Source organism: Methanococcoides methylutens (assembly GCF_000765475.1).
Classification (GTDB): domain Archaea; phylum Halobacteriota; class Methanosarcinia; order Methanosarcinales; family Methanosarcinaceae; genus Methanococcoides; species Methanococcoides methylutens.
This window is the reverse complement of the sequence record NZ_JRHO01000009.1, coordinates 403,701-461,371: the sequence shown is the minus strand read 5'-3', so window position 1 is coordinate 461,371 and position 57,671 is coordinate 403,701. Positions and strand designations below refer to the sequence as shown.

The window sequence follows — 57,671 nt, the reverse complement described above, 5'->3', positions numbered from 1 at the left end:
TGCCTCAATAGCCTTTTCAAGCGTTTCATCATCCAGATCGCTCATACATTTTTTAGCTACTGAGAACATTTTATTGATGATCTTCTTAGTATGCTCCACACCTTTTTCAGTAATAGAGATCAACACTTTCCTGCGATCGGAAGGATCGTCTTTCCGACAGACAAAACCTTCATTTTCAAGACTATCGATAAGGCTTGTAACACTACTCTTTTTGAGTTCTAGGAATCTCGCAAGTGTCGAAGGCATGATCTCTCCCTCGTCCTATATGAGAAGAAGGGCTTTATTCATTGTCTTATGTGCACTGGTACAACCTTCATCTTTCAGGAAACATTCAGTCATGTTTCCCTCCAATTTTCTTTTGAGATGTTCCATTTCCACATGTAATTTGACGAGTTGCTCAATTTTATCCAAATTCTATCTCCTGAATCCAGTACTCAATTTTGAAACTTCAACGATTAGATAACAAAACTGTTCGATTAACTAATAGTTAGATTTTCTAATATTCGAAGCAATATATAAGGTTTTCGAGCATATCGACATGTATTCCAATAATGATAAGTGTTCGTCGATAAATGCGCGCGTTGGAAACCGGCATGAATAAAAATATATGAAAAAGGATAGAAATATAGATCTCAAAAAAGAGCAACAATCGGCGTTTTAGAAGTGAATGGAAAAACAAAGAACATGCATAAAAGAGTTGGAGGAGGAGTATCATTGGATACGCCCCCCTCGTTTGGAGTCAGCCCCTAAAAGGAGTGATAATATAAAAACGTATTTGTTAATGATTATTTACCATAGTATATAAACTTAATAAAGAGAACATAGCTATTGAATCCAAACAAAAATAAAGAGTTTAATAGCAAGGACACTCCGAATTTGAGTATGATAATGCACATAAAAAGTAACCATAAACAAAGCTGTTGAACTCATCAGACAATGCCTTAATGAAATGCAGACCTCCGAATTTATTTCGGTCAGAGATTTTTACAATAGTGTTATATACGTACCAAAACCAAATAATAATGGATATTGTTTTAAAATTAAGGGAGTTGAACGTATGTTATCTCAAAATATACCATATACTGATCTGACATTTTTTGATCTACTGGCAGCCTTGATAGTACTTGTTGCAGGTATCGTTTTAGCAAAGATATTAACAGGAATGTTCAAGAACGGACTGAAAAAAACAGAACTTCCCGAACTTGTCGCAGAATTCCTGTCCAGATTTGTCCTGGCATTAATGTACGTTGCAGTTATCCTTGCAACGGTGTCAACCCTAGGTCCTGACATCAGTTCAGTGGTTGTTGGCCTTTCAGCAGTCATAGGTTTAGTCCTTGGTTTTGGACTGCAGGACACACTGACAAACATTGCAGCAGGCGTATGGCTTGCCACACTAAGACCATTCGACAAAGGAGAATATGTATCAGTAACGGGTTACTCCGGAAGTGTCAATGCAGTCGGTTTCATGGCAACAGAATTGCTTACACCTGACAACAAAATCATCACTATCCCTAACAAGGTAATCTGGGGAAGTGCAATTGAGAATGCGACCAGAATGCCTACCAGAAGAGTTGATGTTAACGTTGGTATCAGTTACGACACAAAACTTGACCAGGCCATCCAGGTTGCTATGGACCTTATGAAAGGAAACTCAATGGTTCTTGCAGACCCTGCACCTGCCGTCGTCACAACCGAACTTGCAGATTCATCCGTAAATCTTCAGCTTCGTGCATGGGCAAATACATCGGATTACTGGGGAGTCAAAGGCGACCTTACCAACGGCATCCTGAAAGCATACAAGGAAGCAGGCATTGAGATCCCATTCCCACAAATGGATGTCCATCTGGACAAAGAGTGAATTTTTTGATATTGAAGGGGGGGGGGACTAAGAAATGACAGACAACAACCCAAGCATTCAGCCATCAGAGAACGGGCCATACCTTGTAAAGGACCTCAAGAACCTGAAGAACTCAAAAGGAGAAACCTTTGAGCCACAACCTATGATGGCACTTTGTCGCTGTGGCCAGTCATCAAACAAGCCGTTCTGTGACGGTACACATATGAAAGTGGGCTTCACAGGCGAGAAATCCGAAGACAGGCAACCTGACAGAGTGGATGATTATGTTGGAAAGGATATCACCATCCATGACAACAGAGGGGTCTGTTCCCACAGAGGACATTGTACCGACAACCTCCCATCTGTATTCAGGATGAAGCAGGAGCCGTGGATAGATCCTGATGGAGCCAGCGTTGAAGACGTAATAAGGGTTATCGAGATGTGCCCATCAGGTGCCCTGAGCTACACAAAGGACGGTGTTCTGCACAAGGAACTTGACAGGGAACCCGGCATTACTGTTACAAAAGACGGACCACATGACGTAGTCGGCGGGATAGAGCTTGATGATCCTGATGGAAATACTCCCGAATCCAAGGAACACTACACACTTTGCAGATGTGGTGCTTCAAAGAACAAGCCATTCTGTAGTGGTGAACACTGGCATGTCGAGTTCAAGGATGAGAAGAACTGATCCGAACGATTGCGAGGAATGATATGGGTAAATACAGATGTTCAGTCTGCAACTGGACATATGATGAAGAGACGGAAGGGCAGGATTTTGATTCCCTGCCCGATACTTACACCTGCCCGGTCTGCGGAGCACCGAAATCCGCATTTGTAAAGGAAGGTGGTGCAAAGGCAGGAGATGACATAAAGACAACTGTTGCTGACAAGATAGTCGAGCAGCTGGAAGCTTTTGGCGTAAGATATGTTTACGGCATACCAGGAGATTCAAATCTTCCGCTTATCGATGCCATCCGAAGGAGTGAAAAGATAAGTTTCATCCTCACACGCCATGAGGAAACGGCTGCATTCATGGCATCAGCACATGGAAAGATGACATCCGAACTTGGCGTATGCATTTCCATTGCAGGTCCCGGTTGTACCAACCTGATAACAGGACTTATGGATGCTGCAACCGACAGGAGTTGCGTACTTGCTTTTGCAGGTCAGGTGCCAGAGGTTTATCTTGGAAGCGAGGCATTCCAGGAGATCGACCAGCTCGAACTGTTCAAGCCATTCACCGAATATTCCGAGACCATTGCCAGGGAAAATCAGGCATTAAAGCTGCTCACCATGGCAGTTAAATATGCATACCGGAAACCAGGAGTCTCAGTTCTTAGTACCCCCACAGATATTCTTGCCGAGAAACTAGCCGGCCAGATCTATTCACCTGATAAGAGAGTTTTCCTGAACAAAACATCTCCAAAAGAAGAGGATGTACAAAGAGCAGCGAAACTTATCAACGACTCCGAAAATGTGACCGTCTTTGCAGGCTGGGGTTCCCGGCACAGCAGAGAACTCCTGCTGGAGATGTCACGAAAGCTCAAAGCTCCGATTGCAACCACATCAAGGGCCAAGGGAGTTATCCATGAGACCGAACGCTTCAGCGTAGGTGTCCTGGGTTCCATCGGTTCAAAGCATGCTGCACAGGCGATCAAGACATCGGACCTGATAGTCATAATCGGTTCCGGTTTCAGACAGGCCAATCTCGTACCTGCCGGTGTAAAGATAGTCCAGACAGATATCGACCCTACAAAGATAGGAAAGACATTTGATGTGGACGCAGGCATCATCGGCGATGCAGACCTTGTGCTTAAGGAACTGGTTCCCTTACTTGATGAAAAGGAAGAGAACAAAGAATTCCTCGAGAACATCGACCGGATGAAGAAGACACACAGGGAAGAATTGGAAAAAGATGCAAATGACCTTTCCATACCGATAAATCCCGGTTACGTTGTACAGGCCATAAAACGCCATGCAGACAAAGATGCTATCATATGCATCGATGTAGGGGATCATACATACTGGTTCTACAAGAAGTTCGTCTGTGAAGGGCAGAGGACATTCATATCAGCAAACATCGCCAGCATGGGCTTTGCGCTTCCTGCATCCCTTTCAGCAAAGCTTGACTATCCTGACAAACAGGTCATCTGTGTAACAGGAGACGGTGGCTTCGGGATGCTCATGGGTGATTTTACCACAGCTGTAAGGGAAAGCCTTGGGATCAACGTCATTGTCTTTAACGACGGCAAGCTCAAGAACATCAAGAAAGAGCAATTAAGGGATAACTATCCGGAATACGGAGTAAGTTTCCCAAACCCTGACTTTGCAGGATTTGCAAGATCTGCCGGCGGAGAAGGTTACAGAATAGAAGACCCCACACAACTGGACGAAGCAATAGAAAAAGCATTCAGATCAGAAAAAGCAGCACTTATTGATGTGATCGTTGACCCCAACACGACGGCTGCAAGTACAAAGAGGGTGGATTAAGGAGTTACCTCCACACCCTTCCAGAATGCAATATACCCTGCGATCTCTTTTGCAGCCGGTTTAGGGTCAGGATAATGCCAGGCTGCATCAGTATTTATTTCTCCGTTCACGGCTATGTCAAAATAGGTTGCCAGACCCTTCCAGGGACATGTTGAATGAGTATCTGTTTCCTTCAGGTATTCCATGTTCACTGAGTCCGGCGGGAAGTAAAGGTTCCCTTCAATTTCTTTGACCGCATCGCTTTCTGCAAGTACGACCCCATTCCATTTTGCTACTGCCATAATATATCCACTCCTGAATAACTGTAAAAAGAAATTGGAAAGCATCATTTATGTGGATTTTGGTCAGGCAGGTCATCCGATGTCAAAGACAGGAACACCCATGCCCTCAAGGATCAGAGCCAACTTGAACAACGGCAGCCCTACAACATTAAAGAAATCACCATTGATGCTTTCCACGAGTATGGCACCTTTTCCCTGTATCGCAAAAGCTCCGGCCTTATCGAGAGGTTCCCCGGACCTTACATAAGATGAGATCTCAACCGACGACATCTTTTTCATTTTCACATCGGTTATCTCGGATACACTAACCTCACATCCCGAATCGACATCCAGAACAGTCATGCCTGTGATCGCCTGTACGACCTTCCCGCTGATAGCAGAAAGCATTTCCTTTGCATCCCCAGGAGAATGTGGCTTCCCAAGGACCTTACCTTCACAAAGTACAACGGTATCAGCAGATATAATGATACCTGAATCGAACTTTACGGCAACGTCCCTTGCCTTGGAAAGGGAATGCTGGACAACCAGTTCGGTCGCATCCATACCTGGCTGTGGAGCTTCATCGTATGAGCTCACACAAACCTCGAAGGTATTTCCGATGATCTGAACCAGCAACTCCTTCCTCCGAGGAGATGCTGATGCAAGAACGATCCTGCGCATGATATTATATACCCTTGTAATAGTGACCTCTGGAAAACTCCACCCCTCTCCGGGGTCGAAGTTCTGCAGGCTTACCGTCAAGCACTCTTCGATATGCAGAAGTGATCTCCTTTACATCCCTCTTGCCATAAAGGGACAGGTCCAGACGCATAATATCTGCACCACAAGTCTTCAGTTCATCAATTTTATCGAGCATGTCCAGCACTTTACAATCATAGATAAGTGTCCTCTCATCCACACGCTTTACCGGATATTCCACACTCTTTGAATCAACCAGCAGAACTTCACTGCTTTCCGTAGCACTTCCCTGGTCAAGCAGAGGCTTCAGGAGGTCATGCTCTGTGATAAGCATCAGTTCCCTTCCATGCACAACTATTTCCAGCTGATGTTCCTTACCACGGCAGGAAATGTCATCACACGCATCACTTATCTCATCAAGGTTCAGCTCGGTAGACAGTGTGACACGATATGCACCGGCCCTGTAGAACTCATCTGCTGTGTAAGAATTGAAAGTGTTGAACTCCTTTTGCACCACGAAAGGCACTCCAAGCTCTTTTGCAAGTTCAACCTGACCCAGAGTGTAGCAGGCAATGCGGAAACCGTCATCTTTTGCTTTTTCCATCAGAGGCAATAGCTCCGTGAGCTCAGCTTCGTGGCTAATACGTGGTGCCATGAGAACGATCTCGGTTTTATCTCTGGCATCACCCAGTTTCCCGGCATACTCTTCCGACACCAGATCGTGGAACTTCCTGATAGGTAGGTAGACCACATCCGCACCCATATCCACAGCCTCAAACAGAGTCCCTGCATTCTTCACTTCCACACTCAGAAGTGGAGTTTGCTTTTTCTTTCTGGAAACAGTATTCCCACACTGACCTTCTGTGCAGAAGTGTGAGATATCTAATAATTGCGGATGTTTTTCTCCCTTCCTGTATTGTGCAAGGATCTTTTCAAGCAACTTTTCCGCAGCAACCCGCCTTGCCCCGGAGAGCACTCCAATTGGAATGAAAATATTCCCGTTGATCTTCATATCCACCGAAGATGCCGAAAAGGAAGTATCCCCTAATTTCTCCATTGCTGAAACGATCTGCTCTTTGGAAGTCGGGGCTTTTTGTGCCTCTTGTACCTCAAAATCATCAATTACCTCAACGCTTATTTCACCCGAGGTCATTCTGACCTTTAGCCTTTCACCAACCTCAGCAGTCACTTCGAGGCTTACAGGAAGTCCCTTTGCCTTTGTTCGCCGAAGGGTTTCCAGAAGCACCTGATCAGTTGTAAGATATACCTCATTGCCCCTGGCAACAGCCTTGCCGGTCTTTGAACTTATCTCAATGATGACCTTTTCACCTTTTTTCGCGGTCTCGATCTCATTCTCGTTAACATCCAGAAGCTTGTTGATCGCAGAACCCAACACACCTGACTTTGTGTGTATCCCCACACCATCCTTCACACGGACATCTTCTTTCAGGGTCAGAGTTAAACTGGTAGTATATTTGAAAGTCTCTATATCTTTGATCTTCCCAAGGTAAACACCATAACTTGAACTGTATTTGGAATGGACAACATCCCTCTCACCAAGAACAAATCCCTTTGTGAATCCACGGTAGAACAGTTGTGCAAGATCCTTTTCAAGAGCAACGATCTCAGCCTCTTCAGGATTTTCGCCATTGCAGATCTCTTCTACTACCCGTTTGTAAACACTTGCACTTTCTGTGACATATTCCGGCTTCTTCATCCTGCCTTCGATCTTAAGGCTTCGAAGACCAGTTCCAACGATCTCGTCAAGTTCTGAAAGAGTGCAGAGTTCAGCACAACTTATAGGGAATCTGCCCATGCCTTTAACCTTGACATTACGACCGTTCACAACAAAATTGTATGGCCTTCTGCAAGGTTGTGCACAGGCTCCACGGTTAGCGCTCCTGTCGCTCATGAAACTGCTGAAAAGACATTTGCCTGAATAAGAGTAGCAAAGTGCACCATGCACGAATATCTCGATCTCGGTGTCAGAATGCTCTACAATGTCAGTGATCTCCTTTACCGTCAGCTCCCTTGAAACGATGACACGCACAGCACCTTCGTTTGCAATAAAGTCGACACCTTTCATGCTGTGGACTGTCATTTGCGTACTTGCGTGCAGTGCCAGGTCAGGATAGGTCTCATGAAGTATCCGGAGAAGACCAAGGTCCTGCAGGATAATAGCATCAATACCAAAAGAATAGGCTTTGTCCACAACATCCAGAGCATGCTGAAGCTCCTTCTGCTTGATAGGTATGTTCAATGCCAGAAATGCTTTTACACCATGGGAATGCAGCATATCAATAGTATCTTCAAGGTCCTCCATGGAGAAGTTCTTCGCACCTTTTCTTGCATTAAGGTCTGTCACACCGAAATAAACCGCATCTGCACCACCTTTAATTGCACCGATCAACGCGTCGAGATCTCCTGCCGGAACTAGAACCTCAGGAGGAACATCACAGACCTTTTTATCATTTTTTAATATCATCAGATCACATCTTGTGGAAGGGATCCACCCATAGATCGAATGGACCTTTCAGCTAATTAAGACACCCCTCTTATCAGATGTCCTCTAATAATTCCCTGGCACTCTCATGCATACGCAGAGAATCTTCCTCGCGACCCATCTTCCCAAGCAGGGAAGCCAGGTTGTCAAGGGTTCGGGATGCATGCTTCTTGTAACTTACCTTATCAGGCTCTGACTTGAGCAGCCCTGCATATATCTCCAGCGCGGATTCATAGATACTTTTTGCATCCTCATGGCGCTCCATGTCAGCAAGCAGCTTGGCAAGGTTGTTCAATGCAAGTGCAGCACCAGACTCATATGCAGGATCATCAGGAATACGGTCGAACAGACCCATATAACCTCCAAGAGATTCCTCGAACATGGTCTTTGCATCTCCAAAATACCCGTCCTGTGCTAACAAGGTACCAAGATTGTTCTTTATGGTAGCAATTCCGAACTCATGCAATAGAGGAGATTCTCCGGCCTGTATCAGCTCATCTCTTATGCCCAGTGACATATTGTAACTCTGCCGGGCTTCATCCGTCCTCCCTGCATTCATCAGGAACCGGCCTTTATCATCATAAAGTGTTGCGACCTTTGTCCGATATGAAAGGTCCGCAGGATCCATCCGGCAGAGCTTCTCATACATAGAGATCAGGACGTTATGGTCCGCTTCCTTGTCCAATTCAGGAGAATCCAATGCCAGCAGACATTCCATGTCAAGTAAGATGTTCCTGAAGATATCCAGATAAGTTCTGTTATCAGGTTCTTCCCCCAACAGCTTCAGAATCACAATAATGGACGTTTCATAAATGGAACGTGTGTCATCAAGCATGTGCTCATCTGCACGCCTGGATGCAAGTTCTCCCAGACCAATGAAAAGATTGGAGACCTTACTGGAAAAAGAAGGATCATCCATCGTAGCTCTTGGGAACAACTCCACCAGTTCATAGATGCGTTCTTTTGAGGAATCATATTCACCAGTAACCATTAAGGAATCTACAAGCTTCTCAAGAAGTTCCAGTAACTGGTCATACAACATACTGTTTGAGGGATCTTCCTTCATAAGCATTGAATAACCATCGAATGCAAATTCCAGATAAATCCGTGCATCTTGCATAAGCCCCATCCCATAGAGAAGGTTGGCCAGATTGGTCCGGATCGTCAGGGCTGTCAGGGCCTCCGGACTGCGATCCCGGTTCAACGGGTCAAGCACGACCATCTTGCCGGAAAGTTCCAGAGCTTTCTCGAACATCCCTCTTGCTCTTTCATTGTGACCTTCACCTGCCAGAATTGTGGCAAGATCGTTAAGCGCATAGACGGCACCGACACGGTAAGCATCATTACTGGGTTCTCTGGAAAGGAGTTTATCATAGGATGCAACAGCTTTTTCAAAGAGAGGGATCGCTTCAAGGGTATTGCCCTGCTCTGTGAGAAGGGAAGCAGCCTTGGTCATCGCCAGTGCCTTATGCACCTCAAATGAAGGATCATGATCTGGCATATCCTCAACTGTTTCAGATGCTTTTGAATACATGTCAATGGCTTCATTGATCCTGCCTTCATCCATAAGGAAAGTCCCCTTCCCATCATAAAGTGTTGCGATCTTTATGCGTTGTGAAAGGTCCGCAGGATCCATACGAGAGAGCTCCTCATACATTGAGATAAGGGCGCCATAATCAGCCTCTTTCTTAGCATCAGGAGAATCCAGCAACAGCAATTGTTCCATTTCAAGTAATAAGTTCCTGAATATTTCCAGATAAACAATGTTTTCAGGTTCTTCTTTCAATAACTTTAGTATAACGCTAATGGAAGTTTCATAAATAGAACGTGTGTCATCGAACATTTTTTCGTCTGCACGTGAAGATGCAAGATCTGTCAGTTTTATAAAAATATCGGAGACCTTTCCGGAAAATTCAGAGTCGTTATTTTCACCTCTTGGGAGCAACTCCACAAGCTCATAGATGCGTTCTTTTGCGGAGTCATATTCACCAGTAACAATTAAGGAATCTACAAGCTTCTCAAGAAGTCCCACCGACTGGTCATATAATGTGCTGTTTGAAGGATCATCCTTCATGACCCCTGAATAACCATCGAATGCACGTTCCAGATTCACCCTTGCATCCTGCATAAGCCCCATATCATAGAGAAGATTGGCCAGATTGGCCTGGATGGTCAGGGTCGTCAAGTTCTTTGTGGCATCTTCTTGGTCCAGCTGATCAAGTTCGACCATCTTTTCGGAAAGCTCCAGCGCTTTCTCGAACATCTCTTTTGCCCTCTTATTTTGACCTTCAAATACCAGGATCGTGGCAAGATCATTCATTGCAGAGGAAGCACCGGAATAGTAAGCATCGTTTCCGGGTTCTCTGGCAAGAAGTTTATCGTAGGAAGCAACAGCTTTCTCAAAGAAAGAAATAGCTTCAAGGGTACTACCCTTATCTGCGAGAAGGGAAGCGATCTTGCTCATGGCAAGTGCCTTGTCCTCCCCAAATGAAGTATCAGTATCTGACATATCCCCAATCATTTCAGAGGATTCAGAATACATGTCAATGGCCTTCTCCATCATGCCTGCATTCATAAGGAAACTGCCCTTCTTATCATAAAGTGTTGCGATCTTTGTGCGATGTGAAAGATCCTCAGGATCCATCAGAGAGAGCTTCTCATACATTGAGATAAGAACATCATAATCCGCCTCTTTCTCAGTATCAGGAGAATCCAGTACCAGCAGTTTTTCCATTTCAAGTAATATATTGCTGAATATTTCCAGATAAGCACTGTTTTCGGGTTCTTCCTCCAATAGATTCAGTATAACACTAATGGAAGTATCATAAATGGAACGTGTGTCATCGAGCATATTTTCATCTGCACGTGAAGATGCAAGTTTTAGCACCATCATGAAGACATCAGAGACCTTTCCGGAAAAATCAGCATCATTAGTTGTAGCTTTCGAGAGCAGATCCAGCAGTTCATGCATGCGATCCTTTGCAGGATCATACTCACCCGTTGCCATAAGGGCAACAACAAGCTTCTCAAGAAGTTCCAGTGACTGCTCATGCAAGATACTATCCGAAGGAGCTTCATCCACGATTCCTGAATACCCCTCAAATGCATGTTCCAGATTCAACCTTGCATCCTTCATAAGACCCATCTCATAGAGAAGATTGGCCAGATTGGCCTGGATGGTCAGAGCCTTTGTGGTGTTCTCCCTGTTCAAAGGATCAAGTACGACCATCTTGCCGGAAAGCTTCAGAGCTTTTTCGAACAATTCTTTTGCCCTTTCATCGTTACCTTCTTCTGCCAGAATTGTGGCAAGATCGTTCAATGAAGAGGTAGCGCTTGAACAGTAAACATCGTTCTTGGGTTCTTTGGCAAGTAGTTTATCATAGGATGCAACAGCTTTCTCAAAGAAAGGGATAGCTTCAAGAGTATTGCCTTGCTCTGTGAGAAGGGAAGCAGCCTTGTTCATGGCCAGTGCCTTATGCTCCACAAATGAAGGATCGTGATCGGTTATATACTCAAGCAGACCAGATGCTTCTGAGTACATGTCAATGGCCTTCCCGATCCTGCCATCTGACTCCATTATACCTCCGATCGCTTGCAGTACATTGACGAGCAGACCAGAAGATCCGGAATTTCTTGCATCACTTTCTGCTTTTATCAAACACTCAAGGGCATCCTCCTGCTTGCCATTATTTAAGAGGGACATTCCCTTGTTGTAATTTCGAACCGCCATATCATTTGATCTTTTGGACATTATCGTAAACCTGTATTTGTACCTGATTTCCACCTGGATGCCCTGACAACACTCCGATGAGAGGGCATGACAACAGGGACCTAATATTTACTTTCATGCAATAAGAAAGTATTAGCTTTTCGCTTTCTTCTGGCTACATTCTAGGGTTCTTATTGTTATAATTCTTTGCCTGAAAGGGACTTCTATTTATAAGGTTCAATACATTATTAGAAAGGTTGAATATGGATTTAAAGAAGATCTTACGCCAGGTAAAAGACAACGAGACCGACCTTGAGATTGCAGAAAGCCAGATACGTTCAATGGGCTATGTGCAAATATCGGATATTGCCAAACTCGACACTTTCCGCAAATTCCGAACAGGCACATTGGAAGCCATACTCGCCGAAGGAAAGGAAGCAGAGGATATGGCCGAGATAGTAAAAGCACAGGTCGATGCCACAGGAAGGGCACTCATTACACGACTTGACGAAAACAAGGCCATTGCTTTGAAAAGATCTTTTGGAAATGATAATATCGAATGGAGCAAACATTCAAGAACAGCCGTTGTACACAATGGAACCCCCGTACCAGAGACAGGAGGAAGGCTTGTGATCATTTCAGCAGGTACCGCAGACATAACGGTCGCTGAAGAAGCAAGAATGGCAGCTTCAGAGATGGGGTGTGAGACCCTGCCCATTTATGATGTGGGAGTAGCCGGATTTCACAGACTTATCTCAAAGCTGCAGGATATCGAAGAATACAGACCAGATGCCATTGTTGTCGCTGCAGGAAGAGAAGGCACATTGCCAACCGTGGTCTCCAGCCTTGTTGATGCTCCGGTAATAGGATTACCCGTATCCATTGGATACGGTGCCGGTGCAAAGGGAGAAGCTGCATTGTTGTCCATGCTACAGTCCTGCTCGGTACTATCAGTTGTCAATATTGATGCAGGATTTGTTGCCGGTGCATTCGCAGCAAGAATTGCAAACAAGGCAGCTGAGGCACGCAATTCAAATGATTAAAAAGGTTGTTGATGGAATGAGATCACTTATCTTTGAGCCGTTCTCAGGTGCTTCCGGAGACATGATCCTTGGGGGACTTGTAGGGCTTGGCATAGATAAAAAAGAGCTTTGCGACATCATTGAATCTTCTGTGAATGTCACTGTTTCTGTGGGAACTGCAAATAAATGTGGTATTGAAGCTACGAACGTTCATGTCCGAACACATGATGATAAGAACGACAGAAGATATGAAGATCTTATCAATACCATCAAAGCTGCAGCATTACCTGCTGAGGTCAAGAAAAGTGCTCTTGGTGTTTTCAGACTTCTCGGAGAGGCCGAATCCAGAGTCCATGGAAAAACCCTCGAAGAGCTCCACTTCCATGAAGTAGGACAGGATGATGCCCTTGCAGATGTAATCGGTTCCTGTTATGCCATCCATAAAATGAAAGCTGATCACATTTTCTGCACTCCTGTCAACGTCGGAGGTGGTAGCGTAAAAGCTGCCCATGGCACATTTCCGGTGCCGGCACCTGCCACTCTAGAGATAATGAAAGAAAGCGGGTTGCAAATCTACAGCTCTGGTGAGCGGGAGCTACTCACACCCACAGGTGCAGCCATTCTTGCATATTTTGCAGAACCTGTGGACAGGCTGCCTATGGGAAAGATACTTGAGACCGGATACGGTGCAGGAGATGCTGATATGGAAATGCCGAATGTTCTTCGCACAATGCTGATGGATGTTACCGGAGACCTCTCAAGAGATTCCATAGAAGTTCTTGAGACCAATGTGGACGATGTGACAGGAGAAGTGCTCGGAAACCTGTTCGAAAAGCTGATGGAAGCCGGAGCAAAGGATGTTGCCATCACACCCACCACCATGAAAAAGGGACGTAGTGGTCATATAATCCAGGTTATAGCAAAACCAGAGGAAAGTGCACGTATTGCAGGAGAACTTATGCGCCAGACCGGCACCCTGGGAGTACGCGTCATTCCTACAAAACACCGATTTATAGCCGACCGCAGGATGGACAGTGTCACCATGGCAATTGCAGATCACGAGTATAAGGTTGCTGTGAAGATCGCGCAGGACAGGAGCGGAGAGATCCTTCACATCTCTGCGGAATATGAAGACTGCCGACGTGTAAGTGACATTACCGGGTTACCTTTGAAAGAAGTTATGCGGCGCGCAGAAGAGACCGCGTGGAAGAGATTTACGGACCTCTGATACAACAAAACTATTTTTAGAAGATTTACGTCGGGTGAGAGAGGAATTATGCGGCAGGTCCAAAAGTGAGAGAAATAAAGGCTATAGACTCTTGTTTTCAACATACTAAATAAATCAAAATTGATTTTTTATTAAAACAAATCGACTTGTTTAGTTAAAAAAGAGATTGCAAAGACTGCATAATCATAAGATCACATCTAGAAGAAAAAAAATGATAAGTTGTATCAGTTTTTGATCTAGAGATTGTTTGACCAGAGGTCTTCAAGAAAAATAGTAAGTATTTGTGGATCTTATATTGGAAAAAAGAAGTCTATTGATAGATATATTTAGAATATTCATCATAACTACAACTAAGTATTATAAATTTAAAATAGTTTATAATTAATTAAATTAATACATAGTATAAATAATATTTTAGTATAAGTTTTGTTGATTGCGTTTTTTTAGTTAGATATCTGTTAAAAATTAAAATAAATGTGCACCTATTTCTTTCCACTGTCAAAAGAATCAAAGAGTATGAAGCCTACACTTGGCGTTTTTTTAAACACCAATGTTTATAAGTATCAACTATTAATTGTAGAAATCTTTATATTCAGGCAAATTTAGTCCAGTTTTTTTGTTTATAAAATAATTAATAAATAAAACTACATTACAACTCGAAAAATAAGCGAGTATATAAATAAAATGCAAACCTTTATATACATGAGGATTAGTGTGTAATTGCCTACTGCAACAGGAGCAAAGGGCAAAATAAAGGAGTCAAATATTATTTTAAAATAAAAAGGAGAAACACTTATGGCAAATAAGACAGAAGTAAGAGTTGTATCAGCTTCGCCTTTCCCACATGCATTGCATGGCTTCAGGTTAAGCGACAGAACAGTTGAAGAACACAAAGCACACTACGCTCTTCAAAGCTCCTCTCAGAAAGTAACTGAGTGATAGTTGTTATTTAATTTTCAGACATTGATACCCATAGTGGATCATGTCTCAAATTACCTTCCAAAAAACGATTGGCTTTCCAATAAGCCGGCAATCAAATTAAAAATGTCGTCCGTGAGGAAATTTACTTCCTCACGACCTCTTTTGCCTGTTTTAAATGTTCAGTACATTCATCCATCTTCGTAGCAGCTGTGCGGATATGACCTGCGACTTCCTCAAACCCGGCAGCTTCCAGCTTGACTATCCAGTCATTGAAGCTTTTGCTGTGGTTTTCATTGTGCTCTATCCAGTGCCCCAAAAGATGTTCCAGTTTCCCTTCATCCAGTTCTTCTACCATTTCACTACCTCCAAATAAGTTACTGTTCAAACGGTTCTTGGATCGGTGATCTCACCTGTCAGCGCAGATGCTGCAGCTGTTGCAGGAGATCCCAGATAGATCTGACCACCAGTACCCATCCTGCCTCTGAAATTACGGTTTGCCGTTGAGATGCACACTTCACCCTCACCGATAACCCCCATGTGACCTCCAAGACATGGACCACATCCAGGGGTTCCAAGGGTCGCACCTGCCTCCAATAATAGTTCAGCAGTTCCATTCCGAATAGCTTCGATCATTACGGAACGTGAAGCAGGAATAACAAGGGTTCTGACAGCAACTTTCTCCCCTTTAAGGAGATCAGCAGCAACCTCAAGGTCCTCAAGCCTTCCATTGGTGCAAGTGCCAATGAAAACCTGGTCCACCTTTGTGCCGGCAACTTCCATGACATCACATACATTGTCTACCTGATGAGGACGGGCAACCTGCGGCTCAAGATCTGCACCATCAATATCATATTCAGCGCAGTATTCAGCATCCTCGTCGGCGTAGACAGGCTCATACTCCTCAACAGCCCTGCCTTCAAGGAAATCAAATGTCTTCTTGTCAGGAGGCACGATACCGGCCTTACCACCCATTTCAATAGCCATGTTACAAAGCGTCATCCTGCCGGATATTGAAAGATCTGTGATAGTGTCACCATAGAACTCTGCAGCTTTGTACGTAGCTCCGGCAGCACCAACTGTCCCAATGGTCTTGAGGGTCATGTCCTTGGCAAGTACATGCTTACCCAATTTACCCCGGGCAGTCACCTTGATGGTCTCAGGAACTTTGAACCACAGCTTACCTGCGGCAAATATCTCTGACATGTCAGTAGCTCCCACGCCGGTCCCAAATGCCCCGAAAGCACCGTAAGTGCAGGAATGTGAATCTGCACCAACTACAAGCTTACCAGGCATTGCAAAGCCGTTCTCAGGAAGCACCTGATGGCAAATGCCTTCGCCCACATCAAAGAAATTAGGGATGCCCTGCTCTGCGATCCACTCCCTGATATCATGATGTAATGCAGCAGTTGTTTCCGTGTTTGCCGGAGTGAGATGATCAAATGGAATTACGATACGTTTTGGGTCCCATACCTTTTCAAGACCCATTTTTTTGAACGATCTTACTGCAAGCACACTGGTGCCGTCATGAGCCATGGCATAGTCCACGTTCGCCATTATAAACTCGTTTGCTTTTGCTTCTTTTCCGCTTGCCCTGCTAAATATTTTCTCGCTGATGGTACTCAAAAGACTAACTCCTGTATCACTTGCTTACTGAATACTACAGTAAACAGATAAATATGTGTATCTGTCCACAGCTGTAAAACGGAGAAATATGACAGATAACAGATCAGAAAAGAATCCTGAGATAATTGACAATACTATTACTTGATGAAGAAACGGAATTATTGATCAATAAATAAAGATAGAGAATAGAATTAGATTTAGAATTAGAATCAGAAAAGAAGATCATGAAAGGTCTTTAAGCCTTTCAATATTCTCCAGCATCATTTGATTCTCAGATATAACCTTCTGCTCTATGGTATTAATGATCTCATCCATTGGAACAGTTAGAGTATACACTTTAATAGGCCTGCCTTTGCCCTGTTTCTTCTTTACTTCTTCAACCTCTACCCAGTTGTTCTTCTGAAGATAGGTCATGGCAATACTAACCTCAGGTTGCCTTAAACGTGACATCATTTCGACCTCACGGGAAGTTATCTTTTCAGCAGTTAATAAACAAGCAAGTGTCTTTGCCACAGGTTTAGAAACATTCAGTTTCTGAAGGAGCAAAACCATCTCACTGTCCTCATCATCCATATAAAATTCTCCGTTATTCATACGTCCACCATTATAGTTAGGATTTTATAAAGGGCATATTATCTATTAGTTTATAAATATTATGTTTTCGTTTTTATATTATAACTTAATTTCAGACCAACCCTCATAACATCTTTTGCTTCCGGGGCACAATTCAAGATGTTAAGCTTCGCTAACCATTTAAAATGCAGTAGGAACAATATTACCAGAGACATGAATAATAATCAAGCATGGCTAATGGAAGGAAAGACTTGAATAAATGTAGTTTGAAAAATCGTGAAAACATTGACTAAATTAGAGAGTGGATAGAACAATAATATCGAAATTTTTAGAAAAGTAGTTATGGTGGGCCCGCTGAGATTCGAACTCAGGACCTTTCGGTTATCAGCCGAACGCTCCACCTAGCTAAGCTACGGGCCCAATGCGTCTCTTGCACGATGTTGTTCATCGTACGAGCTACACAATACACATCCTAGTATATTAACGTTTCGCACTTCGATGCCGTCATTTTCTAAAAATTTAAATTGAAAGGAGAAACATCACAATTATACAGCGATAGCTTTATTTTAGATAATGGTAAGTATGTTCTAAATATTGGGCCGGTAGATCAGGGGAAGATCGCTACCTTGGCATGGTAGAGGCCTCGGGTTCAATTCCCGACCGGTCCACCAATATTACTTTCTTTTACTTTGACCTCTTTTTATCAATTACCAATCGATATTTTGAAAACATGATGACATTCAGGCCTTCTGCCTCCGGTTCAGGGCATACATCTGTACCTTCTTCATCTTCGCAAGATTTACTGCACGATCCATTTCCTTCTTCTCAAGGCGCCTTGCTTCAATGTAGCCATTGTCAATCGCTTCACAGAGAATCTCCTACCCGATCGATGAGCGCGCCAGGACAGTGCTCCAGCCCTGCGGCGTCCCCACGCCCCCGAAGGATATATCGGAGTTCTCAGCAGCCATATCGGTACAGAACTTGCAGGAAGTAGATCGGCACTGGTCCAGTTCTGAGAGATCATAGCTCTTTATGCCATCATCCATACCAAACTCAAAGACCCCTTTACGAATCTTCATTGAATTGATGTCATTAAGATCCATTCCATGCGTTTCCACAAATTCCCTGATGCCTTCATGCTCGAAGCTGTCCATGCAGAAAAGACCGAACTTCAGGACCTTTGCCCTCAGGAACAAATGCAGGAAGCCATGTGGACTTGTCTGCATCTTGTGAACAGCATCTATATTGCAACTGGGACCAACAAATGCAATGCTCCTCATGCCCTGCTTGATAGCGCTCATAAGAGGCTCCATGGTCATGCTGTGAGAATAGATACTTCCTGCAGACTCCAGGACCTCATCTACAGTAGTTGCAATAAAAGGTTCAGCTTTCCACGGTTCGTCGTCCGACTTCCTTGTGACGATGGCACAATCCAGTAAGCCTTCCTCAAGCCCGTATGCGACCAGTGAGGTGACAACACCACCATCCTGACCCTTAAAGCCGGGAATTGAAGACTTCGCAGCATATCCGAACCTGAGTTTTCCCACAAGGTCCTCCTCCCTTGTAACCGTTCTGGGGCACTGGTTATAGCAAACACCGCAGGCAGTACATTTATCGACCAGTTTGGGTTGATTCCCCGCAAATGCTATGGATTCACAGGAAGAAACACAGGCACCGCACAAAGTGCAAATACCAAGGTTTATGATCTCCTTTTTGAGCTTGCCAAAGGAGATCCTCTCCCTCTCACCAATATTACGCTTCAGGCGGATCACACTCTTTTCCATTTGATCGAACTTATTCTTACATTCCGCAGAACAAAAGTAGTACTTCTTGCCGCCATAGTCCGTAACATAGGCACTGTTCTCAGTTACATGAGCTTTACAAATTGGATCAGTTATCATTTCGATCAACACCAGAAGATCAGGTAAAGATGTAGTAAAACTCATTCGTAATAAAACAAACTTTAATTATTTTTAATTGTAATTGTTTTACGTGAGGGTATTTGTTCTAAATCGGAAAACAGAAAGTGAGATATAAAAATAAAAAAGAGAGAATGCAGCATATTCCCGGAATCCCGGAAGGAAATGCTGCCAACCTTTGTCTTACAGATCACTTCTTTCTCATGAAACCAAAGTAGATTATTCCTGCCGATGCCAGCACTAACAAAGCCCCCATTACATCAGAGCCGGAGAAAGACGATGATGACGATGACTCATCAGGAGTACTTTCACGAGTCATTTCATAGCCTTCGACGTAGTTGTCTGGTGTGCTTTGCTGTGCAGCGTCCGTTGGCTGATCGGTAGTAGTTCCATACCCTCCATCAACATTGCTTGTAGTGCTATTGACCACGTTTGCCGAAGGAGTGTTCGAACTGCTCTTGTGGGAACTGGTTTCAGGATAACGATGTGTCGCATCCTGCATCAGCTTGTTGTACTCATCAGTGGTTTCCTGATCGACAACACCAGGAACTGACATTATACCCTGCACATACTCATCAAGCAGAGCATTTCCACAGGTGTGGTGACAACAGGTTACACCGTTCTCAACAACCGATTTTGTGTATTCAGCTACCAGGTTCTGGAGAACCTCGTCGGATGCATCCCAGTAACCCTTCCGCTCAGCTTCGATCATCCTCTTAAGTGTGGCCTGGTAGGCATAGGCATTGTTTCCAGTTTCCATGAATTCGTCAACACCCAGATCATACTTGTCTTCCACATATACAGCATAGATCTCATCCCAGTCTGAATCTGTGACCATGTCCGGTGTTGTTACATCCAATCCCCAGATATGCTCTATAGTATTCATAAATTCACGAGCACCTGCGTAATCATATTCCATCATTCCGGATATGAATTTAGGATTGAAAAGTGTTGAACGAATATCCTTCCTGTAGGCCTCTTCAAAAGTGATGATCTGCGGATTATCTACATTCTTGAAATCGGCAACATACATTTCCGGATTCTCACCCGTAAGTGACCTCACAGCAAGACTGAGTCCTCCCAGATACTGGTAGAAATCATCATTGTCAATGATACCATAGAGGTTGGAAGAATCACTGTGTATCGCAACTTCAACATCCTGCAGGTTCATCCTGAAGATATCTTCATAACTTTCACCCCATACATCCTTGCCGTATATATTGGACATACGAGACATGTACAAGTCTGCCAGTTCATCCTCATTTTCCCATGAATCACTTGCAGTTATAGCTCCCGGAAGACCAGTACCATATGCTCCTGGAGATTCACTGAATACCCTTGAACGGGACAGCATAAGAGCAGTATCATTGTCATACCCCTGTTCAAGCAATGCTTCTTCCATTATCAGAGAATTCCATCTGACATAATTTGACTCATTGGCTTCATCCCATTCCGCAACGGTACGAACCGCTTCATCCATCAGCTGAAGATGATTCGGGAAGGTATCCCTGTAAAGGCCGGAAGGTGTTACAACAACATCGATCCTCGGATGGGTCATATTCTCCAGTGGAATTACATCGAAACCACTGATGTGACCATAGGTTGTGGTTGGTTTAACACCCAGAAGTGAGTATATCTGTGCTTCCATCAGACCTTCATGGCGCATGGTCTCAACAGCCCATAATACATAAGTCACTTTTTTAGGATAACTGCCATTATGAGATGCCCTATATTGCTCAAGCATCTGATCAGCAAGCATATCACCCAGGATCAGCGTTTCAGAATCAGGAATATCTCGCGGATCGAAACTGTAAAAGTTCCTTCCGGTAGGCAAAGCATCAGGATTCCTTATAGGATCGTTACCCGGTCCGGCTTCAATGTATCCGCCATTCAAAGCCCTAAGGGTCTGATCGATCTCACGTGTAGTATTCCGAAGATCTGCTGAATAATTCAGTGCCATATTAAGATCTGCTGTGATGTTGGAGTAATTGGCTCCCAGCACATCCATTTGTGCCTGAGTCACATTCGTTCCGTTTATCAGTGTAGCATTTAACAGATCAAAGGCATAACCATTAGCAGTGTCCTCCCAGTCCTCTGCATCCCCGCTTTCATGGGAAATTACACCGACTATATGATCGATGAATTCAACCCTGAGCATGGATTTCACCATACAGACAAGTTTCTCATCGTCAGGAGCCACACCAAATACGTGAAGACCCAGAGGCATAAGAGTTTCCTGCAATTCATGCAGATAGTTATGGACGTTGTTTGTGGCAAAGTCTTCAAATTCCTCTTCAGACATGGCCCTCATATCATCCGGAGTTACTCCAAGATCATACACCATTGAAAGGTTTTCATATTTCTCGATCGTACTGTTGCGGTAGAGAGCCATCCTGGCAGTATCATTGCCAGCCACTGCCTCCCCATACTCATGGATCTTGTCATGCATTTCCGCAAGTTCACCATAGAGACCAGAATCAGTTATTGGTGGGGTCAGATGATCTATGATCACCGCATTACCACGCCTTTTTGCCTGGGTACCTTCCCCGACATTATCCATGATGTAAGGATACACAACAGGAGTATCTGCGACCATGATCGAAGGATAATCATAACGCCACAAACCCAGTTCCTTTCCAGGCAACCATTCCTGTGTACCATGTGTTCCGAAATGGATCATTGCATCCGCATCATAAACTTCATTGATCCAGAAATATGTTGCAAGATATTGGTGAGTGGGGGGCAGGTCCTTGTCATGGTACATCACGGACTCGTCTGAAAGATCACCCCTTGTAGGCTGTGGAATGAAATTGATGTTACCAATCTGAACGGTCGGAATTACGAATTGACCTTCATAGACCATTATATTGCCTGGTGCTTCGCCCCATCTTGCTTCAACATCATCCCTTACAGATTGCGGAAGAGTATTGTACCATTCCAGATAATCGTCCACCGGAATAAGTGTTACCTTGCCTGATGCAACAACCTTTTCAAGTTCACCAGGAGCCCATGTGCCTACGTTCCTGCTTTCAATGAACAGATCAATGAACTCACTGCTGTTTGGAATGCTACCATTACCTGTGTCATAACCACTGGCATTCATTTCATCAAGAAGTAACTCAAAACTGGAAGCTATATCCAGATAGCTGGCACCGATGTTGTTCTTACCACCCTCATGGTTGTAGTATATAATACTGACCTTTTTCTCTGAATTGACCTTATTGCCAAGTTCTGCCCATGAAATAGCCCTGTCACATGTCCAGTCAACCTGATACATCAAAGGCTCATAATAGTACTGGCCGGTTTCTGAATCTTTAACTCTGCCTGCTATCCATATGTAATCAAGCAACCCCTCCAGTTCAGGCATTGTCACCTGATATGATATGGAAGAAGGATTCAGTCCATGTACACTTTCATTGTACTGATCAGGAGTGTGATAGCGATCACAAATGGCCTTTATTACAGGTACATCATATTTGTTCATAGACTCTATTCCAAGAGCAGGATTGTTATATTTAAAATTAAAACCTTTCAGGGATATTATAGAGTCCACCAGAACCGTACCATTGTTCAGGAAATATTCAGAATCTTCTTCCGTAATTACTGCAGAAGTTGAATAAATCACATTGCATCCCTTTGATTCCAGATTCCTGATGATCTGATCTTCAGTGATAAATTCAATGGGATCCTTTCCAATCGTACTACTGGCAATCATACCAACAGTAGGTGCAGATGCATTATAGCCATGATCTTCATACCATTCAAGGTACTCAACACTATTCTCAAAGATCCTTGGATAAGCATCCGGATGGTAGATGCCATGATCGGGGATAGAAGGTGAGGCTGCTTCAGAATATTCAATATAGGCATCTTCAAGAGTGCATCCCACAGCCCTGACCCACTGTTCCATATTAGCGTAATCACTATTGAAAAGGTACTCTTTCATAAAACTGTAAGACGTTTCCATGTCAAAAGTAGCAAGACCATAACCATCACCCATACCAAACAATCCTATCTGTGCACCACTGCCTTTGGCATCCAGAAGGACATCGCTAAATTCAGTAATCTGTGTGCCACCTATCATGTAAAGGATGATGACATCCTGATCAGAAACGTCGGTAAGATTTGTAACCGCTTCTGTACCATCCATAACCCTGACATTGAAACGATCTGTTATCACATCCCTTTCAGAAAGAACTTTATTAAGGAAATGAATTGTGTTGTCGGAATTGACTATATAGGTCACATTGATCTTTGAATGGATTATTTCAGGCTCTGCAATGCCCTCATCAGACCATTGTCCACAGAATTTTTGCCCCATGAACCTGAGCATTGATCCCATGTTAGCATCTCCACCCTGTATCCAGTATCTTTCGATGTCCGTGTATTCGTTTGAATACAAGTCAACGTTTGGAAGAGTTATATTGGATGAAAGGTTGTATCCTACAACCATAGTGCCATTATCGATAGCATACGTTATGTTTTCATCCCATGAATTAACAAGAATTTCATCTTGTGATTCGAAGAAAATCATCGAATAGTTTGAGAAATTGAATCCTGCCGGTACAACATCATCTTTTGTGAAGATAGTTGTGTTCAATTGAGCAGATATGTTTAGATCTGAAGCTGCATTATTCAAAGAAACTTCATTAAAATCACTGCCCAAAATAAATAATAATTCATTGCTGTTATTTTCATCTGCCGACACCACTGGCGAAGCTGCCAGTAAAATCAAAACACTTAAAAGCAATAACTGATGTTTTATATTTCGCATATTATCCACCCGATAATGTGTAAGACATCCCGATACTTTGCTTGGCGGCTGTTCCGGGATGTCTCAAACTTTCATTATCCACACATTTTCATTTCATTCAAAATTTCTTTTGCCATTACCACACACTCTTGAAAGAATCAGGTGCTCGTTTCGTTCCCTGAATCGGGAACGTAAACAACACGACCATCAGCCAGCTGGTATGCTGTGCCCAGTGCTTCACCGGTACCACCACCGATCTGTTCAGTCATGTTCAGCACTTCTATATCCTGCCCTTCCTTGACTATGATCTTCATATTTTCCTGACCGGGATTCTTTACGATGGTTATATCCTCAGTAGGACTGAGCAGTTCAGGGAGCTGAAAAGACATCACAAGAGCTATCAATAGAGCTACTGAGAACACCATGGCAACATCGAAGAGGTTAGCCACTCCGGTAAGAGGGTTCTGGTCTTCTTCTTCATAGAGGATACCCGGCCGATGATACCTTTTCCTTCTCATTGTCCGGTCTCCAAAGAATCAACAAGATAATCAATGTCTGCCATATCCTGCCAGTACCACCTCTTCCTGATCAATGTAAGTACGTACCCCACGATACCTGCAAAAAGACCAAGTACTGTTGTAGCAAAGGCGATCATCAGGTTGTTGGCAAGCTGGAGAATATCACCCTGTGCAAGACCGATGAGTGCGGGACCCAATGGAATTAAAGTTCCCATCAATCCAAGCATAGGAGCTACTGTAGACAGTATTTTTGTTTGCTCCAGGCGTTTTGTCATTCTGACTTCATACTCTTCGGACAACCATTCTATAGAAGAAAGAGTGTTCTTTTTCAGATGATCTGCTGCATCGTTTGCAAAAGATGTGACAAGCTGGTTCTGTTCAAGTTTAAGAAGATGTGATGCAGCTTCATCATAGGAAGATTTGTTCACATTCTCCTTGACGTTTCTGCCGATCTGCTCAAGTTGCTTGACATTTCGATGACGTTTTGCATATTCTGAGATGAACTCACCGATCAGACCAAGCGATACCGTAACTGCCAGAATCAAGAGTATTACCACAGGATACAGCATAGCAGCTGAAGCGGTATACATTATCTGGAATAAAGAAGAATCAATAGCCATATTTAGTTACTCCTAATTTTATCAAGAACAAATCCCCCGGCAATAATTACTGCAAAGGCCACGAATGGAAGCATCTCCAAAGGCGGTGCGGAATACGCAGGAATGTTCATCTGTTTTGTTTTAATGTAAGCAGGCACAAGGATGGCCCCCATGAGATAGTAAATACCAAGGATCATCATGACGTTACCAAGGGTCTCCGGGGTCTTTTTCAGCATCTTGCACAGAAGGGAAGATGCGACCACAGAAATGAAGAACACAACACCTACAAGCAATCCGATCCAGAGCCCACCCATCTCAAGAGATGTTGCCAGAAGCATACAGGAGATGAAGAGCGCTGTCAGACAGACCGGACAGGGAAGGGAGATCACAAGGAATGTGCGATGAGAAACATCACAACCACAGTTCCATTGCTTCTGGGTATAGATGCCTGCCCCGATGAGGAGCAGTGCAACCAGAACGTGAAGGGACATTCCCATGCTTGCGATCAGGTCCAGATTTGACTGGTCCACATATCCTATGAGACTGCCGATTATTATTGATAAAATAAAATAGCTGCCTGCAATAGCAAGGATCTCTTTCGTGCTGCGATTTGAAAAACCACAACCAATCCCGGTCTTAACACCAAATAGAAGAATGGCCAGCAGTATTCCCACAACGGTGAGAAGTACCATGTTCATTCACAAGCACCCCTTATAAAAATTAACTTTTCTTTTAGAATGTATGTTATTAACAACATTTCTACCACCCAAATTGATAATATTCACACCATGTTAAATCAAATATGAATTTTTATTTAATTAGACAAGTATGGTTGAGTGCCACAAATAAAACCATTATACTATATAAAACTGATTTATTGAGTCACATATGTATTACACAAAGGTAAACATGAATCTAATGAAAATAATACATGTTATTAATTGAGGAAACAAAATGAAAAAATAATCTCAGAAAAAAACAGAAAATTGAGAAACAGCAACTCATAAAAATGAGAATGAACATATAATTATCACTAAGGGCCTTTGGAATAATGTACTTAAAAATTCAATGAAATATAATTTATTGAATATACAAGAACATGACTACGTAATACTTAATCAGATTTTTTTATTACAACTGCCCCACAATGGTGCCACTGAAAATCACTTCAAACAATATAGGACCTAAGATATAAAATATCAAAATGCTTATCACATATTATATGTTTAGAAATGTTGATTCCAATGAAAAAAGCAATATTACTTGTTATACTTGCAGGCATAGTCCTCATTAGCGGTTGTGCAGGCAATTCCATGGACAAGGAAGATACAATAGTTAACGAAGCAGACTACACTAATAGAAGTAATCCCGGAGTTCAAAATGGCACAATTGTGGAAGAGAGCCATGACAATGTAACTGATCTCATGGAGCAAGAAAACGCAACCTTAAACGAAGAAGACCACTTTAATGCAAGCAATTCAGGGAATCAGGAAGATACTATGGTAAATGAAGGAGATACTATCACTGTTAATTATATTGGCCAGCTTGAAGATGGAACAATTTTTGACACATCACTTGAAGATATCGCAAAGGAAGCCGGACAATACAACCCTGCAAGGGAATACAGTCCGCTTGGATTCACTGTGGGTGCTGGCCAGATGATCAAGGGCTTTGACAATGGTGTCATCGGAATGGAGATCGGAGAGGAACGTACAGTCACGATCCCGGCAGCAGAAGCATATGGAGAATACGACGAGGAACTTGTCCAGCCAATAGAGATCAATCACCTCAAAGAGATGGGGATCGAGCCAGAGGTAGGAATGCCACTTTACACCCAGCACGGACAGGTAACTGTAGCCAAAATGAACGATACACATGCCTTCATCGACTACAATCACCACCTTGCAGGAAAGACACTTGTCTTCAAGATAACACTGGTATCTATCGGACAGGAATAAAACAAAATAACATTTGATCAAGGATGGAAAAGGAAGAAAAGATCGTAGTAGTCCTGCTGGTGATGGCCATCCTGTCACTTGCAGTAGCTCATTTTACATACCTTCCCGGCGAGCTGACAGGAGACATACAGCCACTGACAGATTCATCCGGACTTGGAGAAAAGGTCTTTGTGGAAGGAAACGTCCTCAGCAAACGGATCACATACACCGGAGACCACCTTATTCTGGAAGTCGATCAAAACACACAACCTATAACGGTCTTTGTACCAAACAACCATGGAGCTGAAGAGATCAATGAAAAGATCTCCACCAATGATCAGGTACGTGTTACCGGCATACTGGATAAATATGAAGGGGAACTTGAGATCATTGTCCAGAAGGCAAACGATGTCAAAATCTTCTGAACCGGATCTTGAAAATTTCATAACGGTAACAATATAAGTGAAAAGGTCATCTTCTGATGTATGAAAGCGTGTATCATGTGCGGAGGGGAAGGCACACGACTTCGCCCTTTAACTTTTGAAAGACCAAAGCCAAGCATACCTATCCTGAACAAGCCATCAGTTGTTCATCTGATAGAGCACCTTGCAAAAGAAGGGTTCACTGAGATCGTCATTACGATCGGATATATGGCAGAAAAGATCGAAGAGAGCCTTGGGGACGGACGTATGTATGGAGTACATATCGACTACGTCTATGAAGAAGAGAAACTCGGAACTGCCGGCGGTGTGAAGAACGCAGAAGAGTATCTTAAGGACGAGCCATTCATTATTGTAGGTGGCGACCATGTCATGGACCTTAATCTTCGCAATATGTATCGATTCCATGAGATCAACGATTCCATAGTCACCATCGGACTGATGTCCATTGATGATCCAAGGGAATTCGGTATCGCTGACATGGATGTCAACAACAGGATACACCGCTTTTTTGAAAAGCCAGGTCCCGGAGAAATTTTCAGCAATCTCGCCAGCACAGGAATATATATGTGCAGTCCGGAGATCTTCGACTGGATACCTGAAGGAAAGCAATATGATTTTGCAAAGGACCTGTTCCCTGCACTGATGGAAAAGGACAAGCCGATCAATGGCATGCTTGTGCGTGGCCACTGGACGGATGTGGGTAGTGCGAACGCATACAGACAGGCACAGAGATGGATGCTCGATTCCCTCCCAGGGACCTCCATTGAAGGTAACTTCAAAACCAAGAATTCACGTATCGTAGGACCTCTCAAGATCGGAAATAACGTGGCAGTGGGTTCAAACTCCGCGCTTGTGGGACCAATTGTGATCGGAGAGAACACAGTTATTGGAGACAACGTCCTGATTGGACCATATACAGCCATTGGCTGCAATTGCGTTATCAAGGACAACTGCAGGATATTATCATCATATATATTCAATGAAGTTACCATCGGGAACAACTCCAATGCATCCGGTTCGATCATCGACAACAATACTGTGATAGGAGAGAACTGTAGCATGGAGAACGGAACGGTGATCGGTCCCCGTGTAATCATCAATGATGATTCCACCATCCACTCCGATGTAAAGATATGGCCGGAGATAAACATCAAATCGGGCTCAAGGATAAAGGAGACTATAATTAACCCTGACCTGGACTAAAAAGTAGAACAACTGAAAGCATGAATCGATTCTTTAAGTGGCTCGTAGTCTCATTGCTGTTAAGCTTTACATCAATTGTAATTCTACTGTTCTTCACAGTGGACACGACCACCATCGATTCGATCCTTAACATTAAAAAAGAAGCGATCTTCGCTGCCATCGCACTTCAGGTGTTTTCATATATTATATGGGGACTTCGCACAAAGTTCATGTGCCAATCCATGGGCCATAACATCAGCTCATTAAAGACAACTGAGATCGCCATATCCAGCCTCCTCGTAGCTGCAGTCACACCATCTTCTGCAGGAGGGGAGGCTCTAAGAGTCCATCTTCTTTCAAAGAACGAGATACCCATAGGACAGGCTACGGCAGTTGTCATTGGTGAGAGACTTACTGATGCCTTTTTGATACTCCTGACAGCACCTATTGCACTCTACATATTCAGAGGCATGATAGCCGGAGAAAATTTTGACATCCTCCTTATCACAGGGGAAGCAATACTGCTCTCAGCCCTGGGAATACTGATATATGGAATATGGAAACCTGACAGAACAAAGAGTATGGTCCATTTTCTGGTGAACAGAACTACCCGTTTTCATGGAAAGAAAACCGATGAAGCGATCACAATCCTGTTGAAGAAAGTTGATCGTGAGCTCGATGATTTCCACTATGGACTTCGATATCTTCTGAAAAAAGGAAGAAGAGGCCTATTATATGGAACAGTGTGCACTATCATATATCGCTGTGCCCTATATTCCATCCTGCCCGTCATACTTGTAGGACTTAACCAGCCACCACAAGTTGTACTTGCCTTTACGGCACAGATCCTGCTGACGATAATAATGATAATACCTGCAACTCCCGGAGCAAGCGGTGTGGCAGAGTTAGGTGCAAGTTCGCTGTTCTCAGTACTTCTTGTATCCCCTGCTTTGATAGGAATAACCGTGCTGACCTGGAGAGCACTCACATATTATACTAATATAGTTGCAGGAAGCTTTGTGAGCCTGAAGGTCCTCAAAGATGCAGATTTCCTGAACAATTCAATTAAGAAATGAGAAAAAGGTAAGACAGGAGAAATAGCAGGATCACACTACTATATATTTCATTAATTTCTCCACGTCCTGCACCTTCCCAAGTACTTCATTCTCATTTGTATAAGGCACACCACTGTAGATGTTCGAAGCTTCAAGATCACTTATACCGGGAATTTCCCGGATAACAGAAAGAGGTGCAGAATTTATTTCAAGCGGATAAGGAATAGCTTTTACAGAACGCTGACCATGCCCCACGATTACCACATCAGTGAATTTACCAAGAGGAAGAGGAAGCGGTATCCCAACAAGTAAAGGATAGGAACCGAACTGCCTGCCAAATGTCAGCTCGTGCTTTGAGCTCTCGCCATGAACCTCACACATCACATCCCGAAGTACAGTACCCTTAGGAACTACCTTCCGAAGCATTGGCAGATCTATCTCTTTTCGTATCTTTTCCTTGTATTTCAGGAACAACTTCTTGTGTTTGCCTACAAGCTCATCGTTTCCATAGACGCGAGTATCCGGAAATGCCATTACCTGACGGATATTGATCCTTCTTACAAGAAGACCAGAATCCAGTATATCCTTGAGGAAATCATAGTTCATCTCAAATGTCTTCTTCGTCTCACCTGGAAGGCCATGAACAAAGTTCAACCCCGGTAAAAGTTCCGGAAGGCCACTGTTACCCCTTGAAGCACCAACTTCATTGACCATTTTGATGACATCCAGCACATCTTCAGGCATTGCTTTAAGGTCATTTGCACGCACCACAGCAGGATCAGCACTTTCCATTCCAAGAGCAGCAATATCACCGGATGTGTGATGGCGAACAATAGTCTTCAGGATCTCACGGCTCTGCTCAGGGTATGCAGCGATAGTTGCCGGATTTGCATTGTCCATATGAAGGACATGAAGATCAGGTGCCACTTTGCGAATGCCACTGTAAAGAGATTCCAGGACCGAGGGATCCGGTTGCAGAATGTCCGCACCGATATCCTTTGCATGAAAACTGAACAGGTCAGGCTGTCTCCCGATACGGAAATTCCTGGCACCAGCTGCATAAAGCGAAGAGACCTCATCGATCACATCGGATACCGGGCGGTAGTCCGAAGGTCCGTAGAACCTTTCAGTACAGAAGGAGCAGTGGATCTTACGACCACAACCACGATAAGTCTCAAGCTCGCACATGACATAGGGATAATCAGGATGCCTTTCGATGATAAAAGCACCAAGACGGGACCACATACCGATCTCTCCCACTGTCCTCAGCCTGTGACCAACATCCTCAGGATCAAGCAGGGAACCGTCCTCGAAGAGATCGTAAACAAAAGCTTCGATGTCCTTCTTTGCAATGACAACATCTTCTGCTTCGATACCCAGTTCTTTGGCACCTGTACCACCTTCTTTGCTGAAACCAAGACGTATGGGACCACCGATAACTTTCAGCCCTGGTGAAAGACTGCAGAGATTCTCGATCTCCCCGGGAGTGATAGGGGATGATCGGAGGTATTTACCCGGCACCGTGATGCCTGACAATATGACCACAAGATCAGCAGTTTTAAGAGCAAGGACATCTTCTGCGGTTGCTGTCCTCAGGCTATCGATGGTAAAATGATGGATATCATCCTCTGCTATGCCCCTTTCACGCAGGGCACCAGCAATGTAACGTATATATGGAGAGATGTATGGCGGAACCCCGAAGCACGCAGGCTCATCCACATAACCGTCTATGATCACTGTTCTCATGAGAATTAGAATGGAAGGATACCTTATAAATGAACCTTTTGAAGAGAATTTGTCATAGTGTACTTATAGTTTAATCGTGTAGGATAGTACGTCATGGAGTTTTACTGAGGTTATCATATGAGAAGTGACAATACAAAGAAAGGAGATGCACGTGCACCAAACCGTTCGCTTTTGAAAGCGATAGGAGTGACCGATTCTGAGATGAAGAAGCCGTTCATAGCTGTTGTGAATTCATGGACAGAGTTCATTCCGGGACACATTCACTTAGACAAGGTAGCAGAAGCGGTAAAGGCCGGTATTCGCAATGCGGGCGGTGTTCCTTTCGAATTCCATACCATAGGTATCTGCGATGGTATCGCGATGGGACATGAAGGAATGAAATATTCCCTTCCAAGCAGGGAAGCCATTGAGGACACCATTGAGATCATGATACAGGGCCAGCAGATGGACGGTATGGTCATGGTAACATCATGTGACAAGATCACACCTGGCCACCTCATGGCTGCAGGAAGACTTGACATCCCAACAATGGTCGTTACAGGCGGACCAATGCTGCCTGGATATGTTGATGATAAATACACAGACCTTGTCTCCGTTTTCGAAGGTGTCGGATCCTGCCAGAGCGGTGCGGTCTCATCTGAGAAACTGAAACAGCTTGAAGACATGTGTTGCTGCGGTGCAGGCTCCTGTGCAGGAATGTTCACAGCTAACACAATGGCATGCATGACAGAAGCACTTGGACTCAGCCTGCCAGGTTGTGCAACCGCCCATGCAGTTGATGCAAAGAAGATGCGCATGGCAAAAGATACCGGTGAAAGGCTCGTAGAGCTCGTAAAGGAAGGAGTTACAGCACGTCAAATCGTCACCGAGAAATCATTTGAGAACGCGATCATGGTTGACCTTGCAGTAGGAGGAAGTACGAACACAACACTTCACCTGCCTGCCATTGCCCATGAGTTCGGAATAGAACTTCCACTTGAGAAGTTCGATGAGCTCAGCAAAACAACCCCACACCTGATCGGACTCAGACCGGGTGGAGAGAACTTCATGCTCGACTTTGAGAGAGCCGGCGGAGTTCATGCTATCATGAAGAGGCTGAAAACAAAGCTGAACCTTGATGAGAAGACCATCACCGGAAAGACCGTGGGTGAAAATGTAGATGAGTTCATGATCTATAACCCGAAGCTCAACGCCCGTATCATAACAACACTTGAAGCTCCACTCCACGAAGAGGGCGGAATTGCAGTCCTGAAAGGCAACCTCGCACCTGACGGAGCAGTTGTCAAACAGGCAGCCGTAGATGAGAAGATGCTCAGACACACCGGTCCTGCAAGGGTATTCGATAGTGAAGAAGATGCAATGTCTACGATCATGAAAGGCGGGATCAAGTCAGGAGATGTTGTCGTCATCAGGTACGAAGGACCAAAAGGAGGTCCCGGCATGCGCGAGATGCTCTCCCCAACATCAGCTATTGCAGGAATGGGACTGATCGATTCAGTAGCACTTATCACCGACGGAAGATTCTCAGGCGGTACAAGAGGACCATGTATCGGCCACATCTCACCGGAAGCATATGAAGGCGGACCAATCGGCCTGATAAAGGAAGGTGACATAATCGAGATCGACATGCCTGGAAGAAAGCTTGAGCTCAATGTCTCGGACGAAGAGCTGGAAAAGAGAAGGGCCGATTTCAAACCGGTCGAAAAGGAAGTCACAGGCTATCTTTCAAGATATCGAAAAACAGTTAGCTCCGCAAACCGGGGAGCTATCAGGGACTAAGCTGCTGATTAAGCGGTTTATTCCTTTTTTATATTCTTATTTATTTGATCCCAGATGACAAGCTCATGCTCCGATCATAAGTTATGATCTTTGAGCTATAACCTGATGCAATCTACAAGACAAGATCAGGCAGATTCCTTTTCAGGAAGTTTCATAAGGTACACCCTGTCATCCTTTACAAATTTGGAGATCTTGCCGTCAGAAAGAAGCTGATCTATCTTAGACTCCACTTCATCGTCCAGATATCTCTTAGAAAGAAGGCTTTTGATCACATCTTTCTTCACTTCCGAGCCAGATGGAAGATAAGCAAAAATACAGCTTTCAAGTTTGTCCGCAGGTGGAACATTTACATCTGGAGCAGGTGCCTCTGGTTTAGCGGTCAGAGGAAGTTTCTCAGGAACATCATTCTCAATAGTACCGGTAGCAATCTTTTCATCCTGTAAAAAAGATGGAACTTGCCCTTCTATAACCAACTCAGGAGTCTCTGCAAGAGTTAGAGGCGACAGATCAACATTGAATAAAGAAGGGGTTGAAAATGGTTCAGGGAAAGAAGAACCTTCATCATCAACCGCAGTTTTCGCAACATCCAGAGAGCTGCTTTCAATTGGATTTTCCATCGCATCATCCTGTTCGATCTCTGCTACCGGAACTGCAACATCGTGCACCAATTCCGGAGGGATCTTCATTTCAGGGAAGGAAAGAGTAGCATAAGGAACTGATTCTTCAGGTCTTTCTGCCACAATATTACCGGACGTCGATGGAGAGGGAGTCTCATGCTCACTTTTGCCAACCCCCCTATCAGATAAGATGGAACTCTCCTTAAGGAATTGAACATTGGCACTCATATCAACAATCTGCCTCTCAAGCTCACAGATACGATCTGTAAGATCAACAATGATTCTCTCGAAACAGGCCATGTTTTCAGTAGACGAACTTTTTTCCTTTTCAGTAGAACCCATTACCTCTGGAACTGACTTGGAGACCTCTACAACCGGATCTTCAAAGTCAACATCGAGTACAGGTCCTTTGCACTCTTCAAGATCATCCGGATCCACAAGACTGCAATTGCAGCATAAAGTAAACTTATCTTCCGTATCGTCAGCGATTATGTCGCTCTCTTCAAGGACATCTTCAAGTTCAAAGGATGCCTCCTCAGAAATATCTTCAGAAATATCTTCAGAAATATCTTCAGAATCAGGATTTTCTTCACATATATCCCCAGAGTCTGTAACTTCTGCAGCCAGATTGTCATTTTCAGTGTCACCATCAGGAACATCACCTGTAATTTCAGCAATGTCCTTTGGTTCTTCAAAGCAAGGCTCATCAGCACATTCCACAGAGCCTGCATTGTCCTTAGCAGATGTTTTCAACTTGTTCTCAAGAAGTTCTATCAAAAAGGAATCCTTATCAGGAACAGTAGATAGTTCCTCATATAATTCATCAGATATACTGATCTTAAGTTCTTTCATGATGCATCAACCCTGGAAAACTAAAAAGAATATGCGTGCAGGGGATACATAAGCATTTCCAAAAAAGGGAAGAGAAGATTCACACCAGCAGGTTAAGCGGGTGCGAGGATGAGGTTTCAATATCAAGATCAGAAGATGCCTCTGCGATCATGATGTCACCCATGGCAGCCAGCGGGAAGGTATATTTTGCATTCTCGATAGGACCGTAGAGCACAAAGTCACCACCCGCAAGCTGCTGCATGGAAACCGTGCCTATGTCGCACATCTTGTAGACCAGTGGGTCTTCCTTCTTTTTAGCCTTGAGCCAGCTCCAGGAAGAAGGAGCATTGTGGATCCCGGAACCTACAGGATAGCCCCATTTCGCCTTGGCAGTCATGGTCATACGAAGAGCAATGCCTGCACCATCGCCCATAGGAGTAATGCTCGGATCGATGAGAATGTTCTTGATACCACATTCATCGGCGATCTCCAGAAGACCCCTGTCCATCAGTTTGCCCCCATTCTCCAGCAATGCCATCCTGCCATCAAGGGACGAATCCATTGCATTAAAACCGAGAATTATGGAACTATCAATATCGGAATTTGCCAAAGAAGTTAGTTCATCTTCACTGATGCTCATGTTAATAGAATTGTAGACCGTCTTATCAGCAAGTCCGATGTCAGACACATATTCAGCGGAAGCCATCCTCACATCAGGCTGCGGAGAATCGATGATAAAGGGAGCATCACTTACGGAAGTTACAAAATCGATGTACTTGTGCATGCTCTCAAAGGTATTTGCAAAGATATGGACGATCGCAGGATTTCCGGTCTCATCTGACATAGAATCCTGCATGTTCACAAGGACTTCTGCCTCTTTCCTGTCAAATATGCCGGCATCTGCATCTTCCACGATGCTGTGACCTTCATAGAATATAGTACCTGCAAGTACTGTTGGCAGCTCACCTGGCTGACCTCCGATCTTCACACCTGCGATATTGACGATCTCCTGCTCTTTCTGGAACCTGAACATGAACACAACCTCTACGAAATATAACAATGATAAAGATAACAATAAATCGATACTGTATTAGATTCGACCTAATTTAAGCATACTTAATCTAACTCTACTTCACAGACGATGCCGGAAGCTGAATCAAGCATTACATTGCCCGATACCATGATATCACCGGAAGTGATATCCATAACGGGCCTGCTTTTCTTTTTGGCACTCCCAACAACGAAAGCTGCTTCACAATACGGACCTTCTTTGTCTTTATACTCATCAACGATCCGGCGGATCTCATCAATATCGACCAGGCCGATGCGTTCAATGAGACTTACCTGCTTCTGGAAACGTTCAATTACATCCCTTCCGACGTTCTCAATAAAGGGGATCGCTCCATCCGACCCGATGATACGGCCATTCTCATCTATGCCGTTCTTGTGAAGTGCAATAAGTGTCTTTCCTGCAAGGTGTCCCCTGGATTCATTGCCACAGATCAGGAGATACCTGATATTTGAATTTGAGACCGTGTTTATGATGATCTTCTCTGCACCAAGGTTCTCGGTCTTGCAGCTACCCCACATGGCAGCTTCTTCATAAGGTTCAAATGAGCTTGCAAGAGTTATGACCGCAATACAGGAATCATTATTTCCGGCGATACAATCTCCTTTCACAACAGGCCAGCCACATGCAACGTTTTCTATGTCAACACCTCATAAATCCAATATGATCAATGATCAGGATCTGTTTCTCTCGTTTTTCATATCCACAAGGGCACTTGCAAGCATGATAGCCTTTGTGTAGTGACCACCAACACGTGATGTATCCACGAAGACATGGTCGTCCATTAATACCGGTGCACCAATGCCATCCCCTCCTCCAAGGAACACAAGTGTCCTGAATATCAGGTTACCGGTTATCCCGTCAGGAGCAAAGATGAAATTCGCCTCCTTTATGGCGTCCTCAATGAGTATTGTATAATGCTTTGCACATATACCATTTTCCCGAAGCCTGCTTGCGAGGAAGTCAGCATCTGCAAGTGTGCGATCGATCGTTTCATGTCTTCCAAGATCGCCCATCCTGCCACCCGAGAGGACTCCTACTACAGGTTCAACGCCGAACCTGCGCATATGTTCCACACCAAGCTTAACAAGGGTTATCTTGTCAGAGAGGTTATTGCCCTCGTCGATCCCCACAGGTGCGAGGAAGAAAGGCACACCATCAGATGTTAGCAGAAAGGCCATACGATGAAGCCGCTCTATCTTCAGGACATCCCTGAGATGGGAAAGAGTGCCTGAAGCCTTTGCAGTTCCCCTGACCGCTGCATCAACTGAACCCGATGCCAGCAGATCACCAAGAACTAACTCAGGCTCATGGGTGTTAATGATCTCAAGGGAAGTGCCGATAGCATCTATATCCTGTTTATCCCCTACAAGGATAACGTGTGCATATCCCTCATTGTGTGCGGTCTCGATACTTGAGATCATCTTAGGGGTCGGATCACGTACACCAATAGCCACCTTTGCAGTGTTTGAAAGAGCCCTTTTCCGAACAACATCCATAAGACCTGTCGTGCTATTGTTCTACATGCCGGATCACCTGCCAGAAATGATATTAATCAGAATCAACAAAGAGATGCAAACATTAATTAATTTTCCCTTTTATTGAAGGTATGATCACAGATGGAAGAATCTATCGAATGGGTTGAAAAATACAGGCCCAAATCCCTATCAGATCTTGTGGGGAACAAGAAATCAGTCGTTGATATGCGCGAGTGGGCAGAGTCATGGCTCTCCGGTGTACCGGAAAAGCGTGCAGTCATACTCCACGGACCTGCAGGAGTTGGAAAGACATCCGCTGCGCACGCACTTGCAAAGGACTTCGAGTGGGAAACCATCGAGCTGAATGCAAGTGACCAGCGAACAGCAGGTGCTATTGAAAGGGTCGCAGGTTCAGCTTCAAAGATGAGCTCACTTACGGGCACTTCCACAAAGAGACTTATAATTCTGGACGAAGCCGACAACATGCACGGTAATGCCGACAGAGGCGGAGCACGTGCTGTGGGCGGCATTATCAAAACAACTGACCAGCCCATCGTGCTGATCGCCAACGACCTTTACGGACTAACACCTACGATACGCTCCAGCTGTATTGAGCTCAAGTTCAATTCTGTGCAGGCAAGATCAATGATACCGGCGCTCAAGAGAATATGCGTCGAAGAGAATATCATGTGCGGTGTTGGCGTCCTTGAAAAACTGGCAGACAACGCTGGCGGAGACCTACGAAGTGCTGTCAAGGATCTTCAGGCTGTGGCATTGGGAAGAGATGAGATCTACATTGAAGACATCGCCACATCCGAGAGGGACACGAAGGAATCGATCTTCAAGGCCCTCGGAAAGATCTTCAAGAGCACGGACCCGAAAAGCGCATTGCAGGCTACATACGGTCTGGACGAAACACCTGAGAACCTCATCCACTGGATCGATGAGAACCTCCCATTACAATATGGCACCCAGGAAGGGACCGAAGAGGATATTATCACAGGATACAGGTATCTTTCAAAGGCGGACAGGTATCTTGGTCGTGTGAGAAAACGACAGAGCTATCGCCTCTGGAGATATGCAAGCGTCCTCATGACCTGCGGAACAGTGGTATCTAAGACCCATGTCAGTCGCGGGTTCACGAAATACCAGCCACCCTCGTTCTGGCGTAAAATGGGTCAGTTAAGAGCAAAACGTGACATGAGGGATAACATTGCTTCCAGGATCGGCTACCATTGCAACGAATCCATGCGTTATTCCCGCACAGACCTGGCACACCTCTACGGCAGGATGCTGAAGGACGATGCCTATGCAGTGGATGTTGCTGTTGACCTTGAGCTGAGCGTTGATGAGATCGTCTACCTTACCGGTGGCAAGAAGGTCACAAAAGGAATACAGAAGATCTATGATCTTGCACAGGCACAGCGCAGCACCTATGGCAATGACGACGCTCCGGTCTTTTTTGAGAAGAAAGCGGCGAAGAAGGTACAGGATAAAAAGCAGATGGACCTGAACCAGATAATGGAAAGTGCTGCTTCCAAAGGAAATACAGAAGCTGCAGAAACTTCAAAGACGGTGAACTCAGCTCCAAAGGATGAAACAAAACCAGACCCTAAACCGGCTGCAAAAGCAAAACCTCAAAGGACCTTATTCGACTTCTGAGACAGCTTCAGGCAGATTTATCAAAGGGACAATGGATCGATCCATGTCCTGTAATATCCTTTTTCACATGCAACTTCAACGTGCATATTGAAAAGTTCAGAGAGGTTCTTTGCCGTAAGTATGTCCTCCTTTGGCCCGTCAAGAAATACTTTCCCATCCTTTAAGAAGATCACACGACCGATCTCAGGAATTATGTCTTCCAGATCATGCGTTACAAGAATTATATTCTTTCCTGAAGAAGCAACTTTTCTTAATGCCTCCCTGAACACATGACGGGACCTCATGTCAAGACTGTTAGAAGGTTCATCAAGTACGAGTGTCTGCGGATCATGGACCAGTGCCCTTGCTATGAGAACTCTCCGAGCTTCACCAGTAGACATCTCAGACATATTCTTGTCAGAAAGATATGATATTCCAAGAAATTCAAGAAGCTCACGTGCTTTTTCATTCATTTCAGGAGACACTTGATGGTTGGGATAGAGGCCGATGCTGCTAAAAAATCCTGAGATCACCGCATCAAGGCCGGATACATCTCTCACATAGTCCTCCTGCAGGTCATAGGACACGATTCCCAGAAAGTGCCTCATTTCGAACAGATCCCACACATCTTTACCCATGATCCGGAAGTCAAGCCCGTCAGTACCTGCAAGTGGATAATAATCCCTTGTGATCGTTTTGATAAGGGAGGATTTACCGGAACCGTTCGGCCCTATGATGGCAACATTCTCGCCGACATCAATGTTCAGAGAAATGGAATCAAGAACATTCTTCTCATTTTTCCTGACTGTCACATTACTGTACTCAAGAAGTGGTCGTGTATCACTGGACATTTTGATCAACCGAATAATTGTACTATCAATTAACTTTTTTCTGCTACTGCTTCATCTAATAATGTTGCATCTCACTGAGGCAGGTCTCATTATTTAATGCTGAGATTCCCGGACCCTTTATCTTTGGTCATTATGCCTTCAAGCTCAAGAAGTTGCACCATAACATCAAGTCCACCGGCATAACCTGCCAGTTTCCCATTGGAACTTACCACACGGTGACATGGAACGATAATCTGGACCGGATTCAAAGAATTTGCATGCCCAACTGCCCTTGAAGCCTTTGGATTACCGATCATTCCGGCCACATGCCCATAGGATACGGTCTTACCATAAGGGATCTTTGTTAAAGCATCCCAAACCTTCTTCTGGAAATCGGAACCTTCTGGAGAGATTTTTACATCGAATTCCTTCAACTCCCCTGCAAGATACAGGTTTAGCTGTTCTTCGACCGCCTTAAAGAAAGCGCTGTTCTGCTTCCAGTCAGAGGGAATGGAATATTTCCTCTTGCCATCCTGGATATTCAGCACTTTCACTCCGTCATAGTCTCCGGCCACCAGTATGGTTCCAAGTTTCGTTCTTATGAGATCATAATACATTCAATATGCCATCAGTTTTGAATTAGATATTACTTTCCACAACAAACCTTTTCCTGAATGCAAGGGTCACGACCGCCACCAGTATTCCAAAGACACCTGAAAGCAGGAAAACGACATGCAGGTCGAAGTAAAGTAATATGACACCCAGGACCACAGGTGAAGCACTCTGGCCCACATATTTCATGGTATTGTGAATAGAAAGGACCCCACCACGGGACTGTGGTGGAGAGATCTGTATGATCTGGGAGTCGATAGCCGTCTGGCAAAGCCCGAAGCCACCTCCAAACACCAGCAATAAAAGGAAAAGTACAGGAAGGGAAGCGGTCCATGAGATAAGGGAAATAGATATTCCTACAAGTGAAAAACCCAAACCTATGAGGACTATCAACGGAAGTTTTTCTGCGAGCTTCTTTATGCTAGATGCCACCATGATGATGGCAAGTCCCTGAATGGAAAGCACCATACCGGCCTCTTTTGCAGCAAAACCGAAAACATCTTTGAGCATGAATGGAAGGAAGACAACGATAGCAAACAACAGGAAGAAGATAGCAAAGCTCAGGAAAACGGTGTAAAGTATCCTGAAATCCCCGAGTTCTCGGACTGCATTCCCCAACCCGCTACCATGGGATGCATCACATTCTTTTGTTTCAGGAAGCAAAAGGAAAACCAGCAAAGCAAATGGTAGTGAAAGGACATAAAAAAGGAAAGGATAATTCCATCCAATCGTGGCCAAACCTCCACCAATAAGGGGTGCTGTAACCGAACCAATTGCTATTGCCATACTGACCCTGCCCATGGAATGGACCCGGTCAAGCCCCTTATAAACATCCCCGATCACCAGCATCACCAATGACATCATACCGGCTATCCCTATACCCTGAACAAACCTCAATATAAGCAGGGTATGCAGGTCGGTAGCAAAGAAGCTGAAAAGACCCATCAGCCCATTGATAATAAGACAGGGGACCAGCACTGCCTTCCTGTTCACACGATCAACAAAGTGACCGATGACAAGGGAGAAGATAGCTGTGGATATGGTATAGACTGCCATGAGCTGTGCTACTTCATTTGGAGTGCTGCTTAATGGTTCCACCATCTGTGGCAGTACCGGGGCAAGTATGGCACCTCCTGCCATTGCAAAGAAGACAGTAGTTGCGAGGAACAGCAGATGATAGGGTTTGAAATTCATCTAATCAACCAATAACATCGAACAACGTCAAAAACATTATGCAGAATTCATTCAGGATAAAGCTGAACAAGTTTATTTTCTTGCTGAACAAATTGCCATTCACCATTCTAGATATCACTTGTCCGAAAGTCTTTTTCAATTGGTAAAATCCTGAAACTCTGGAGCCTGTAAGAGATCAATTTGAAGATACAATTCGACATCATCAAATCATAATCCGTATATACCAGTTCAGCATAGCCAGTCCCATCCAACTCAAGTATAGTGGATTAACATCATCAAACAGAGATGATTTCTATGCAAAATATGATTAACAAAGAACAATTGAAGAAAGATGGATTTCTCCCCCATAGACAGGATAACTTGTGTTCCATGCGTGTTGGCATCACCGGCGGCTATGTTGAAGTTGCCCAGTTAAGAGCCCTTGCAGATGCTGCCGAGAAGTATGGACAGGGACATATACACATTACTTCAAGACAGGGAATAGAAGTACCTTTTGTTAATTTTGAGAACGTGGAAGCTGCGAAGGAAGATATGAAAAATGCAGCCGTTCGCCCGGGTGTTGCCGGAAGAAGAGTGCGTGCGGTCGTTGCATGCCAGGGCAACCGGGTCTGCAACCATGGGTTGATCGATTGCCAGAACCTTGCTGAAAAAATAGACAGGGAACATTTCGGAGCAGATGTCCCATACAAATTCAAGATAGCTATCACTGGTTGTCCCGCAGCATGTCTTAAGCCTCAGGAGAACGACCTTGGGATCATGGGCACGGTCCATCCTGAATGGAAAACGGACACGTGCACAGAATGTGGCGTGTGCGTAAAACGCTGCAAGGCCGATGCCATAACCATAGACGAGAACAGCGTCCATATAGACATGGACAAGTGCATACTCTGCGGTGAATGTATCCTCGCCTGCCCAAAAGATGCTATCGTGCCTTCAAAGACGGGATATACAATATTCGCAGGCGAGAAAGTTGGCAGGTTCCCGCGCGACGGTACAAGGATTGTGGAAGTCTTTAACGAGGAGGAAGTATATGATATCGCCAATAGGAGCATCGAATACTACCGTGAAAATGGCGGTAAGGATGAGAGGCTTGGGGATGTGATAGATAGAGAAGGTATCGAAAATTTTAGGGATGCCGTTTTGAAGTGATCTATTTTCTTTTTTTCAAAAACTAGCATCTTAAAAATCCTGTAATAAAAAACCAATACAAACAGTGCTATGCATCAGTAAAAACAATGAAAAGAAGGATGGAACTCAGACCAGACTCCACAATCATTTAAAACACGTTCGTAAACTCCCTCATGAGGAACATTTGATACTTAGTACTTTGAAAGATAAATAGAAGGATTTTCAGCTAGCAACCCTGGAGAGGTAGTTTTGATCTAATAATTGAATAAGATAGTATAATTATCTGAATTTCCAACCCGGGGTTCAAAAAAGAACCAAGTAGATTGAAAATAAAAAAGCAGAAGGATCGCTTATTGATCCTTCCTTCTGTAAATTAAGTAGACTACTGAAAGAATACCAATTGCTGAAAGTATACTAAATCCAGGAATTACACCCGAATCATCTTCCGGTTCATCAACATTTTCAACAACTTCATCTTCAGGGATTACTGTAGTTCCATCATCAAGAGCTGGAGTTGACTCTTCTTCGGGCTCTTCAGCAACTTCGGGTTCCTAAGGTATTTCAGGTTCTTCAGTAAGTGGTATGATTACCGCTTTACCAGTACCTCCAGAAGAACCGCGATCTTTAGGTTCAGTAGGTATCAGTATAGCATCTATCACATGGACAACACCATTATCAACCTGAATGTCAACAATAATGACTTCAGCATCGTTGATGAAGATTCCATCATCATTTATTGTGACCTGAAAGTCCTTGCCCAATAATGTGGTTGCAGTCATTCCGTCTGAAAGATCTGTTGACAGAACTCTGCCATCTAGAACATGATAGAGCAATATATCGTCCAGGTCACCCTGTGGATCAGCAAGTAAAGCATCAACAGTGCCTTCCGGAAGTGCTGCAAAGGCATCATCGGTTGGAGTAAATACAGTGAAATTGCCTTCACCTGAAGGGGTTTCAGTCAAATTGACTGCATCCGGTTCTGCTTCAAGGGTAGTGTGATTTTTACTATCGGTGATGATGTCTGCAACAGTGTATGGTGCGGCTGTTGCGGTTGCTGTCAAAGAAAAAATAATGGCTAAAAATGTCAATAAACATATTGTATATTTATATTTCGTCACATAACTTCCTTAATATTCGACATTTGTGCCTAAAAAATGACATAGAGATTAACGAGGTGATTAATTGGCTTCGTCCTTAAAGAACTCTTATTAATCTATTCCTTTATTTTTATCATTAATTTCATTTTAAAAAGCAGAGTGCACATACAATAGATTGAACTAAATTATGAAAAGAATGGTAACGTGTGAGTTCCATAAGGGCAAAAAACGGTTGGAAATTTGGGGGGTGGGGGGTAACCCTTAAAGAACTCAGTTTCCTCTCAGGGAATTCATATTATTTAAAATTGTCTTTAGTTGCTTTAACAATTGGAATGTATCAATAATTGGAATTAAGATATAAAACCATTGGAAATGTAGGATATAAGGCTTAGTAGAGAAGTTTGAAAAAAGATAAAAGAAAGGATTTTCGTGGTCGGCCCTTACTCAAAATTGGGATCTGTAGAAATCCTCAATATTCGGACAACAATCCAAATCCAGATTATTGACATATGTATTACCCGAGATAATACTGAAATCTGATTTCAGAATATTGATGTAAATATCGCGAGGTTTTCTACAGAGTCTCCATTTGATGAGTTACTCCCCAACCCACTAGACCTAGTAGGTTACTTCCCTATTTAACGTATTTGTATCAAAATATTTGATGCCTAATTAAAATTTAACGGCATTAAATTTGTCTTATATACTAAGGACGAATAATAATGTAGAGCCATATATCTTACTAAAAATTAAAGAACTGAATCATATGTAAAGAAAGGCTGAAGCTGGGATGCCTTTTACATTGATTAGTCATGCAAGGGAAAGGTTAGAGATGCGACAACAAAGCCGAAAATTTGGAATATATAAACACATTTCCAAAAAATATATTAAAATTGTAGTTAGTTTACCTTAAATAATAACAACACATAAGTGATGCCTCTCAAAATGGGATATTATCTATGATTCAATATAGGATGACTTAAAATGAAAAAATCATTACTTGATGTTCTATTCATGTCAGAGAAAAGAAAGGCTGTTCTGTTATTGTTAGAAGATGGCGCAAAGGAAATGGATACTATTCTCAATTCCCTGAAAACGTCAAGGCAGTCATTACTCCCACAAATTAAGATATTGAAAGAGCATCATCTGGTCACTCACTATAATGACACTTATGAATTGACAACTGTTGGAAAACTTATTGTTGATGCAATGATTCCTTTATTAAATAAAAGCGAAGTCCTTGACGCTGATATTGATTACTGGGGAAGTCGTAATCTTGATTTCATTCCATCCTACCTCTTAGAAAAAATAAGTCAGCTCAGGAACTGCGAAATAATAAATCCATCTCTCACCGAATTATTTACCATACATAAATCTCATAATCCAGAATATAAAGAATCCCCAAGTGTTTATACAGTTACTACTATACTCTACCCTGATTTTGATTCGATACTCACAGAAATGTTTGAGAATAATATTGATTTTTACTATATCGTTTCTCAAGAATTACTTGACAAGATAAGAACAGAATATCAAGACGAATTTTCAAAGTTTATTAAGAATAAATCCTTCAACATGTATGTTTACAATAAAGAGATGAAATTTTTATATTTTACATTTGATAACGTTCATTCTCTAATAAGTATGTTAAAAAATAATGGTGAGTTTGATAATAAGTTTATGTTATGTAGAAGCCAGAGTGCAGTTGACTGGACAAAGGAGCTTTTTGAATATTACCGAAAAGATTCAACACCTATAACTGAAATTTAATAACTGAAATTTAATAACTGAAATTTAATAACTGAACTTATCATCGCTTTTATTGAGTTTCTTTGCAGTTAGATACTGCATCTCGTCTGCACTGACCATAGCAATATTTGCCATACTATTTGCACCTTTATCGAAAACAACAAGAGATCCTTTTCTTAGCCTCTTGTTAACCTGATGATACGTTTTCTTGAAATGTGTCTGATCATTAAGCTTACCCTTCTCTACAGTAATCCCAATAGGAAGGTTGATATTGGTATGTTCAAAATCATATCGTTTGAAGAGTTGATCCTGGGTCTCTGAGATGATTTCTTCACTTTTTGAACCAATCGTTTCAAGGGTGCGATAAAGAGTTCGTTCGCTGAATACATCAAGATTAAAAAAGTCAATCGTTTTTGAAAATAAGTTGTGGCAATGATATGTCGGGAGGATATATCAATGCCTGTAAATAAGTGACAACTATCACTCAGTTACTCTACGGGCGGAGTTGTCAATAACAGGGCGTGCGTTGCTCCCCTTGACTGTTCCGTCGCTTAACCTGAAACCATGCAATGCGTGTGGCAGAGGTGAAGATGATACAACTCTAACTTCTATCTTACTTACCATAGATATTTCTCCTTTTGATTTAAGTATCGTTTTTGCTCCTTTAGTTTGCCCTTTGTCTTTACGATAATCGGCATCCTTTGTAGGACTTTCTAATATATAAAGATTTTTAACATATGGGGCTTGCCCATAAAGTACCTTACTTCGTGGTCAACTACCCTACTTTATAGTCAACTTGACTACATTGTGGTCAAATCGAATATCTGTAAGCTATTTCCTACAATTGAATGGACAAAAAAAATCATAATTTTTATTGCGTACCTGAAATTAGAATCTCATCGATATTGCCGCAACTAAAAGAATGATGAATCAAGGAATGTAGAAACCTGATGTAGTTTCAACCAAAAATATCAATAGGTAGACTTTGGAGATATCATAGAGATGTGTATCTGAACTCTCTTATAATAGCAAAGATTTCTTTAGAATGTTTAAGCTTTGTAGAAACCCGCTACCAAGCTAAACACACAGCTTTGAAAGTTTCAGTCTATATTGATCCGACTCAAGAAATGGTTGAATCGATATCATCAAAACTGTAAAGATTTCTAGTCCAGCGAAGTAAAATATCCAAGTTCAGTCACTAAAAGCATTGAACAACTGGATCACAAACTAAATAACTCAAATTGGGTTTGACAAAAAACAAATAGATCATTCTAAGCAATGGTTCAACAATTCAAAAAAAAGATAAATAAGCCTCGAGCGGACTATCCACATCGTATTAGGATTAAGTTGTCACTGCCTTGAAAGGAATGTTTGATTTTCAATTAATAGTTATTACTGAAACTAATAAAAGATTTTTATCCAGCAAACCAAATCTATAGATTGCCTTACCTCATCTTTAGCAATTGGAGTCACTGTTGAAGAGCTCAATGGAAGAAGATGAGGTTCTCTAAAGGTAATTGCAATACATGAAGCAGAATGCCAGAAGTGAGAAACCATTTTCTCTCAATGCTCATGTGAGGAGGAGGGTTTGCACTTAGGGAATTGTCAAGATCTAATCGGGAATTGGTAGTTAACTTCATCAAAAAGAATAAGGACTATTTTTCAAAAGAGAGTATGGAAAATGGGATCAAATATTTTACTCCCTAAGAAAAGGCAAAGCTAAAGAACTTGCTTTCAGGTAAAAAGCCTGATTCATAATGATGGAACATCTATTGAAGATTGTAAGATAAATAACAGACGTTTGGGTTTAGTGATAGGATAAGGGTTTAATATTTATTGACCTCTGTGACTTGGCGTTTAAAGATAATGCTGTTCCCACATATGGCAACGAGTTCCCAATTTGAAGATCCATGTCTATTTAGTTGTCTTTCAAAATCTTCCTCATCGATTACGTCGACAAGATATTCCCAGTGACTTTTTTCTTCATAAGGCATATAAACACACCCTAAATTAATATTGCAGTAGCATTACTTTAATCTAATCCTGCATGATTGTCAACTTTCCTTTTTATACCCTCATAACTCATCTGCACACATACGGTTTATTAATAAAGATGACTCGCAGTTTGAAAAATCTTTCCTATGAAGGTAACGCTTAAAAGGTAACAAGCACTATTCTTAACTATGGATGTGGGTGGGAATGAATCCATTTTATCTGATCCGTCTGGTTTATTCAATGAATCAATTGTACCCAGTTTCATAAATACAACTACGATCGATCCAAACTGGTTTTACGCTGCTTCCGCACAAAGTGCCGCTGCAATTGTTGGGCTAATGGGGGCGTTTATCATAACTAAAATGGTAGACAACAAAATGCATGTAAGGCAGTTGAAATCAGAGATCTCCGATTACAAAGAAAAAATGAATTATGTTCAATCGGAACTAGATAAGAAACAGAAGTATGTAGATGAGATTGCTTACGAAGAAGATTGTAAGTTAGTCGAAAAGTATCTTGAAGGCATGGTTGCTCACATCGATCCTTACAACTCCTTTAATGTAGATGAGCTTTATAATAAGGCACGGTTCGATGAAAATTATTCACACATTAACAGATCAGTTTTAGAAGATAAATATAATCAGGACTATTTGATAAAAGTTGCCAACTATCATGAAAAGTTAGTTGATGAATTTTTGGGAAAAAAGAAAAAGGACATTGATTTAGCAAAACCGCCTTCGACAGATGAACTTTATGATGAGGCTAGCAGAGATATTCCAAACATCAAAAAGTCTGTTCTTGAAGAGAGATATAACCTAAAATATCTCACGGAAGCGAAAGCACCACATCAAGAAATAGTAGAATCTACTATGCCTGAAACTTCCAATCCCTGGCTTACAGATGATCGATCAACAATCCCTTCTGAAGATCTCTACCCGCATCCATCAGAAGACAATTATTTTTCAATCATTTCTACTTTAAAATGGGATAAATATCACAAATATGTAGAAGAGATTCCCGAAAAAGAAGCAGAATGCAATTATTATCTCGTCCTCATAGAATCCAAGGAAAGATTACTCCAAGCAAGTAATGAAGTAGCTAATTTGAGGGTAAATCTAATCAGTTTGTTCATTTTCTCAATATTGGGAGTATTTGTACCCCTTGGAATGATGCTTTTTGATTTTGAATACATGCTCAAATTGAGAACAATTGTTTATGTTGGAATTTTTAGCGGTTGGCTTTTAGTTCTAGTTGTTTTGTTGGATGAAATACGGAAACGTGTGTAATTGAAACTATCAATATGGAAATAAATAGGAAACTCTCAACTTTCCATTTTATAATGCGCCCATATAGATTTTTAAAAAAACAAATCCATCTATCTGAATCTGGTAAAATTATTCAAAAAAAGGAAAATAAGCCTCGAGCGTGATTTGAACACGCGACCTAGTGATTACAAATCACTCGCTCTGCCGGGCTGAGCCATCGAGGCGCTATTGAAACGTACCCTAACAATGCATAATAACAAATAAATGTTATGGTTGATTTTAGCATAGTAGAACTATCATGTGGCAGGAAATGGCAAAATACGGGAAAAAGCTGGTCGATCATGGACTGGTAGAGTCAAATTTTGGAAATATCAGCGTGCGTATCGCGGACAAAATGATAATAACAAGGAGTGGCGCAGCACTTGATGAGATCACTGAGAACAGTGTGGTGGAAGTCCCCATCGAGGGAACATCGGAACTTGACCGGATCGCATCCACAGAGACCATCGTGCACCGTGCAATTTACAACAACACACCTGCACTTGCGATCCTGCATGCTCACTGCCCATATTCGGTGACCCAGACACTTATTGCAGATTCGGACAGCATTATTCCGCTTGACAGTGAAGGCATCCACTTCCTTCACGAAATACCCATTTTCAAGGGAATGATGGGAACTGGCGAACTGGCAGAAGCAGCAGCAGAAGCACTTTCTGACCACCAGGGAGCAATAGCATACAGCCACGGGACCTTCGCAGTGGGTAAGACGCTTGCTGATGCTTACATCATCACAACCCAGATAGAGCATTCATGCAGGATCAAATATCTGGTCGATCTTGCAAAGAAGTGAAGGTCAGCAAAACCATAACAGCTAATAAGAAAGAGCAAGATAAAGGTTAGTCCATGACCATTGACGCATTAAGACCTACTGCCACAAGAATACTTGATCCGGTAGCCATAGCGATCGCAAGAAGGAGAATATCACCAAATTCCCTTTCGATAGCGTCCCTTGGATTCGCAGTACTTGCGGGCATCTGTTTCTACTTCTCGGTCGAAAGGCCATTATTTGCACTTGCAGCCATCCTTTTTGTCGGGCTTAATTCAGCCTTTGATGCACTTGATGGCGCGGTAGCAAGATACCTTCGCACAGATAGCAAGAAAGGCGACTTCCTTGACCATGTAATAGACCGTTATTCCGATGTGTTCATCATCTGCGGAATGTTCTTCGGAGGGCACGTGCAATGGCAGATCGGCACAATAACCATCATTCTGGTCTTGCTTGTAAGCTATCTGGGAACACAGGCACAGGCACTGGGAATTGGAAGATTCTACGGCGGTATCATGGGCAGAGCTGACAGGCTGGTGCTGATACTGGTTACCTCGATAGCCTATTATATCTATAGCGAACCTGTCCTGGGGTACACAATGATAGGCTGGTGTATTATCGCCATTGGACTTGGAAGCCACATAACAACGATACAGAGAATGGGAAGCATATGGAAGCGCCTCTAAACGTTTTGGCCTTCTGACCCCGATTATTTTTGGAATAGTTTAAAGTAGAGCAAAGTCCATTTAAAAATCATGCAGTTTTCTGACCTGAAATATGAATATCTTGAACATACCGCGGATGCAAAGTTCAAAGCCTACGGGAAAACAATGGAAGAGGCCTTTGAGAACGCAGCTGTTGCCATGTTCAACGTAATGATCAATACATCAAAGGTTGACTGCAAACACACAGAAGAAATCAAACTTACAGCACCTGACATAGACGATCTTTTGGTTGACTGGCTCTCAGAACTTCTGTTCCTCTTCGAAGTGGATTTCATAGCCTTCGGAGAGTTCAAAGTGGAGAGCATTACACAGGTGAATGGCGAATACACAATATCAGCACAAGCAAGCGGTGAAGAGATCGATCTTGAAAAACACGAGATCGATACCGAAGTCAAAGCTGTGACCTACAATGACCTGAAGGCAGAGGAAGTTCCGGAAGGTTTCATGGTACAGGTAACAGTTGACACATGATCAGATCACAGGATCATATAAGTAAATATAATAATTCAAAATCACAGTGGGAGGGACACGCATGGAAGATGCAGGCAGCATAAAGGAATCACTCAAAAGGATAGACGATAATATATGGGAGATCCCGATCGGATCGAAACCAGGAATGAACGTCCCGGGAAGAATATATCTCTCAGATAAACTTATCCACAACCTTGAACCGGAAGCACTCGACCAGGTCGCAAACGTGGCAATGCTCCCCGGAATACAGAAATACTCCATGGCGATGCCTGATGCACACCTTGGATACGGATTTCCCATAGGAGGCGTTGCAGCCTTTGATGAGGAAGAAGGGGTTATCAGCCCTGGAGGCGTGGGTTTTGACATCAACTGCGGAGTACGTCTTGTCAGGTCCAACCTCACTGTTGAAGATGTCCGTCCGGTCATGAAAGAACTTACTGAGAAACTATTCCAGTCCGTACCTGCGGGCGTCGGTTCCAAGAGCCGAATTAGGGCCTCCGAGAGCGAACTTGATGACATTTTCCTGCATGGCTCCCGTTGGGCAGTTGAGAACGGATACGGTGAGAAGGCAGACCTTGAACACTGCGAAGGTGGCGGATGCATAGAAGGCGGGGATGTAAGGCATATCAGTGCCAAGGCCCGCAAGAGGGGACGGCCACAGGCAGGAACATTAGGCAGCGGAAACCACTTCCTTGAAGTGCAGTATGTAGACAAGATATACGACCAGGAAGTTGCTGATAGATTCGGTCTGGAAGAAGGACAAGTATCCTTCATGATTCACTGTGGTTCAAGAGGCACCGGCCATCAGATCTGCACCGATCACCTTCGTACCATCTCACAGGCTGCAAAGAAGTATAAGATAGCACTTCCTGACAAACAGCTTGCGTGTGCTCCGGCACAGTCCGATGAAGCACAGAACTACTTCAGGTCCATGATATGCGCTGCTAATTATGCATGGAACAACAGGCAGATCATCACCCACTGGACCAGGGAGATCATTTCAGAGGTTTTCAGGTCTGACATCGATGAGCTTGGGCTCGATCTGGTCTATGATGTTGCACACAATGTGGCAAAACTGGAAGAGCATACCGTGGACGGCAAGAAAAAGAATGTCTACGTCCACAGGAAAGGAGCCACAAGAGCATTCCCACCGGGACATAAGGACGTTCCACAGGCATACCGCGATGTTGGCCAGCCGGTATTGATACCCGGAAGCATGGGAACAGCTTCGTTCGTACTTCATGGAGCAGAAGCTTCAATGGACATCTCTTTCGGAAGCGCATGCCACGGAGCGGGCAGGGTAATGAGCCGTGCACATGCAAAGAAGGAGTTCCACGGCGAAGACATCAAGAGCGATCTTGAAAAAAGCGGGATCATGGTAAGGGCTGCACATCCATCCGTGATCGCGGAAGAAGCACCTGGAGTTTACAAGTCCAGCAGTGATGTTGTCAATGTTGTGCATGATCTTGGCATCGCAAGAAAGGTTGCCAGAATGATGCCCCTTGGCGTTGTTAAAGGCTAATAGGACAGAATCGATCATAGACAGAATATCATAAGAACTGACCTGGCAGGATACTAGAACGACATAGCTTTGCTTAAAGTTGTCTGATGTGAAAAGACGATCATTAGAATTAAGAAATAAGTAGAGTTAAGACATGATCGATTAAAAGATATTCAGAAATGATCATAACAGGAAAACGACATTGAAAAAAACTACAAGAGAGTGAGGAAACGGTCTTGTTTGAGGGGATGAATGGTTTGCTTGATTACAGTCATTTACAACACAAAAGTTTGCAAGCATTCTGCCCGTTTCCTCAAATAATAGATAGATATAATAATATTTAAAGATGTTCGATATCGTTTAAATATAAAAGAGGTTATGACGATTTAATTGCAACGTCTTTTTCCAATATCCGACCGTCAACCATTTTAAGTTCTATCCTTAATCTTGCGCCCATGGATAAAAAGGCGAAGATGATCAAAAAGGTTCGTATTATGGCTGACTACCAGTTCGGCAAGGGATGCGGAGATATTCTTTTTTCTGATGACGTGACCTTCCAGCTCTCAAGGACAAAACGTATCAGGCAGATCATGATCGATGGCAAGCGTATTGCAACAGCAAGAGCAAGGGATGGAATGCTCACACTTAGCATGGAAGCTGCTACAGCAATCCACGCACATGTTCCTGCACCAGCTCTAAGGGTAGCAGTATGCGATGATGCAGTACCTTTTGTTTCAAAGGGAAAGACCACATTCGCAAAACATGTGACATCCATAGACCCCGGTCTTCGAAGCGGCGATGAGGTCATCATTGTAGATGAGGACGATAATGCCATTGCTACCGGACAGCTCATGCTTTCACCCGACGAAGTTGAAGCACTTGATACCGGCGCTGCAGTGGATGTACGTTGCGGATGTGAACAGTAACAGGCATCCGGACGATCCCACCAGAGGGAACTAAGGTCAAAATATACATATAGCAACAGATTAAATAAGCTGTGAACTTATATATCGCCTCAAATTCATCTCGTCGGAGGGTGAAATCATCGCAGAAGAGGAACTCTTTAAAACGTTTGTCATTCCTGACAATACAAAAATGGAAGAGCACAATATCGTGCTGGATGGAGACATCATAGTAGGTAACCATTCAGATATACGATATGGCCTGATAGCTGATTCTGCGATCCTCGGAGAAAGGGTTGAGGTTTCCGGCGATATCAATGCCAGATCAGACATCAGGATCGATATCTGGTCCCACATTGGCGGAACTGTCAAGACCAAAGAGAACGCCTACATCGGAGAGTTCGTCTCCATTGACGGGAAGCTTGTTGTCAAAGGTGACCTTGATATCGGCAACAATGTAAAGATCAGTGACGGATTCGAGGCAAAGGGATGGATCGTTGTAAGGAATCCGGTCCCCGTAATAGCATATCTTTTCCTGTACCTGACCGAACTTTTACGCATGGGCAAGGATGAAGAGGTCGAAAAAGCATTAAGTGAAATGTTTGACGAAGAAGTTGAGACCATCGGCACTACTGCCATGATCATACCAAACGGCTCCAAGATCTCCATCGATTCCATAAGAGTTCCTTCAAATGCTGTTATCGGAAGCGGTTGCCGCCTTGTGGGAAATATCCGCGCTACTTCACTTGACCTGGCAAATGGCACTACACTCTACGGAAGCATACGTACCATGAACACAGTGAACCTTGGTGAGAACAACACCATACACGGGAACATAGTTTCACGTGGAGATGTACACATCAATAAAGGTACACACGTCCTTGGAGAGATCAATGCCAATTCCATAAGGATACATGAAAGCGCACGTGTGGACGGAGTCATGAGAGCATCAGGCGGGATTGTCTTCGACCGTGAAGAAGAGGATGTCCTCAATGAGAAAGAATTGATGACACTCGATATTTGACGAACATAACTAATTTTGAGGGATTCTATGACCAAAGAGACTACCCTATCAAAAGATTACAAATCAATTGTAGAACAGGATGAAAAGTACGTAATGCAGACATACACACGCCAGCCCATCGCTCTTGAGAGCGGGAAAGGCTCAGTTGTCCGCGACATAAACGGTAATGAGTTCATTGATTGCGTGGCAGGAATTGCCGTGAACAATGTGGGACACTGCCACCCTCGCGTCGTAGAAGCGATCAGCAAGCAGGCGGAGAAGCTCATACACGTTTCAAACATATACTATACCGATGTGCAGGCACAACTTGCCGAGGAACTTACCAATATTACCAACATGGGCCGTGCATTCTTCTGTAACTCCGGTACCGAAGCCGTTGAGGCTGCAATGAAACTGGCAAGGGTCACAACAGGAAAGACCGAGTTCATCGCAGCGGAACACTCATTCCACGGCCGTACAATGGGCTCCCTCACAGTTACACACAAATCCATTTACAGGACACCATTTGAACCTCTTATACAGGGTGAAAAGTTCGTTGCCTATAATGATGCACAGGCGATCAGGGATGAAATAACAAAAGATACTGCAGCAGTTATCGTCGAACCAATACAGGGAGAAGGTGGAATCAATGTTCCATCAGATGAGTACCTAAAAGAGGTACGTGAGATCTGTGACGAGAAAGACATGCTCCTGATATTCGACGAGGTCCAGACCGGTTTCGGAAGGACAGGAAAGTGGTTCTGTAAAGACCATTCAAAGGTAGTTCCCGACATTATGACCATGGCAAAAGCAATCGGCGGAGGATTCCCCATGGGTGCCATTGTGGCACGTGATGGCATATCCTTTGGAAAGAGCCAGCATGCTGCAACCTTCGGAGGCGGACCACTGGCATGTGCTGCATCCCTTGCATCCATAGGTGTGATCAGGGACGAAGGTCTTGTGGACCGCTCAGCACAGATGGGCAAGTACTTCATGGACAAGCTCAACTCACTTGAACTCGACAACATAGTGGAAGTTCGCGGACGCGGTCTTATGATCGGCGTGGAGATCAACAAACCCTGTGCAGACATTGTGGACCTTGCAAGGGAGAACGGAGTGCTCCTTAACTGTACATCCGAGAAAGTCATCCGTATCGCACCTCCTCTGGTTATCACCAAAGAACAGATCGACGCGGTGGTGGATGTACTTGCCCAGATATGAACTGATAAAGGAAGAGATAGCATCCATTGCAAAATATGTTCCCGGCAAATCAATTGATGATATTGTCAGGGCCTACGGGCTGGACCCTGCATCGGTCATCAAGCTTGGTTCTAACGAGAACCCCCTGGGACCATCTCCAAAAGCAGTGGAAGCACTCATAAAAGATGCACAGGGTATCAGTATTTATCCATCCGCTGATGCCCGTGAGCTCGTGGAAGCGATATCAGAATACACCGGCATAGATGCAGACCATATTGTAGCATCAGGTCCCGGCATGGACGGACTTCTGGACGGACTCACAAGACTTGTCATCAGCCGCGGTGATGAGGTCATCCTTACAACGCCAACGTTCTCCTACTACGAGATATCTGCACGTGCAAACGGTGCAGTTCCTGTTTACGTACAGCGTGAAGAGGATTTCTCAGTGGACGTTGAAAATGTACTCGATGCCATCACACCACGAACAAAGATCATCTTCCTGTGCTCACCCAACAATCCTTCAGGCAATGTAGTACCTGAAGAGGATATACTCCGGATCGCAGAAGCAACTGAAGCCCTCGTGTTCGTTGATGAAGCATACGTGGAATTTTCTGACAGGAATATCGCACACCTTGTTCCAAAATATGACAATATCATCGTCGGAAGGACATTCTCAAAAGCATTCGGTCTTGCCGGAATGAGGATCGGATACGGCATGCTCCCAATATGGCTCAAGGAAGAATACATGAAGATAGCAACTCCATTCAATGTGAGCTCCACAGCAGTAGCTGCAGGTGTTGCTGCGCTTTCAGATACCGAGCACCTCAACAAAAGCATTGAGCTGGCACGTACGGGCAAGAAGTATCTTCAGGATAATATCCCGTTCAAGGTATATGACACCCAGGCAAACTTTGTCCTTGTTGACGTAGCCCCACACAAGGCACGTGATGTTACCACAGAATTACTCAAAAAAGGGATTATTGTGCGTGACTGCACTTCCTTCGCCAATGCAGGGGATTCACTCATACGCATAACTATTGGCACAGAAGAACAGAACAAAAGGGTAGTTGAAGGCTTTTCTTCCATCTGAGCCCTTCAAAACCTTAAAGCCTTCTATCTGACTGCCTGATAAAGGCAGTCAATAGATCTTATCTATTTTCATTAACGGATAATCCAGCTCTTTGTTGAACTCCATTGAAACATGAGCCATTACGGAGCCGTATTTTGCATCGATCTGGACATTGAGCATGCGACCTTCCAGCTCACAGTAACCAAACTCATCATTAAGCTTTGAGCGTACCATATCCCTGTCGATAGAAACGGTTATCTTCTCCACACAAGGTTGCACCGAGATACTCTGGGCAATTGCAGTCTCAAGACTTTCCACCGTCCTCAGGCTCACAGGAGAACCAGTGAACTGATGATACAAAGCTCCAAGTTTAATTCCAGCTTCAAAAAAGACGTTATCCCTGTCGGTTATTGTGTTTTCGGCCATATGTTACCTACCATGATCATTGCTGCAGCGAAATTGACCTGAAAATATAAAATTAATACGGTCACCTGAAATCAATAGAACAGGAGGAAATATCAGGCTTTCTTTACAGTTACCCAGAAAACACTTCCATTACCTGCAGGATTATCTTCCACACCTACTTCGCCACCGTGCAGATCAATTATCCTTTTGACAATAGCAAGACCCAAACCCGTTCCTTTCACTGCAGCCTTGTTAACACGCTTGAACCTTTCGAAAACGTATGGTTTATCCTCATCAGCAACCCCTTCACCGAAATCGGTTACTGTTACCTTCCACTCTTCCCCATTGTCAAGAATATCAACAATCACCTTGCTGTTCTCAGGACTATATTTTACTGCATTCGAAAGTAAATTCGTAAAAACTTCTTCCAGTACCGGACTTATTTTTGCTTTATAGATACCATTTGCATTGTTTTCAAGAACTATATTCTTACTTTTGAATTGAACACGAAGAGCCTCTATTGCCATCCTCAAAAATGCACCAACATTCAATTCCTTGAATTCCAGTTCACTTATAGATTCCAGCCTTGAAAGCTTGGAAGCTGATTCGATCATGTCGATAAGGTTTTTATTACTTCTTTCAATAGCAAGGAGTTTTCCAGTAGTATCCGGATCAAACTCCCTTTTAAGCAATATTTCAACAAATCCTTTGACAAGACCTGCAGGATTCAGCAGGTCATGGCGTATGATATCAGTGAAAAGATCCTTAAGTTCATTTGAGCGTTCCAGTTCCCAGGCATATTCCTGAAGATCGGACTCCACCTTTTTCCTCATCGTGATATCACGATAACTGCAAACATGTCCTTTGACCACACCATCTGTGATAACAGGGAAAAGATGGTACTCAAAAATACGCCCATCCTTGAAATAAAGGATATCTGAATCTCTTTCTATCGAATTTGAAAACGTCTTTATCTTTGAAAGGACCAGACTAGCATTTTTCAGTTGAGGTACACCATATTTGGCAAATGCCTCAAGGTAGTTCTTCCCAATGTCAGACTCATCAGGAATATTCCAGATCTCCCTGAATTTATTGTTCGTCAGCCTGATCGTTCCGTGGTTATCAAAAAAGGATATACCATCATCTGTAGCTTCCAGAACATTCCTTAAAAGGGACTCTCTGCTTTTGACCATCCTCTCCACATCTTTAGTACCGGAAATTTCCCCCTTGAACTTTTCTTTAGAAGAAGATCTCATCCGATCTG

General features: G+C 43.5%; 49 protein-coding genes and 3 tRNA genes (2 of these 52 cut by a window edge). 25 read left to right on the top strand and 27 right to left on the bottom strand.

The window, feature by feature from the left end; all coding sequences use genetic code 11:
- A protein-coding gene (locus LI82_RS04625; RefSeq protein WP_048193745.1) for a MarR family winged helix-turn-helix transcriptional regulator crosses the window boundary here: on the bottom strand, window positions 1-246 show its 5' portion. It extends 81 nt beyond the left edge of the window; 246 of the gene's 327 nt are visible here — the first part of the coding sequence; the start codon lies at window positions 244-246; the stop codon falls past the left edge of the window.
- Window positions 247-1,057: 811 nt separating this feature from the next.
- Between LI82_RS04625 and LI82_RS04620 the strand changes: the two genes are divergently transcribed.
- Genes LI82_RS04620 through LI82_RS04610 form a run of 3 tightly spaced genes read left to right on the top strand, consistent with a single transcriptional unit; the run spans window position 1,058 to window position 4,330 of the window.
- On the top strand, window positions 1,058-1,858 hold the full coding sequence (locus tag LI82_RS04620) for a mechanosensitive ion channel family protein (RefSeq protein WP_048193744.1): 801 nt from the start codon (window positions 1,058-1,060) through the stop codon (window positions 1,856-1,858).
- Between the two features lie 34 nt (window positions 1,859-1,892).
- Window positions 1,893-2,528, top strand: a complete 636-nt coding sequence (locus tag LI82_RS04615) for a CDGSH iron-sulfur domain-containing protein (RefSeq protein WP_048193743.1) — start codon at window positions 1,893-1,895, stop codon at window positions 2,526-2,528.
- Window positions 2,529-2,551: 23 nt separating this feature from the next.
- Window positions 2,552-4,330 (top strand): thiamine pyrophosphate-dependent enzyme, encoded by a 1,779-nt coding sequence (locus tag LI82_RS04610; protein WP_048193742.1) that lies wholly within the window; start codon window positions 2,552-2,554, stop codon window positions 4,328-4,330.
- Here the strand turns inward: LI82_RS04610 and LI82_RS04605 are convergent.
- The 4 genes from LI82_RS04605 to LI82_RS04590 all read right to left on the bottom strand — a co-directional run bounded on the left by LI82_RS04605 (window position 4,327) and on the right by LI82_RS04590 (window position 11,543).
- The gene (locus tag LI82_RS04605) at window positions 4,327-4,611 is read right to left on the bottom strand and encodes a DUF427 domain-containing protein (RefSeq protein WP_048193741.1); all 285 of its coding nucleotides are present in this window, start codon (window positions 4,609-4,611) and stop codon (window positions 4,327-4,329) included. The two genes, LI82_RS04610 and LI82_RS04605, sit on opposite strands and share 4 nt — an antisense overlap.
- 72 nt (window positions 4,612-4,683) lie before the next feature.
- The gene (locus LI82_RS04600; RefSeq protein ID WP_048193740.1) at window positions 4,684-5,271 is read right to left on the bottom strand and encodes a Maf family nucleotide pyrophosphatase; all 588 of its coding nucleotides are present in this window, start codon (window positions 5,269-5,271) and stop codon (window positions 4,684-4,686) included.
- 4 nt (window positions 5,272-5,275) lie between these two features.
- Window positions 5,276-7,774 (bottom strand): DUF3656 domain-containing U32 family peptidase, encoded by a 2,499-nt coding sequence (locus tag LI82_RS04595; RefSeq protein WP_048193739.1) that lies wholly within the window; start codon window positions 7,772-7,774, stop codon window positions 5,276-5,278.
- A gap of 73 nt (window positions 7,775-7,847) precedes the next feature.
- Entirely contained in the window at window positions 7,848-11,543 is a 3,696-nt protein-coding gene (locus tag LI82_RS04590; RefSeq protein WP_048193738.1) for a tetratricopeptide repeat protein, read from the bottom strand.
- A gap of 221 nt (window positions 11,544-11,764) precedes the next feature.
- Here LI82_RS04590 and larB point away from each other — a divergent pair, with 221 nt between their 5' ends.
- From larB to LI82_RS13025, 3 genes are all read left to right on the top strand, one after another.
- The gene (larB, locus tag LI82_RS04585; RefSeq protein WP_048193737.1) at window positions 11,765-12,544 is read left to right on the top strand and encodes a nickel pincer cofactor biosynthesis protein LarB; all 780 of its coding nucleotides are present in this window, start codon (window positions 11,765-11,767) and stop codon (window positions 12,542-12,544) included.
- A gap of 16 nt (window positions 12,545-12,560) precedes the next feature.
- Window positions 12,561-13,751 carry a nickel pincer cofactor biosynthesis protein LarC gene (gene larC, locus LI82_RS04580; RefSeq protein WP_048193867.1) on the top strand — a complete coding sequence of 397 codons (1,191 nt, stop codon included), beginning with the start codon at window positions 12,561-12,563 and terminating at the stop codon, window positions 13,749-13,751.
- A gap of 795 nt (window positions 13,752-14,546) precedes the next feature.
- A complete protein-coding gene (locus LI82_RS13025) occupies window positions 14,547-14,690 on the top strand; it encodes a hypothetical protein (RefSeq protein ID WP_160174939.1) in 144 nt (47 codons plus the stop codon).
- A gap of 124 nt (window positions 14,691-14,814) precedes the next feature.
- Here the strand turns inward: LI82_RS13025 and LI82_RS04575 are convergent, their stop codons facing one another.
- From LI82_RS04575 to LI82_RS04560, 4 genes are all read right to left on the bottom strand, one after another.
- Window positions 14,815-15,027: a hypothetical protein gene (locus LI82_RS04575; RefSeq protein ID WP_048193736.1), complete on the bottom strand. Its 213-nt coding sequence runs from the start codon at window positions 15,025-15,027 to the stop codon at window positions 14,815-14,817.
- Between the two features lie 26 nt (window positions 15,028-15,053).
- Window positions 15,054-16,286, bottom strand: coding sequence for a 3-isopropylmalate dehydratase large subunit (locus LI82_RS04570; protein ID WP_236622668.1), 1,233 nt, complete (start codon window positions 16,284-16,286; stop codon window positions 15,054-15,056).
- 231 nt (window positions 16,287-16,517) lie between these two features.
- On the bottom strand, window positions 16,518-16,889 hold the full coding sequence (locus tag LI82_RS04565; RefSeq protein ID WP_048193734.1) for a transcriptional regulator: 372 nt from the start codon (window positions 16,887-16,889) through the stop codon (window positions 16,518-16,520).
- Between the two features lie 322 nt (window positions 16,890-17,211).
- A tRNA-Ile gene (locus LI82_RS04560) sits at window positions 17,212-17,288 on the bottom strand.
- A 176-nt stretch (window positions 17,289-17,464) separates the two neighbouring features.
- On the opposite strand from LI82_RS04560, the gene LI82_RS04555 reads away from it, so the two are divergent.
- Window positions 17,465-17,539: transfer RNA gene (locus LI82_RS04555), tRNA-Ala, on the top strand.
- Window positions 17,540-17,746: 207 nt separating this feature from the next.
- Here the strand turns inward: LI82_RS04555 and LI82_RS04550 are convergent.
- The 5 genes from LI82_RS04550 to LI82_RS04530 all read right to left on the bottom strand — a co-directional run bounded on the left by LI82_RS04550 (window position 17,747) and on the right by LI82_RS04530 (window position 25,355).
- Window positions 17,747-18,814 carry a Coenzyme F420 hydrogenase/dehydrogenase, beta subunit C-terminal domain gene (locus tag LI82_RS04550; RefSeq protein WP_330217367.1) on the bottom strand — a complete coding sequence of 356 codons (1,068 nt, stop codon included), beginning with the start codon at window positions 18,812-18,814 and terminating at the stop codon, window positions 17,747-17,749.
- A 163-nt stretch (window positions 18,815-18,977) separates the two neighbouring features.
- The gene (locus LI82_RS04545; RefSeq protein ID WP_048193733.1) at window positions 18,978-23,561 is read right to left on the bottom strand and encodes a cobaltochelatase subunit CobN; all 4,584 of its coding nucleotides are present in this window, start codon (window positions 23,559-23,561) and stop codon (window positions 18,978-18,980) included.
- Between the two features lie 137 nt (window positions 23,562-23,698).
- On the bottom strand, window positions 23,699-24,058 hold the full coding sequence (locus LI82_RS04540) for a DUF2149 domain-containing protein (protein ID WP_048193732.1): 360 nt from the start codon (window positions 24,056-24,058) through the stop codon (window positions 23,699-23,701).
- Window positions 24,055-24,678, bottom strand: a complete 624-nt coding sequence (locus LI82_RS04535) for a MotA/TolQ/ExbB proton channel family protein (protein WP_048193731.1) — start codon at window positions 24,676-24,678, stop codon at window positions 24,055-24,057. Before LI82_RS04535 ends, LI82_RS04540 begins: the two co-directional genes overlap by 4 nt.
- A 2-nt stretch (window positions 24,679-24,680) precedes the next feature.
- Window positions 24,681-25,355 carry a DUF2162 domain-containing protein gene (locus LI82_RS04530; protein WP_048193730.1) on the bottom strand — a complete coding sequence of 225 codons (675 nt, stop codon included), beginning with the start codon at window positions 25,353-25,355 and terminating at the stop codon, window positions 24,681-24,683.
- A 546-nt stretch (window positions 25,356-25,901) separates the two neighbouring features.
- Between LI82_RS04530 and LI82_RS13350 the strand changes: the two genes are divergently transcribed.
- Genes LI82_RS13350 through LI82_RS04510 form a run of 4 tightly spaced genes read left to right on the top strand, consistent with a single transcriptional unit; the run spans window position 25,902 to window position 29,295 of the window.
- Window positions 25,902-26,615, top strand: a complete 714-nt coding sequence (locus LI82_RS13350) for an FKBP-type peptidyl-prolyl cis-trans isomerase (RefSeq protein ID WP_236622660.1) — start codon at window positions 25,902-25,904, stop codon at window positions 26,613-26,615.
- A gap of 23 nt (window positions 26,616-26,638) precedes the next feature.
- Window positions 26,639-27,019, top strand: coding sequence for an OB-fold nucleic acid binding domain-containing protein (locus LI82_RS04520; protein ID WP_048193729.1), 381 nt, complete (start codon window positions 26,639-26,641; stop codon window positions 27,017-27,019).
- Between the two features lie 60 nt (window positions 27,020-27,079).
- Complete coding sequence (locus tag LI82_RS04515; protein WP_048193728.1) at window positions 27,080-28,240, top strand: nucleotidyltransferase family protein; 1,161 nt, start codon at window positions 27,080-27,082, stop codon at window positions 28,238-28,240.
- Window positions 28,241-28,260: 20 nt separating this feature from the next.
- Window positions 28,261-29,295 (top strand): lysylphosphatidylglycerol synthase transmembrane domain-containing protein, encoded by a 1,035-nt coding sequence (locus LI82_RS04510; protein WP_048193727.1) that lies wholly within the window; start codon window positions 28,261-28,263, stop codon window positions 29,293-29,295.
- A gap of 30 nt (window positions 29,296-29,325) precedes the next feature.
- Here LI82_RS04510 and LI82_RS04505 read toward each other — a convergent pair whose 3' ends face one another.
- Complete coding sequence (locus LI82_RS04505; protein ID WP_048193726.1) at window positions 29,326-31,020, bottom strand: radical SAM protein; 1,695 nt, start codon at window positions 31,018-31,020, stop codon at window positions 29,326-29,328.
- 117 nt (window positions 31,021-31,137) lie between these two features.
- On the opposite strand from LI82_RS04505, the gene ilvD reads away from it, so the two are divergent.
- Window positions 31,138-32,799, top strand: coding sequence for a dihydroxy-acid dehydratase (gene ilvD / locus LI82_RS04500; RefSeq protein ID WP_048193725.1), 1,662 nt, complete (start codon window positions 31,138-31,140; stop codon window positions 32,797-32,799).
- A gap of 125 nt (window positions 32,800-32,924) precedes the next feature.
- Here the strand turns inward: ilvD and LI82_RS04495 are convergent, their stop codons facing one another.
- From LI82_RS04495 to mtxX, 4 genes are all read right to left on the bottom strand, one after another.
- Window positions 32,925-34,268 carry a hypothetical protein gene (locus tag LI82_RS04495; protein ID WP_048193724.1) on the bottom strand — a complete coding sequence of 448 codons (1,344 nt, stop codon included), beginning with the start codon at window positions 34,266-34,268 and terminating at the stop codon, window positions 32,925-32,927.
- Window positions 34,269-34,347: 79 nt separating this feature from the next.
- Entirely contained in the window at window positions 34,348-35,280 is a 933-nt protein-coding gene (gene mtrH, locus LI82_RS04490; RefSeq protein WP_048193723.1) for a tetrahydromethanopterin S-methyltransferase subunit H, read from the bottom strand.
- A gap of 83 nt (window positions 35,281-35,363) precedes the next feature.
- Window positions 35,364-35,957, bottom strand: a complete 594-nt coding sequence (locus LI82_RS04485) for a tetrahydromethanopterin S-methyltransferase subunit A (RefSeq protein ID WP_081955731.1) — start codon at window positions 35,955-35,957, stop codon at window positions 35,364-35,366.
- Window positions 35,958-35,990: 33 nt separating this feature from the next.
- Window positions 35,991-36,815, bottom strand: a complete 825-nt coding sequence (gene mtxX / locus LI82_RS04480; RefSeq protein ID WP_048193722.1) for a methanogenesis marker protein Mmp4/MtxX — start codon at window positions 36,813-36,815, stop codon at window positions 35,991-35,993.
- 120 nt (window positions 36,816-36,935) lie between these two features.
- Between mtxX and LI82_RS04475 the strand changes: the two genes are divergently transcribed.
- Window positions 36,936-38,456, top strand: a complete 1,521-nt coding sequence (locus tag LI82_RS04475) for a replication factor C large subunit (RefSeq protein WP_048193721.1) — start codon at window positions 36,936-36,938, stop codon at window positions 38,454-38,456.
- A 20-nt stretch (window positions 38,457-38,476) separates the two neighbouring features.
- On the opposite strand, the gene LI82_RS04470 is transcribed toward LI82_RS04475, so the two are convergent.
- The 3 genes from LI82_RS04470 to LI82_RS04460 form a co-directional block, all read right to left on the bottom strand.
- Complete coding sequence (locus tag LI82_RS04470; protein WP_048193720.1) at window positions 38,477-39,286, bottom strand: ABC transporter ATP-binding protein; 810 nt, start codon at window positions 39,284-39,286, stop codon at window positions 38,477-38,479.
- An 89-nt stretch (window positions 39,287-39,375) separates the two neighbouring features.
- On the bottom strand, window positions 39,376-39,882 hold the full coding sequence (locus LI82_RS04465; protein ID WP_048193719.1) for a methylated-DNA--[protein]-cysteine S-methyltransferase: 507 nt from the start codon (window positions 39,880-39,882) through the stop codon (window positions 39,376-39,378).
- A 22-nt stretch (window positions 39,883-39,904) separates the two neighbouring features.
- Window positions 39,905-41,071, bottom strand: a complete 1,167-nt coding sequence (locus tag LI82_RS04460; RefSeq protein WP_048193718.1) for an MFS transporter — start codon at window positions 41,069-41,071, stop codon at window positions 39,905-39,907.
- Between the two features lie 294 nt (window positions 41,072-41,365).
- Here LI82_RS04460 and LI82_RS04455 point away from each other — a divergent pair, with 294 nt between their 5' ends.
- The gene (locus LI82_RS04455) at window positions 41,366-42,220 is read left to right on the top strand and encodes a 4Fe-4S binding protein (protein ID WP_081955730.1); all 855 of its coding nucleotides are present in this window, start codon (window positions 41,366-41,368) and stop codon (window positions 42,218-42,220) included.
- A gap of 329 nt (window positions 42,221-42,549) precedes the next feature.
- On the opposite strand, the gene LI82_RS13665 is transcribed toward LI82_RS04455, so the two are convergent.
- Complete coding sequence (locus LI82_RS13665; protein ID WP_394297408.1) at window positions 42,550-42,627, bottom strand: Heimdall-CTERM domain-containing surface protein; 78 nt, start codon at window positions 42,625-42,627, stop codon at window positions 42,550-42,552.
- Between the two features lie 123 nt (window positions 42,628-42,750).
- Entirely contained in the window at window positions 42,751-43,260 is a 510-nt protein-coding gene (locus LI82_RS04450; protein ID WP_081955729.1) for a fasciclin domain-containing protein, read from the bottom strand.
- A gap of 1,020 nt (window positions 43,261-44,280) precedes the next feature.
- Here LI82_RS04450 and LI82_RS04445 point away from each other — a divergent pair.
- The 3 genes from LI82_RS04445 to LI82_RS04440 all read left to right on the top strand — a co-directional run bounded on the left by LI82_RS04445 (window position 44,281) and on the right by LI82_RS04440 (window position 48,326).
- Window positions 44,281-45,066 carry a helix-turn-helix transcriptional regulator gene (locus LI82_RS04445; protein ID WP_048193716.1) on the top strand — a complete coding sequence of 262 codons (786 nt, stop codon included), beginning with the start codon at window positions 44,281-44,283 and terminating at the stop codon, window positions 45,064-45,066.
- A 1,581-nt stretch (window positions 45,067-46,647) separates the two neighbouring features.
- Window positions 46,648-46,752 (top strand): hypothetical protein, encoded by a 105-nt coding sequence (locus tag LI82_RS13660; protein ID WP_135607277.1) that lies wholly within the window; start codon window positions 46,648-46,650, stop codon window positions 46,750-46,752.
- 476 nt (window positions 46,753-47,228) lie between these two features.
- A complete protein-coding gene (locus tag LI82_RS04440; RefSeq protein ID WP_048193715.1) occupies window positions 47,229-48,326 on the top strand; it encodes a hypothetical protein in 1,098 nt (365 codons plus the stop codon).
- A 129-nt stretch (window positions 48,327-48,455) separates the two neighbouring features.
- On the opposite strand, the gene LI82_RS04435 is transcribed toward LI82_RS04440, so the two are convergent.
- A tRNA-Thr gene (locus tag LI82_RS04435) sits at window positions 48,456-48,529 on the bottom strand.
- 86 nt (window positions 48,530-48,615) lie between these two features.
- On the opposite strand from LI82_RS04435, the gene LI82_RS04430 reads away from it, so the two are divergent.
- The 8 genes from LI82_RS04430 to hisC all read left to right on the top strand — a co-directional run bounded on the left by LI82_RS04430 (window position 48,616) and on the right by hisC (window position 56,023).
- Window positions 48,616-49,155 carry an aldolase gene (locus LI82_RS04430; RefSeq protein ID WP_330217366.1) on the top strand — a complete coding sequence of 180 codons (540 nt, stop codon included), beginning with the start codon at window positions 48,616-48,618 and terminating at the stop codon, window positions 49,153-49,155.
- Window positions 49,156-49,208: 53 nt separating this feature from the next.
- Window positions 49,209-49,817 carry a CDP-alcohol phosphatidyltransferase family protein gene (locus LI82_RS04425; protein ID WP_048193713.1) on the top strand — a complete coding sequence of 203 codons (609 nt, stop codon included), beginning with the start codon at window positions 49,209-49,211 and terminating at the stop codon, window positions 49,815-49,817.
- 69 nt (window positions 49,818-49,886) lie between these two features.
- Window positions 49,887-50,327 carry an archease gene (locus LI82_RS04420; RefSeq protein ID WP_048193712.1) on the top strand — a complete coding sequence of 147 codons (441 nt, stop codon included), beginning with the start codon at window positions 49,887-49,889 and terminating at the stop codon, window positions 50,325-50,327.
- 61 nt (window positions 50,328-50,388) lie between these two features.
- Entirely contained in the window at window positions 50,389-51,849 is a 1,461-nt protein-coding gene (locus LI82_RS04415) for an RtcB family protein (RefSeq protein ID WP_048193711.1), read from the top strand.
- Window positions 51,850-52,283: 434 nt separating this feature from the next.
- Window positions 52,284-52,754 (top strand): PUA domain-containing protein, encoded by a 471-nt coding sequence (locus LI82_RS04410; RefSeq protein WP_048193710.1) that lies wholly within the window; start codon window positions 52,284-52,286, stop codon window positions 52,752-52,754.
- Between the two features lie 169 nt (window positions 52,755-52,923).
- Window positions 52,924-53,754 (top strand): polymer-forming cytoskeletal protein, encoded by an 831-nt coding sequence (locus LI82_RS04405; protein ID WP_048193709.1) that lies wholly within the window; start codon window positions 52,924-52,926, stop codon window positions 53,752-53,754.
- Window positions 53,755-53,781: 27 nt separating this feature from the next.
- Window positions 53,782-54,954 carry an acetylornithine transaminase gene (locus LI82_RS04400; protein WP_048193708.1) on the top strand — a complete coding sequence of 391 codons (1,173 nt, stop codon included), beginning with the start codon at window positions 53,782-53,784 and terminating at the stop codon, window positions 54,952-54,954.
- Complete coding sequence (gene hisC / locus LI82_RS04395) at window positions 54,941-56,023, top strand: histidinol-phosphate transaminase (protein WP_081955728.1); 1,083 nt, start codon at window positions 54,941-54,943, stop codon at window positions 56,021-56,023. The genes LI82_RS04400 and hisC overlap by 14 nt, the downstream gene beginning before the upstream one ends.
- 48 nt (window positions 56,024-56,071) lie before the next feature.
- Here hisC and LI82_RS04390 read toward each other — a convergent pair whose 3' ends face one another.
- Window positions 56,072-56,428 carry a dihydroneopterin aldolase family protein gene (locus tag LI82_RS04390; RefSeq protein ID WP_048193706.1) on the bottom strand — a complete coding sequence of 119 codons (357 nt, stop codon included), beginning with the start codon at window positions 56,426-56,428 and terminating at the stop codon, window positions 56,072-56,074.
- A 92-nt stretch (window positions 56,429-56,520) separates the two neighbouring features.
- A protein-coding gene (locus LI82_RS12400) for a sensor histidine kinase (RefSeq protein WP_052402716.1) crosses the window boundary here: on the bottom strand, window positions 56,521-57,671 show its 3' portion. 88 nt of this gene lie beyond the right edge of the window; the window shows 1,151 of its 1,239 coding nt (coding positions 89-1,239); its start codon lies off the right edge, out of view; the stop codon is at window positions 56,521-56,523.

Coding starts and splice junctions, on each gene's coding strand:
- LI82_RS04620 (WP_048193744.1), top strand. CDS start 1,058: ATGTTATCTCAAAATATACCATATACTGATCTGACATTTTTTGATCTA.
- LI82_RS04615 (WP_048193743.1), top strand. CDS start 1,893: ATGACAGACAACAACCCAAGCATTCAGCCATCAGAGAACGGGCCATAC.
- LI82_RS04610 (WP_048193742.1), top strand. CDS start 2,552: ATGGGTAAATACAGATGTTCAGTCTGCAACTGGACATATGATGAAGAG.
- LI82_RS04605 (WP_048193741.1), bottom strand. CDS start 4,611: ATGGCAGTAGCAAAATGGAATGGGGTCGTACTTGCAGAAAGCGATGCG.
- LI82_RS04600 (WP_048193740.1), bottom strand. CDS start 5,271: ATGCGCAGGATCGTTCTTGCATCAGCATCTCCTCGGAGGAAGGAGTTG.
- LI82_RS04595 (WP_048193739.1), bottom strand. CDS start 7,774: ATGATATTAAAAAATGATAAAAAGGTCTGTGATGTTCCTCCTGAGGTT.
- LI82_RS04590 (WP_048193738.1), bottom strand. CDS start 11,543: ATGTCCAAAAGATCAAATGATATGGCGGTTCGAAATTACAACAAGGGA.
- larB (WP_048193737.1), top strand. CDS start 11,765: ATGGATTTAAAGAAGATCTTACGCCAGGTAAAAGACAACGAGACCGAC.
- larC (WP_048193867.1), top strand. CDS start 12,561: ATGAGATCACTTATCTTTGAGCCGTTCTCAGGTGCTTCCGGAGACATG.
- LI82_RS13025 (WP_160174939.1), top strand. CDS start 14,547: ATGGCAAATAAGACAGAAGTAAGAGTTGTATCAGCTTCGCCTTTCCCA.
- LI82_RS04575 (WP_048193736.1), bottom strand. CDS start 15,027: ATGGTAGAAGAACTGGATGAAGGGAAACTGGAACATCTTTTGGGGCAC.
- LI82_RS04565 (WP_048193734.1), bottom strand. CDS start 16,889: ATGAATAACGGAGAATTTTATATGGATGATGAGGACAGTGAGATGGTT.
- LI82_RS04550 (WP_330217367.1), bottom strand. CDS start 18,814: ATGAGTTTTACTACATCTTTACCTGATCTTCTGGTGTTGATCGAAATG.
- LI82_RS04545 (WP_048193733.1), bottom strand. CDS start 23,561: ATGCGAAATATAAAACATCAGTTATTGCTTTTAAGTGTTTTGATTTTA.
- LI82_RS04540 (WP_048193732.1), bottom strand. CDS start 24,058: ATGAGAAGGAAAAGGTATCATCGGCCGGGTATCCTCTATGAAGAAGAA.
- LI82_RS04535 (WP_048193731.1), bottom strand. CDS start 24,678: ATGGCTATTGATTCTTCTTTATTCCAGATAATGTATACCGCTTCAGCT.
- LI82_RS04530 (WP_048193730.1), bottom strand. CDS start 25,355: ATGAACATGGTACTTCTCACCGTTGTGGGAATACTGCTGGCCATTCTT.
- LI82_RS13350 (WP_236622660.1), top strand. CDS start 25,902: ATGAAAAAAGCAATATTACTTGTTATACTTGCAGGCATAGTCCTCATT.
- LI82_RS04520 (WP_048193729.1), top strand. CDS start 26,639: ATGGAAAAGGAAGAAAAGATCGTAGTAGTCCTGCTGGTGATGGCCATC.
- LI82_RS04515 (WP_048193728.1), top strand. CDS start 27,080: ATGAAAGCGTGTATCATGTGCGGAGGGGAAGGCACACGACTTCGCCCT.
- LI82_RS04510 (WP_048193727.1), top strand. CDS start 28,261: ATGAATCGATTCTTTAAGTGGCTCGTAGTCTCATTGCTGTTAAGCTTT.
- LI82_RS04505 (WP_048193726.1), bottom strand. CDS start 31,020: ATGAGAACAGTGATCATAGACGGTTATGTGGATGAGCCTGCGTGCTTC.
- ilvD (WP_048193725.1), top strand. CDS start 31,138: ATGAGAAGTGACAATACAAAGAAAGGAGATGCACGTGCACCAAACCGT.
- LI82_RS04495 (WP_048193724.1), bottom strand. CDS start 34,268: ATGAAAGAACTTAAGATCAGTATATCTGATGAATTATATGAGGAACTA.
- mtrH (WP_048193723.1), bottom strand. CDS start 35,280: ATGTTCAGGTTCCAGAAAGAGCAGGAGATCGTCAATATCGCAGGTGTG.
- mtxX (WP_048193722.1), bottom strand. CDS start 36,815: ATGGATGTTGTTCGGAAAAGGGCTCTTTCAAACACTGCAAAGGTGGCT.
- LI82_RS04475 (WP_048193721.1), top strand. CDS start 36,936: ATGGAAGAATCTATCGAATGGGTTGAAAAATACAGGCCCAAATCCCTA.
- LI82_RS04470 (WP_048193720.1), bottom strand. CDS start 39,286: ATGTCCAGTGATACACGACCACTTCTTGAGTACAGTAATGTGACAGTC.
- LI82_RS04465 (WP_048193719.1), bottom strand. CDS start 39,882: ATGTATTATGATCTCATAAGAACGAAACTTGGAACCATACTGGTGGCC.
- LI82_RS04460 (WP_048193718.1), bottom strand. CDS start 41,071: ATGAATTTCAAACCCTATCATCTGCTGTTCCTCGCAACTACTGTCTTC.
- LI82_RS04455 (WP_081955730.1), top strand. CDS start 41,366: ATGCAAAATATGATTAACAAAGAACAATTGAAGAAAGATGGATTTCTC.
- LI82_RS04445 (WP_048193716.1), top strand. CDS start 44,281: ATGAAAAAATCATTACTTGATGTTCTATTCATGTCAGAGAAAAGAAAG.
- LI82_RS04440 (WP_048193715.1), top strand. CDS start 47,229: ATGGATGTGGGTGGGAATGAATCCATTTTATCTGATCCGTCTGGTTTA.
- LI82_RS04430 (WP_330217366.1), top strand. CDS start 48,616: ATGGCAAAATACGGGAAAAAGCTGGTCGATCATGGACTGGTAGAGTCA.
- LI82_RS04425 (WP_048193713.1), top strand. CDS start 49,209: ATGACCATTGACGCATTAAGACCTACTGCCACAAGAATACTTGATCCG.
- LI82_RS04420 (WP_048193712.1), top strand. CDS start 49,887: ATGCAGTTTTCTGACCTGAAATATGAATATCTTGAACATACCGCGGAT.
- LI82_RS04415 (WP_048193711.1), top strand. CDS start 50,389: ATGGAAGATGCAGGCAGCATAAAGGAATCACTCAAAAGGATAGACGAT.
- LI82_RS04410 (WP_048193710.1), top strand. CDS start 52,284: ATGGATAAAAAGGCGAAGATGATCAAAAAGGTTCGTATTATGGCTGAC.
- LI82_RS04405 (WP_048193709.1), top strand. CDS start 52,924: ATGGAAGAGCACAATATCGTGCTGGATGGAGACATCATAGTAGGTAAC.
- LI82_RS04400 (WP_048193708.1), top strand. CDS start 53,782: ATGACCAAAGAGACTACCCTATCAAAAGATTACAAATCAATTGTAGAA.
- LI82_RS04390 (WP_048193706.1), bottom strand. CDS start 56,428: ATGGCCGAAAACACAATAACCGACAGGGATAACGTCTTTTTTGAAGCT.